At 60.7% G+C, this 57,191-nt stretch carries 51 protein-coding genes and 1 riboswitch (2 of these 52 running past the window's edge); of the genes, 21 read left to right on the top strand and 30 right to left on the bottom strand.

What is annotated here, in order from left to right; translation table 11 throughout:
• The 5 genes from AAIE04_RS14065 to tetR form a co-directional block, all read right to left on the bottom strand.
• Positions 1-534, bottom strand: partial view of a nitroreductase family protein gene (locus AAIE04_RS14065; RefSeq protein WP_063919498.1) — the 5' portion only. The gene continues 72 nt to the left of window position 1, outside the view; only the first 534 of its 606 coding nucleotides appear in the window; the start codon lies at positions 532-534; its stop codon lies off the left edge, out of view.
• Between the two features lie 72 nt (positions 535-606).
• Complete coding sequence (locus AAIE04_RS14060) at positions 607-1,905, bottom strand: c-type cytochrome (protein WP_498577163.1); 1,299 nt, start codon at positions 1,903-1,905, stop codon at positions 607-609.
• A gap of 27 nt (positions 1,906-1,932) precedes the next feature.
• On the bottom strand, positions 1,933-4,191 hold the full coding sequence (locus AAIE04_RS14055; protein ID WP_498577162.1) for a xanthine dehydrogenase family protein molybdopterin-binding subunit: 2,259 nt from the start codon (positions 4,189-4,191) through the stop codon (positions 1,933-1,935).
• Positions 4,188-4,661 carry a (2Fe-2S)-binding protein gene (locus AAIE04_RS14050; RefSeq protein WP_498577161.1) on the bottom strand — a complete coding sequence of 158 codons (474 nt, stop codon included), beginning with the start codon at positions 4,659-4,661 and terminating at the stop codon, positions 4,188-4,190. Before AAIE04_RS14050 ends, AAIE04_RS14055 begins: the two co-directional genes overlap by 4 nt.
• A gap of 175 nt (positions 4,662-4,836) precedes the next feature.
• Complete coding sequence (gene tetR, locus AAIE04_RS14045; protein ID WP_498577160.1) at positions 4,837-5,478, bottom strand: tetracycline resistance transcriptional repressor TetR; 642 nt, start codon at positions 5,476-5,478, stop codon at positions 4,837-4,839.
• 64 nt (positions 5,479-5,542) lie between these two features.
• Here tetR and tet(41) point away from each other — a divergent pair, with 64 nt between their 5' ends.
• The 3 genes from tet(41) to AAIE04_RS14030 all read left to right on the top strand — a co-directional run bounded on the left by tet(41) (position 5,543) and on the right by AAIE04_RS14030 (position 9,283).
• Positions 5,543-6,724: a tetracycline efflux MFS transporter Tet(41) gene (gene tet(41) / locus AAIE04_RS14040; protein WP_063919501.1), complete on the top strand. Its 1,182-nt coding sequence runs from the start codon at positions 5,543-5,545 to the stop codon at positions 6,722-6,724.
• A 257-nt stretch (positions 6,725-6,981) separates the two neighbouring features.
• Positions 6,982-7,716 carry a MurR/RpiR family transcriptional regulator gene (locus AAIE04_RS14035; RefSeq protein ID WP_498577159.1) on the top strand — a complete coding sequence of 245 codons (735 nt, stop codon included), beginning with the start codon at positions 6,982-6,984 and terminating at the stop codon, positions 7,714-7,716.
• 130 nt (positions 7,717-7,846) lie between these two features.
• Positions 7,847-9,283, top strand: a complete 1,437-nt coding sequence (locus AAIE04_RS14030) for a 6-phospho-beta-glucosidase (RefSeq protein ID WP_025159763.1) — start codon at positions 7,847-7,849, stop codon at positions 9,281-9,283.
• 50 nt (positions 9,284-9,333) lie between these two features.
• Here AAIE04_RS14030 and dsdA read toward each other — a convergent pair whose 3' ends face one another.
• From dsdA to AAIE04_RS14005, 5 genes are all read right to left on the bottom strand, one after another.
• Complete coding sequence (gene dsdA / locus AAIE04_RS14025; RefSeq protein WP_498577158.1) at positions 9,334-10,671, bottom strand: D-serine ammonia-lyase; 1,338 nt, start codon at positions 10,669-10,671, stop codon at positions 9,334-9,336.
• A gap of 108 nt (positions 10,672-10,779) precedes the next feature.
• Positions 10,780-11,469 carry a VIT1/CCC1 transporter family protein gene (locus AAIE04_RS14020; RefSeq protein ID WP_063919503.1) on the bottom strand — a complete coding sequence of 230 codons (690 nt, stop codon included), beginning with the start codon at positions 11,467-11,469 and terminating at the stop codon, positions 10,780-10,782.
• Positions 11,470-11,495: 26 nt separating this feature from the next.
• On the bottom strand, positions 11,496-11,969 hold the full coding sequence (locus tag AAIE04_RS14015; RefSeq protein ID WP_060439899.1) for a VOC family protein: 474 nt from the start codon (positions 11,967-11,969) through the stop codon (positions 11,496-11,498).
• A gap of 11 nt (positions 11,970-11,980) precedes the next feature.
• The gene (locus AAIE04_RS14010) at positions 11,981-12,331 is read right to left on the bottom strand and encodes a DUF1428 domain-containing protein (RefSeq protein ID WP_063919504.1); all 351 of its coding nucleotides are present in this window, start codon (positions 12,329-12,331) and stop codon (positions 11,981-11,983) included.
• Positions 12,332-12,434: 103 nt separating this feature from the next.
• A complete protein-coding gene (locus tag AAIE04_RS14005; protein WP_019455415.1) occupies positions 12,435-13,877 on the bottom strand; it encodes a GGDEF domain-containing protein in 1,443 nt (480 codons plus the stop codon).
• 386 nt (positions 13,878-14,263) lie between these two features.
• On the opposite strand from AAIE04_RS14005, the gene AAIE04_RS14000 reads away from it, so the two are divergent.
• Positions 14,264-16,402 carry a TonB-dependent siderophore receptor gene (locus AAIE04_RS14000; RefSeq protein ID WP_498577157.1) on the top strand — a complete coding sequence of 713 codons (2,139 nt, stop codon included), beginning with the start codon at positions 14,264-14,266 and terminating at the stop codon, positions 16,400-16,402.
• A gap of 50 nt (positions 16,403-16,452) precedes the next feature.
• Here AAIE04_RS14000 and AAIE04_RS13995 read toward each other — a convergent pair whose 3' ends face one another.
• The 3 genes from AAIE04_RS13995 to AAIE04_RS13985 all read right to left on the bottom strand — a co-directional run bounded on the left by AAIE04_RS13995 (position 16,453) and on the right by AAIE04_RS13985 (position 18,825).
• On the bottom strand, positions 16,453-16,914 hold the full coding sequence (locus tag AAIE04_RS13995; RefSeq protein ID WP_498577156.1) for a GNAT family N-acetyltransferase: 462 nt from the start codon (positions 16,912-16,914) through the stop codon (positions 16,453-16,455).
• 313 nt (positions 16,915-17,227) lie between these two features.
• A complete protein-coding gene (locus AAIE04_RS13990; RefSeq protein ID WP_498577155.1) occupies positions 17,228-17,494 on the bottom strand; it encodes a hypothetical protein in 267 nt (88 codons plus the stop codon).
• A 509-nt stretch (positions 17,495-18,003) separates the two neighbouring features.
• Complete coding sequence (locus AAIE04_RS13985; protein ID WP_498577154.1) at positions 18,004-18,825, bottom strand: alpha/beta fold hydrolase; 822 nt, start codon at positions 18,823-18,825, stop codon at positions 18,004-18,006.
• A 128-nt stretch (positions 18,826-18,953) separates the two neighbouring features.
• On the opposite strand from AAIE04_RS13985, the gene AAIE04_RS13980 reads away from it, so the two are divergent.
• Complete coding sequence (locus AAIE04_RS13980) at positions 18,954-19,121, top strand: hypothetical protein (protein ID WP_230328910.1); 168 nt, start codon at positions 18,954-18,956, stop codon at positions 19,119-19,121.
• Positions 19,122-19,169: 48 nt separating this feature from the next.
• Here AAIE04_RS13980 and AAIE04_RS13975 read toward each other — a convergent pair whose 3' ends face one another.
• Positions 19,170-21,599 (bottom strand): DUF3772 domain-containing protein, encoded by a 2,430-nt coding sequence (locus tag AAIE04_RS13975; protein WP_025159764.1) that lies wholly within the window; start codon positions 21,597-21,599, stop codon positions 19,170-19,172.
• A gap of 450 nt (positions 21,600-22,049) precedes the next feature.
• Here AAIE04_RS13975 and AAIE04_RS13970 point away from each other — a divergent pair, with 450 nt between their 5' ends.
• The 3 genes from AAIE04_RS13970 to AAIE04_RS13960 all read left to right on the top strand — a co-directional run bounded on the left by AAIE04_RS13970 (position 22,050) and on the right by AAIE04_RS13960 (position 25,176).
• A complete protein-coding gene (locus AAIE04_RS13970; protein ID WP_498577153.1) occupies positions 22,050-23,780 on the top strand; it encodes an ABC-F family ATP-binding cassette domain-containing protein in 1,731 nt (576 codons plus the stop codon).
• Between the two features lie 43 nt (positions 23,781-23,823).
• Positions 23,824-24,264 (top strand): GNAT family N-acetyltransferase, encoded by a 441-nt coding sequence (locus AAIE04_RS13965; protein ID WP_498577152.1) that lies wholly within the window; start codon positions 23,824-23,826, stop codon positions 24,262-24,264.
• A gap of 66 nt (positions 24,265-24,330) precedes the next feature.
• Positions 24,331-25,176: an inositol monophosphatase family protein gene (locus AAIE04_RS13960; protein ID WP_498577151.1), complete on the top strand. Its 846-nt coding sequence runs from the start codon at positions 24,331-24,333 to the stop codon at positions 25,174-25,176.
• On the opposite strand, the gene AAIE04_RS13955 is transcribed toward AAIE04_RS13960, so the two are convergent.
• The 5 genes from AAIE04_RS13955 to AAIE04_RS13935 all read right to left on the bottom strand — a co-directional run bounded on the left by AAIE04_RS13955 (position 25,119) and on the right by AAIE04_RS13935 (position 30,065).
• Complete coding sequence (locus tag AAIE04_RS13955) at positions 25,119-26,495, bottom strand: cation diffusion facilitator family transporter (RefSeq protein ID WP_498577150.1); 1,377 nt, start codon at positions 26,493-26,495, stop codon at positions 25,119-25,121. The genes AAIE04_RS13960 and AAIE04_RS13955 overlap by 58 nt on opposite strands.
• Positions 26,496-26,521: 26 nt before the next feature.
• Positions 26,522-26,701, bottom strand: a complete 180-nt coding sequence (locus tag AAIE04_RS13950) for a hypothetical protein (protein ID WP_019455425.1) — start codon at positions 26,699-26,701, stop codon at positions 26,522-26,524.
• 107 nt (positions 26,702-26,808) lie between these two features.
• Positions 26,809-26,901, bottom strand: coding sequence for a protein MgtS (gene mgtS, locus AAIE04_RS13945; RefSeq protein ID WP_004938109.1), 93 nt, complete (start codon positions 26,899-26,901; stop codon positions 26,809-26,811).
• Between the two features lie 131 nt (positions 26,902-27,032).
• The gene (locus tag AAIE04_RS13940; RefSeq protein WP_019455426.1) at positions 27,033-28,055 is read right to left on the bottom strand and encodes a magnesium transporter; all 1,023 of its coding nucleotides are present in this window, start codon (positions 28,053-28,055) and stop codon (positions 27,033-27,035) included.
• A gap of 75 nt (positions 28,056-28,130) precedes the next feature.
• Positions 28,131-28,304, bottom strand: a riboswitch (M-box (ykoK) riboswitch).
• A gap of 141 nt (positions 28,305-28,445) precedes the next feature.
• The gene (locus AAIE04_RS13935; RefSeq protein ID WP_498577149.1) at positions 28,446-30,065 is read right to left on the bottom strand and encodes an ABC transporter substrate-binding protein; all 1,620 of its coding nucleotides are present in this window, start codon (positions 30,063-30,065) and stop codon (positions 28,446-28,448) included.
• Positions 30,066-30,477: 412 nt separating this feature from the next.
• Here AAIE04_RS13935 and AAIE04_RS13930 point away from each other — a divergent pair, with 412 nt between their 5' ends.
• The 4 genes from AAIE04_RS13930 (at position 30,478) to AAIE04_RS13915 (ending at position 34,906) form a co-directional block, all read left to right on the top strand.
• Positions 30,478-31,494 carry an iron ABC transporter substrate-binding protein gene (locus AAIE04_RS13930; protein WP_498577148.1) on the top strand — a complete coding sequence of 339 codons (1,017 nt, stop codon included), beginning with the start codon at positions 30,478-30,480 and terminating at the stop codon, positions 31,492-31,494.
• Between the two features lie 33 nt (positions 31,495-31,527).
• Positions 31,528-33,111, top strand: coding sequence for an ABC transporter permease (locus AAIE04_RS13925; RefSeq protein WP_498577147.1), 1,584 nt, complete (start codon positions 31,528-31,530; stop codon positions 33,109-33,111).
• Positions 33,108-34,145 carry an ABC transporter ATP-binding protein gene (locus tag AAIE04_RS13920; RefSeq protein WP_154746240.1) on the top strand — a complete coding sequence of 346 codons (1,038 nt, stop codon included), beginning with the start codon at positions 33,108-33,110 and terminating at the stop codon, positions 34,143-34,145. Before AAIE04_RS13925 ends, AAIE04_RS13920 begins: the two co-directional genes overlap by 4 nt.
• Before the next feature lie 215 nt (positions 34,146-34,360).
• Positions 34,361-34,906 (top strand): cysteine hydrolase family protein, encoded by a 546-nt coding sequence (locus tag AAIE04_RS13915; RefSeq protein WP_498577146.1) that lies wholly within the window; start codon positions 34,361-34,363, stop codon positions 34,904-34,906.
• 35 nt (positions 34,907-34,941) lie between these two features.
• Here the strand turns inward: AAIE04_RS13915 and AAIE04_RS13910 are convergent, their stop codons facing one another.
• Positions 34,942-36,438 carry an alpha/beta hydrolase gene (locus AAIE04_RS13910; protein ID WP_019455432.1) on the bottom strand — a complete coding sequence of 499 codons (1,497 nt, stop codon included), beginning with the start codon at positions 36,436-36,438 and terminating at the stop codon, positions 34,942-34,944.
• A 222-nt stretch (positions 36,439-36,660) separates the two neighbouring features.
• Between AAIE04_RS13910 and AAIE04_RS13905 the strand changes: the two genes are divergently transcribed.
• Together AAIE04_RS13905 and fusA are read left to right on the top strand one after the other, a co-directional pair.
• Entirely contained in the window at positions 36,661-36,909 is a 249-nt protein-coding gene (locus AAIE04_RS13905; RefSeq protein WP_019455433.1) for a glycine zipper domain-containing protein, read from the top strand.
• 237 nt (positions 36,910-37,146) lie between these two features.
• The gene (gene fusA, locus AAIE04_RS13900; protein WP_019455434.1) at positions 37,147-39,252 is read left to right on the top strand and encodes an elongation factor G; all 2,106 of its coding nucleotides are present in this window, start codon (positions 37,147-37,149) and stop codon (positions 39,250-39,252) included.
• A gap of 27 nt (positions 39,253-39,279) precedes the next feature.
• Here the strand turns inward: fusA and AAIE04_RS13895 are convergent, their stop codons facing one another.
• Entirely contained in the window at positions 39,280-40,248 is a 969-nt protein-coding gene (locus tag AAIE04_RS13895; protein ID WP_019455435.1) for a DMT family transporter, read from the bottom strand.
• A gap of 98 nt (positions 40,249-40,346) precedes the next feature.
• The gene (locus tag AAIE04_RS13890; RefSeq protein ID WP_498577145.1) at positions 40,347-41,174 is read right to left on the bottom strand and encodes an AraC family transcriptional regulator; all 828 of its coding nucleotides are present in this window, start codon (positions 41,172-41,174) and stop codon (positions 40,347-40,349) included.
• Positions 41,175-41,371: 197 nt separating this feature from the next.
• Between AAIE04_RS13890 and AAIE04_RS13885 the strand changes: the two genes are divergently transcribed.
• On the top strand, positions 41,372-42,805 hold the full coding sequence (locus AAIE04_RS13885) for an NAD-dependent succinate-semialdehyde dehydrogenase (protein WP_498577144.1): 1,434 nt from the start codon (positions 41,372-41,374) through the stop codon (positions 42,803-42,805).
• A 48-nt stretch (positions 42,806-42,853) separates the two neighbouring features.
• Here the strand turns inward: AAIE04_RS13885 and AAIE04_RS13880 are convergent, their stop codons facing one another.
• From AAIE04_RS13880 to AAIE04_RS13870, 3 genes are read right to left on the bottom strand one after another with little or no spacing between them, the layout of a single operon-like run.
• Positions 42,854-43,756, bottom strand: coding sequence for an alpha/beta hydrolase (locus AAIE04_RS13880; RefSeq protein ID WP_198635978.1), 903 nt, complete (start codon positions 43,754-43,756; stop codon positions 42,854-42,856).
• Positions 43,746-44,639, bottom strand: a complete 894-nt coding sequence (locus AAIE04_RS13875; protein WP_498577143.1) for an alpha/beta fold hydrolase — start codon at positions 44,637-44,639, stop codon at positions 43,746-43,748. The genes AAIE04_RS13880 and AAIE04_RS13875 overlap by 11 nt, the downstream gene beginning before the upstream one ends.
• Before the next feature lie 25 nt (positions 44,640-44,664).
• Complete coding sequence (locus AAIE04_RS13870) at positions 44,665-45,720, bottom strand: sugar phosphate isomerase/epimerase family protein (RefSeq protein ID WP_063919517.1); 1,056 nt, start codon at positions 45,718-45,720, stop codon at positions 44,665-44,667.
• Positions 45,721-45,860: 140 nt separating this feature from the next.
• On the opposite strand from AAIE04_RS13870, the gene AAIE04_RS13865 reads away from it, so the two are divergent.
• Positions 45,861-46,451: a TetR/AcrR family transcriptional regulator gene (locus tag AAIE04_RS13865; protein ID WP_498577142.1), complete on the top strand. Its 591-nt coding sequence runs from the start codon at positions 45,861-45,863 to the stop codon at positions 46,449-46,451.
• On the opposite strand, the gene AAIE04_RS13860 is transcribed toward AAIE04_RS13865, so the two are convergent.
• The 3 genes from AAIE04_RS13860 to AAIE04_RS13850 all read right to left on the bottom strand — a co-directional run bounded on the left by AAIE04_RS13860 (position 46,448) and on the right by AAIE04_RS13850 (position 49,656).
• Positions 46,448-46,750, bottom strand: coding sequence for a cupin domain-containing protein (locus AAIE04_RS13860; protein WP_019455442.1), 303 nt, complete (start codon positions 46,748-46,750; stop codon positions 46,448-46,450). The two genes, AAIE04_RS13865 and AAIE04_RS13860, sit on opposite strands and share 4 nt — an antisense overlap.
• A 118-nt stretch (positions 46,751-46,868) precedes the next feature.
• On the bottom strand, positions 46,869-47,588 hold the full coding sequence (locus tag AAIE04_RS13855) for a glucosamine-6-phosphate deaminase (protein WP_019455443.1): 720 nt from the start codon (positions 47,586-47,588) through the stop codon (positions 46,869-46,871).
• 187 nt (positions 47,589-47,775) lie between these two features.
• Entirely contained in the window at positions 47,776-49,656 is a 1,881-nt protein-coding gene (locus tag AAIE04_RS13850; protein WP_019455444.1) for a potassium transporter Kup, read from the bottom strand.
• Between the two features lie 239 nt (positions 49,657-49,895).
• On the opposite strand from AAIE04_RS13850, the gene AAIE04_RS13845 reads away from it, so the two are divergent.
• The 4 genes from AAIE04_RS13845 (at position 49,896) to AAIE04_RS13830 (ending at position 53,948) form a co-directional block, all read left to right on the top strand.
• A complete protein-coding gene (locus AAIE04_RS13845) occupies positions 49,896-51,635 on the top strand; it encodes an ABC transporter permease (RefSeq protein ID WP_019455445.1) in 1,740 nt (579 codons plus the stop codon).
• 12 nt (positions 51,636-51,647) lie between these two features.
• Positions 51,648-52,967 (top strand): ABC transporter ATP-binding protein, encoded by a 1,320-nt coding sequence (locus tag AAIE04_RS13840; protein ID WP_498577141.1) that lies wholly within the window; start codon positions 51,648-51,650, stop codon positions 52,965-52,967.
• Between the two features lie 96 nt (positions 52,968-53,063).
• Positions 53,064-53,411 carry an ArsR/SmtB family transcription factor gene (locus AAIE04_RS13835; RefSeq protein ID WP_019455447.1) on the top strand — a complete coding sequence of 116 codons (348 nt, stop codon included), beginning with the start codon at positions 53,064-53,066 and terminating at the stop codon, positions 53,409-53,411.
• Between the two features lie 3 nt (positions 53,412-53,414).
• Positions 53,415-53,948, top strand: coding sequence for an SRPBCC family protein (locus AAIE04_RS13830; protein ID WP_016927616.1), 534 nt, complete (start codon positions 53,415-53,417; stop codon positions 53,946-53,948).
• Here the strand turns inward: AAIE04_RS13830 and AAIE04_RS13825 are convergent, their stop codons facing one another.
• Complete coding sequence (locus AAIE04_RS13825; protein ID WP_025159767.1) at positions 53,949-54,977, bottom strand: transporter; 1,029 nt, start codon at positions 54,975-54,977, stop codon at positions 53,949-53,951. It abuts the gene before it with no gap.
• Between the two features lie 258 nt (positions 54,978-55,235).
• Between AAIE04_RS13825 and AAIE04_RS13820 the strand changes: the two genes are divergently transcribed.
• The gene (locus AAIE04_RS13820; protein WP_498577140.1) at positions 55,236-55,988 is read left to right on the top strand and encodes a hypothetical protein; all 753 of its coding nucleotides are present in this window, start codon (positions 55,236-55,238) and stop codon (positions 55,986-55,988) included.
• A gap of 66 nt (positions 55,989-56,054) precedes the next feature.
• Here AAIE04_RS13820 and AAIE04_RS13815 read toward each other — a convergent pair whose 3' ends face one another.
• Positions 56,055-57,191 carry the 3' portion of an SH3 domain-containing C40 family peptidase gene (locus AAIE04_RS13815; RefSeq protein WP_498577139.1) on the bottom strand. The gene runs 294 nt beyond the window's last position, so 1,137 of the gene's 1,431 nt are visible here — the last part of the coding sequence; the start codon falls outside the window, past its right edge; its stop codon occupies positions 56,055-56,057.

The raw sequence follows: 57,191 nt of genomic DNA, 5'->3' as shown, positions 1-57,191 counted from the left end.
CTTGCCGATGGCGACCATCAGTGCGATCTGATAATGCGCCGGTTTATTGATAATCTCACCCACGGCGTCGAAATCAAAACCGTCCATCGGGCAAGAGTCGTAGCCTTGAGCCTTGGCAGCCAGCATCAGCGTCTGGGCGAAAATGCCGCTGCTGCGCATGACTTCGTCGCGCTGCACCTGCGGCTTGCCGCGATAGTACTGATCGACGGCCGGGATCATAAACTGTTGTACCGGCTCCGCCGCTTCGGCCCAGACGTTTTTTACCTGTGATTCCCAGCTCGACAGATCGCCGCACAGCACGACCAGCATCGACGCATCGGTCACCTGCGCCTGCCCCCACGCCGCCTCGCGAATTTTCTCGCGCTGCGCGCGATCTTCGATCAGCAGCGGGCGCCAATGCTGCAGGTTGAAAGCACTGGGCGCCCCCTGCAGCGCGATGGTCAGCAACGCTTTTTTCTCTTCGAACGTCATCGCGTGCTGCGTATCGAACTGCTTGGTGGCGCGGCGCTGGCGGATCGCATCTAACGTATTCATTTTATTACTGCCTCTATCCATGTGAAAACGCCTATTGTCGCCAACCCGGCGCGGCTGTCCAGCCCCCGGCGGCTATTTCTGCGCGGTTTCGGCGCGCAAACGGCCGACCTCCGCCTTCAAGTCAGGCCACGGCGACTGACCGGCGTAGTGCTGCCGCAGGTAGTTGAGCAGTATGGCGATCTGCGCGTCATCCAGGTTATAGCGGAAGCCCGGCATATAGCCCAGTTCGGCGTTGGCCGGCCGCTGTATGCCATCCAGCACCACGCGAATGGCGTTGTCCGGCGTGGCGGCGAACAGGTTGGTATTCAGCGCCAGAGACGGCCGCACCCCCGCCATCTGCGCGCCTTTCTCCTGCGCATGGCAAGCCATGCAGGCGCCGGAAAACAGCCGTGCCCCCTGCGAATTCAAGGGCTCAACCTGGCGCTCCGCCTGGGCGTTCAAGGCTGCCGCCGTGGCGCCCGACGCCGTTTCAGGATGATAGCTGCGCAGATAGACGGCGATCGCCTGCAAATCGGCCTGCGGCAAGCGTGACAGCCCTTCTTCGATCACCGGCGCCATCGGGCCGGCGGCGACGCCGTGGTTGGCCGAGTAGCCGGTGCGCATGAAATCGACCAGATCCTGCTGCGTCCAGACGAGCGGCGCAGGCGAGCGAGCGGTCAACGCCGGCGCTGTCCAGCCTTCCGCCACTCCGCCCGCCAGGTGATCGGCGCCGGTTTTCTCACCGAACAGCACGTTGCGCGGCGAATGGCAGGCGCTGCAGTGCCCCAGCCCTTCGACCAGGTAAGCGCCGCGGTTCCAGTCGGCGCTCTGAGCAGGATCTTCCTTCATCGCGCCCGGCGTCAGGAATAGCCAGTTCCAGGCGAAGATGCCCTGACGCATATTGAACGGGAAGTGCAAATCGGTGGCCGGCGGCCGAGATTTCACCGCTGGCTGCGACATCAGGTAGGCGTACAGCGCCTGCAGATCGGCGTCGCTGGTGCGGGTAAAGGCGGTATAAGGAAACGCCGGATAGAGATAGCGCCCCTGCCGATCGACGCCGTGCCGCATGGCGCGCTCAAACGCCGCGTAGCTCCAGCTGCCGATGCCGGTTTCCACGTCCGGCGTGATGTTGGTGGTGTAAATGGTGCCGAACGGGATCTCCATCGCCAGCCCGCCGGTATTGCGCTCGCCGCCCGAGCGGGTATGGCACACCGCGCAGTCGCCGAGATCGGCCAGCGTTTTGCCGCGCGCGATCTGCGCCTGGCTGAAGCTGTGCGCCGCATCGGCGGCAAGCGGCGCGATTTCCGGCTGCCAGCTGGCGACAACGCCGGCCACCACAACGGCGAGCACCGTTACGCCGCCCCATCCGGCGATCTTTTTCATCTTGTTCATGATTGCTGTCCTTGTTCGTGACGGGGTTTAGTGACCGGCCTGAGCACGCAGCGCGGCCAGTACGCGTGCCGGCGTGAACGGCACCTCGCGCAGGCGCACGCCGAGCGCGTCAAACAGTGCGTTGCCAATCGCCGCCGCACTCGGCACCGAGGCAGACTCTCCGGCGCCCATCGGCGCTTCGTCCGGACGGTCGATCAGTTGGATATCGATCTGCGGCAGTTCGTCAAAGCGCAGGATGGGATACCCTCCCCAGTCCAATGACGTCACGCCCGTCTCGTTGAAGGTCACGAACTCTTTCAGCACCCGGCTGGCGGACTGGATGATGTTGCCATGCACCTGATGGCGCACCCCGGCCGGGTTGATCATGCGACCGCAGTCGTGCGCCACGAAGATTTTATCGAGCGTGATCTGCCCGGAAAGGCGATTGACGCGAAGATCGCACACCCAGGCCGCCCAGGCGGCGCCAAAGCCAGGGAATTTGCTGTGGAAATAGCGCGCATAGGCGAAGCCGCGGCCGTTCACCACTTCGGCGCCGGCGGCGCGCGACCGGTGCGCCGGGCCATCTTGCCAGTTCGCCTGCCGCTTCAGGGCCTCGATCAGGGCCACCGCGCGCGGATCGTTCAGATAACGCAGGCGGAAGGCGATCGGATCCTCGCCGGCGCGCCAGGCCAGCTCGTCGATCCAGGATTCGTGAGCGAACACGTTGGGCAAGGCCGATACGCCTCGCATCCACGACGCCCGTACGATCGGCGCAGCGTCCTGACAAATCACCCGCATGTGCGGGTAGTCGTATTGCGGAATGGCGGTGCGATCGCCCATTTGCTGCACATCGGCCCGGTTGGCCACTTTGCCGGTCAACACCAGCGGCAGGGTCACGGCGTTGTTGGAGGGATAGCTGGTTTTCAGCTCGTAGGCCGCCACCCGGTTTTGCGCGTCCAGACCGCCGCGCACCCGGATCAGCTGGCCGGTGCCTTTCGGCTCCCAGCCGGACTCCTGTTCACGCATCAGCTGTACCCGCACCGGGCGACCGGTCGCCCGCGCCAGCAGGGCCGCGTCCGCCGAAACGTCATCGGCGCAGTTGCGGCCATAGCAACCGGAGGCCTCCATGCGGGTGATGTGCACCTGCTCGGACGGCAACTCGAGCAGCCTGGCGATGTCTTTGCGCAGATCGTGCGGATTTTGCGTGCCAGACCACACCTGCGCCCGCCCGTCTTTAACGTCGGCGACCGCGCAGGAAGGGCCGATCGAGGCGTGCTGATGGTAGGGCCAGACATAGTCTGCCCGCACTTCGGTATGCAGTGCCGCCAGCGCGGCGTCCGTGCCCGCATCGTCGCGCAGCACGCGGTCGTTTTTCGGATTGGCCTCCAGCGCGGCGGGCAGCGCTTCAGGCGACAGATCCGGCAACCCGGCCCAGGATTTCCATTCGGTTTTCAGCTGGCGCATGGCGGCGATCGCCTGCTCTTCGCGCTCGGCCACGATGCCGATGAAATCGTTGATCACCACCAGTCTCACGATGCCCGGCAGGTGCGCGATCGACCCTTCATCCACTGACAACAGGCCGCCGCCCAGCGGCGCGCTGCTGTCTGCGCCCACATAAGGTGGACGCACCACCCGGCCATGCAACATGCCGGGCAGGCGCAGATCGTGCACATAGGTCAGCGCGCCGCTCACTTTGGCCGGAATATCGACCCGGGCGACGGCGCGGCCGACATAACGGTTCTGTTGTTCGCTGTTCAGCTGAACATTTTTATCCAACGCGACGTGCAGATTCTGCCCGCTCGCCAGTTGCGCATAGCTCAACGAACGCCCCGGCTGTTGCGTCACAAACACGTGGCCGGCCGCCGCCGTCAACTGTTCGGCCGGCAGTTCGAAAGCCTTGGCCGCCAGCGCCGTCAGCATGTGGCGCACCTGCGCCGCCGCCTGCCGCAGCGGCACCGACGTCACCTGAATGGTGGCGCTGGCGATGGTCGGCCCCTGATCCGGCGTGCGTTGCGTATCGCCAAGGATCATCGTCACTTGCTCGAACGGCACGCAGATTTCATCGGCGACGATCTGCGCCAGCGCGGTGCGAATGCCGGTGCCCAGATCGACGTGGCCGTTGAATGCCGTCACCCGCCCGTCGGCGGTGAGGCTGATAAAGCTGTCCACCCTGTCCAGCGGAAGATCGGCGGGCGTTGAGGCGGGTTCGGCGGCGAAGGCGTTAAACGATGCGGGCAGCAGGCTGCTGACCATCACCACACCGCCGGCCTGTAGCAGCTGTCGGCGGGTCAGTTCGAGACGGCTCATGCTTGCCTCCGCGCTGCCAGCAGTTCGCGAGCGCGTTCGGCGGCGCGCAAAATCTCAAGATGGGTGCCGCAGCGGCACAGGTTATAGGCCAGCTCTTTCTTGATCGCCTGTTCGTCCGCCTCGGGTTCACGTTCGAACAGCGCGACCAGCGTCATGATCATGCCGTTGGCGCAGTAGCCGCATTGCGCCGCCTGCTCATCGATAAATCCCTGCTGCACCGGATGCAGCGCTTCCGATGTGCCCAGGCCCTCCAGCGTGGTGACCGATTGGTTGCCTACCGCGGACAGCGGCATTGAGCAAGAACGTGCGGCGACGCCGTTGAGCAGCACCGTGCAGGCGCCGCACTCCCCCAGGCCGCAGCCATATTTGGGGCCGTTCAATTGCAGATCGTTGCGTAACACGTACAGCAGCGGCGTGTCGGGCGAGACGTCGCCGAGTGGAACCACTCGGCCGTTAACATTGATTTCCATGGTGAAACTATCCCTCAAATTAACGGATTTAATCCGTAACATCGTTGCCATGAGCAGTCAGGCAAGATATTTATCATTATCGTCAAAAGACCTGATGATGTTAAGGGAATGTAGCCGTGACGGCTTTAACGAAAAGTGGGTATTTTCTATAAATTTCCTATAGATAAGCCCGGTTTTATGGTTGCCCGCCGTGATTATTGTCGTTCGTCAATCCGGCTTCGGCACCGTCGACCAGCAGCCTGACGCCCGCCTCGAACAGCCTGTCTGCGCCCTTCTCCTGCAATCCTTCCCAGCCTTCGCACAGCAGCGGGTAACGCCGACGGTCGGCCTCGTTCAGCGCGTCATCAGGCTGCATTTGCTGTTCTTCCAGCACCCAGCCCACCACGAAGCGGCCAACGGCGAACAGCAGGTTAACCGCGCGTTCCGGCGTAAATCCCGCCCGGCACAACAGCGCCACCTTGGCCTCGATGATCGCGAACTGCGGTTCCTGCGGACGGGTGCCGGCATGCAGGCGCGCACCGTCGCGGTAAGCCAGCAACGCGCGGCGAAAGTTGACCGCGTTGGCGGTGACCCAGGCTCGCCAGGGCATGTCAGCGGGTATCTCTTCACGGTGATCCAGCATGATGGTTTCCGCCATCGCCTTCAGCAGCTCGGCCTTGTTCTTGAAATGCCAATAAAGCGTGGGCGATTGTACGCCCAGATGTTGCGCCAGACGGCGGGTGCTCAGGGCGTCGATGCCGATGTCATTCAGCAGCTCCAGCGCCCCGCGCAGCACGGTTTCGCGCGTTAAACGCGCCGCGGTATTTTTTTCGCTCATCTCTCTATCACTGATAGGGTAACTGTGGAATACTCATTACTCTATCACTGTTAGAGTCACGATTTTGAAAAAACCTATGCTGGTTATTTTGTTGACGGTGCTGCTGGATGCGGTGGGCATCGGTCTGATCATGCCTATCCTGCCGGCGCTGTTGCGCTCGCTGGGCGGTCTCGATGCCGGCAGCGTGCATTACGGCGCTCTGTTGGCGGCCTATGCGTTGATGCAATTCCTGTTTTCACCAATCCTCGGCGCGCTGAGCGATCGTTTCGGCCGGCGCCCGGTGCTGTTGATTTCGCTCGCCGGCGCGGCGGCCGACTACCTGCTGATGGCGTTCGCGCCGACGCTGGCCTGGCTCTATCTGGGCCGGTTGCTGGCGGGCATCACCGGCGCCAACATGGCGGTCGCCACCGCCTATGTCACCGATATTACCCCTGCCGGCCAACGCGCGCGGCGTTTCGGCCTGGTGGGTGCCGTATTCGGCGTCGGCTTTATCGTCGGCCCGCTGCTCGGCGGCTCACTGGGCGAATGGCATCTGCATGCCCCCTTCCTGGCGGCGGCGGTGATGAACGCCATCAACCTGGCGTTGGCGTTTTTCCTGTTGCCCGAATCGCGTAAACCCAGCTCCCGCACCGCCGAGAAAATCCGGCTTAATCCCTTTTCTTCATTGCGGCGATTGCACGGCAAGCCGGGCCTGCTGCCGCTGGCCGGCATTTACCTGATCATGGCGCTGGCCTCTCAGGCGCCGGCTACGCTGTGGATTTTATACGGTCAGGATCGCTTCGGCTGGAGCATGATGTTGGCGGGCCTGTCGCTGGCCGGTTACGGCGCCTGCCACGCGCTGTCGCAGGCCTTTGCCGTCGGCCCGCTGGTCGCACGGCTCGGCGAGCGCAAGGCGCTGCTGATCGGCCTGGCCGCCGACGCGCTGGGCATGCTGCTGCTGTCGATCGCCACGCGCGGCTGGGCGCCGTTCGTCCTGCTGCCGTTGTTTGCGGCGGGCGGCATGGCGTTGCCCGCGCTGCAGGCGCTGATGGCGCACAAGGTGGACGACGACCATCAGGGCGAGCTGCAGGGGACGCTGTCCAGCATGGGCAGCCTGATCGGCGTCGCCGGGCCGCTGGTAGCGACGGCGCTGTACGCCGCCACGCGCGATGTCTGGCCCGGCCTGGTCTGGGCGCTGGCCGCCGCCCTGTATCTGCTGGCCCCGCCGCTGCTGGCACGTTCGCGCGCCAGGGATATGGCGCCGTAACTTTGCCAATCTTTAGCTTTGGAAAGCAAAAACCGGCATTTTGCCGCCGGAATAAGCTGGCCTATGCTGACACTGTGTGATGAAACGCGTTTTCATGGCATGTCTTCCGGAACGTTTTGCTTTAATTTGTTCGTCGTGAACTTTGGGCCGCCCCTGACTGGTGCGGCTTTTCTTTTGCTTCGGCAGTGCCAGCGGCGGTGAATTTTGCTATGTTAACCTGCAGATAAGCTTCCCGTTTTCAGCCGCCGGACCGACTCATGTTCACCCATAAAGCAATCGCCGAGCTCAACGCCCTGGAGCTGATGGTTTATAACTACGTCAGCAAACACAAAAATCAGGTGATGTACATGACCATCCGCGAGCTGGCGGAGGCCGCCGGCGTGTCCACCACCACCGTGCTGCGGTTTTGCAAAAAAATGGGCTGTGACGGCTATTCGGAATTTCGCATCCGTTTCAAACTGTACCTCGAGCAAAGCGACGCGCCGCCGCTCGATTCCGGCATCGGCGAAATCCTCAGCTTTTTTAAAAGCGTCAGCAACGAAGAGTTTAATCAGCTGATCGATCAGGCGGTGCAGCATATCGCCGCCGCCGAGCGAATTATTTTCGTCGGCATCAGTACGTCAGGCGCATTGGGGAAATATGGCGCGCGTTTCTTCTCCAACGTCGGGAAATTCAGCACCCATATCGACGATCCTTATTATCCGGTCAACAGCGATATGTATAAAAACGCGGTGGCGATCATGCTGTCGGTCTCCGGCGAGACCGAAGAGATCCTGCGGTTGGCGAGCCAGTTCAGTCTGCACCACTGCAAAATCATCAGCATCACCAACAACGAAACCTCTTCGCTCGCGCGGCTGGCGGACTTCAACCTCTCTTACCACGTTCCGCAGCATTTGATCGGCGGCCATCATAATATTACCACGCAGATCCCCGTGCTTTACATTATTGAAACCATCGGCAAACGGCTCGGGCATATTAATTCGGCAAAATAAAACAGGCTGTTTTTTTATTGTGACAAATCACTTTTCACGGTGATTTGTTATATCGTGACATTTCTTTCGGTATTGGTACTCTATTCTCAACGCAGCGTGATTACCCTTCATTAAATAAACCGATGAGACATTGACGATGAAACAGTTGCCGAAGGATTTTCTGTGGGGGGGCGCGGTCGCCGCGCACCAGGTTGAAGGCGGTTGGGATCGGGGCGGCAAAGGCCCAAGCATCGCCGACGTGCTGTCCGGCGGTTCGCACGGCGTCGATCGCGTGATGACCGACGGCGTGCTCGATGGCTACCGTTACCCCAACCATGAAGCGGTGGACTTCTACGGCCGCTACAAACAAGACGTGGCGCTGTTCGCCGAGATGGGGTTCAAATGCTTCCGCACCTCGATCGCCTGGACGCGCATCTTCCCGAACGGCGACGAAACGGCGCCGAACGAAGCCGGCCTGCAGTTTTACGACGATCTGTTCGATGAGCTGCTGAAATACGGCATCCAGCCGGTGATCACCCTGTCCCACTTCGAAATGCCTTACCATTTGGTGAAAACCTACGGCGGCTGGAAAAACCGCCGGGTGGTGGAGTTTTTCGTGCGCTTTAGCGAAGTGGTGATGCGCCGCTACCGCGAGAAGGTGAAGTACTGGATGACCTTCAACGAGATCAACAACCAGAGCAACTACCGCTACCCGCTGTTCGGCTACTGCTGTTCCGGCGTGGATTACACCCAGGAAGACAATCCGGAGCAGGCACTGTATCAGGTGTTGCACCACCAGTTCGTCGCCAGTGCGCAGGTGGTCAAACTCGGCCATCAGATCAACCCGGAGTTCAAGATCGGCTGCATGCTGGCCTGCGTGCCGTTCTACCCTTATTCCTGCAAGCCGGACGACGTGATGTACGCCGTGGAAGCGATGCACCAGCGCTATCTGTACACCGACGTGCAGATGCGCGGCTACTACCCAAGCTATCTGCTGCGCGACTGGGAACGCAAAGGGCTGAAGATCGAGATGCAGCCGCAGGACGCCCAGATCCTGCGCGAGGGCTGCACCGACTACATCGGCTTCAGCTATTACATGAGCAACGCGCTGCAGGCCAACGCGGTGGAAGGCAGCGACGGCATGTTCGGTTTCCCGGGCAACGTGCCGAACCCGCACGTCAAGGCTTCCGACTGGGGTTGGCAGATCGATCCGGTCGGGCTGCGCTACTCGCTGAACGTATTGTATGAACGCTACCAGAAGCCGCTGTTTATCGTGGAAAACGGCTTCGGCGCCTTCGACAAGGTGGAAGCGGACGGCCAGATCAACGATGACTATCGCATCGACTATCTGCGTGCTCATATCGAAGAGATGAAGAAAGCGGTGATTGAAGACGGCGTGGATCTGATCGGCTACACCCCTTGGGGCTGCATCGACTGCGTGTCGTTCACCACCGGTGAGTACAGCAAACGCTACGGCTTTATCTACGTCGATAAACACGACGACGGCACCGGTACGCTTGAGCGCTCGCGCAAGAAGAGCTTCGACTGGTACCGCCGGGTCATCGCCAGCAACGGCGAACAGCTGTAACGGCGTGGCAGACAATCAGGGGCGATGTTCGCCCCTTTTTTTATTGCGCCTTACTCCGCCGTCTGCCCGGCGGCGAGGTACTTCGCCATTTCCACCGGCGGCACCATGCCGCCGCCGGTCGCCCACACCAGATGCGTCGCCTGCGCCAGACTCTCCGCGCTCACGCCTTGCCCGCTCAACGGTTGCGCATTGGCCGCCATGCGCCACGGCCCGGCCATGCCGGCCAGCGCAGACGGCTCCAGCTGGATATGTTCGTGCCGATCCAACAACCCGAGCAACGCGAACATCTCCTCGTCGCTCAGGGTGTAAAACGCGCTCAGCAGGCGTTCCATCGCCCGGCCGACAAAGCCGGAGGCGCGCCCCACCGCCAATCCGTCCGCCGCTGTGCGGTTGTCGATGCCGAGATCTTGCACCGCAATCCCGTCATGCAGCCCGCTGTAAACCCCGAGCAGCATGCAGGGCGAATGGGTCGGCTCGGCGAAAACGCAGTGAACGTGATCGCCGAACGCCAGCTTGAGGCCAAACGCCACGCCGCCCGGCCCGCCACCGACGCCGCACGGCAGATAAACGAACAGCGGATGCTGCGCGTCCACCACGATGCCCTGTTCGGCGAACTGCCGCTTCAGGCGGCCGCCGGCCACCGCATAGCCAAGGAACAGGGTTTGCGAGTTTTCATCGTCGATAAAGAAACAACGCGGATCGTTCGCCGCCTGTTTGCGGCCCTGCTCCACCGCCACGCCGTAATCTTCGGCGTATTCCACCACCGTCACGCCGTTGTCGCGCAGCTTCTGCTTCTTCCACGCCCGCGCATCCGCCGACATGTGCACGCTGACGTCAAATCCCAGGCGGGCGCTGATGATGCCGATGGATAATCCCAGATTGCCCGTCGATCCGACGGCGATACGGTATTGGCTGAAGAACTGACGGAACTCGTCGGAAAACAACCGGGCGTAGTCATCACCGGTCTGCAGCAGCCCCGCCTCCAGCGCCAGCTTCTCCGCGTGCGTCAGCACTTCATAGATGCCGCCGCGCGCCTTGATTGAACCGGAGATCGGCAGATGGCTGTCCTTTTTCAACAGCAGTTTCCCACCCAGAGTGTGCCCGTAGCGGCGATCCAGCGCCTGCTGCATGGCGGGGATCGCCACCAGTTCGGATTCGATGATCCCGCCAGTGGGCTGGGTTTCCGGGAAGGCCGCGGCGAGATATGGCGCAAAGCGCGCCAGGCGCTGCTCGGCTTCGGCCACGTCGGCGGCGCTCAGCCCGACATGAGGCAGCCCTGCGGCCAGCGTGGTCGCACGCGGATTGAACCAGGTGATCGGCTCAAGAGCAACCATGCGTTGCAGCAGCGGATGCTGCGCGATCCACGGTTGAATCTGTGATTGGTGCATAAGTGTCCCTGACTGAGTTGGCATTGCCGTCACCATGCCGCGAACGCCGGCGGCTGACAAATGATAAATTCTGCTCTTGGGATGCAACAGATTGATGCAAACCCGGCGCTACCCGGCGGCGACGCCAAACAACATGCCGACGCCGGAGGAGACCGCCATCGCCAGGGCGCTCCAGATGAGGATGCGCGCGACGCCCGGCAAGATCGGCGCACCGCCGGTTTTTGCGGCGATGCCGCCGAGCACGCCGAGGGAAATCAGCGCCGAGACCACCAGCGCCGGCCGCGTCCAGTCGAGCGGCGCCCACAGCGCCACCAGTAGCGGCAACAGCGCGCCGAGGGAGAAACTCAGCGCCGACGCTAACGCCGCCTGCAGCGGCCGGGCGCGCGTGGCGGAGGAAATGCCCAGCTCGTCGCGCGCATGCGCCTCCAGCGCATCGTGCGCCATCAGCTTTTCCGCTACCTGCCGGGCCAGTGCCGGATCCAGGCCGCGATGCACGTAGATTGACGTCAGTTCACGAAACTCCCCCGGGTAGTCTTCAAGCAGCTCCGCCTGCTCCTCAGCCAGGGCAGCCTTTTCGGTATCCGCCTGCGACGATACCGACACATACTCGCCGGTGGCCATCGACATCGCGCCCGCCACCCACCCGGCGACGCCGGCGATCATCAACGCGGAATGCGAGGCGCTGGCCGCCGCCACGCCCAGCAGCAGGCTGGCCGTTGAGACAATGCCGTCGTTGGCGCCGAGCACCGCCGCCCGCAGCCAGCCGATGCGCTCAATACTGTGCCGCTCTCGGTGCATCCGTTCTCTCCTTCTCGATCTTGCCGCTAGTCTCGCGCTGCCGCTTCCAGGCCGGCGATGTCGATTTTGCCCATCAATAGCATCGCTTCCGTCACCCGCCGCACGCGGGCGGCGTCAGGGTCGTTCATCAACTCCGTCAGACGCCGCGGCACAATCTGCCAGCACAGCCCCCAACGATCGCGCAGCCAACCGCACTGCTCCGCCTCGCCGCCTTCGCTCAGCGCATCCCACAGCCGGTCGACCTCCGCCTGATCGTCGCACTCCACCATCACGGAGAAACTGTGGTTGAACGGATCCAGCGGCCCGGCTTCGATCGCCGCGTAGCGCTGGTCGCCCAGGGTGAAGGAGGCCAGCTTCACGCTGCCGGCCGGGCCGCTCGGCGTATCCGCCGGCAGATCGGAAAACCAGTTCACGGACGAACCGGGAATCAGCGCGACATAGCAGTTCAGCGCCGCCTCCATGTCTTTTTCAAACCACAGATGTTGCGTAATTCTGGCCATCTGCGCCTCCTTCACTCATCAAGGATTGGCGCGAACCCGCCAAAGATCATGCGCTTGCCGTCAAACGGCATCTCGCCCAGCGCCTTCATGCGCGGATCGCTCATCATTTTCTCGTTGGCGGCGTCGCGCACCGCCTTGGAGGGATACTCGATCCAGCTGAACACCACCACTTCGCCTTCCTGCGCCTTCACCGCGCCGCGAAAGTCGGTCAGTTTGCCGTCGGGCACATCATCACCCCAACACTCCACGATGCGCGTGGCGCCAAACTCTTTGAACAATGGCACCGTTGCAGCCGCCAACCGGTGATACGCCTCCTTGTTGGCGGCCGGCACCGCCACCACAAACCCGTCGATGTATTTCATCCTGGCATCCTCTTGTCTGTTTAAGGACAGTCGGTTTAACGCAGGCGGAGTTGCCTGCACCCCCTACCAGTTTAGACGGCGGGGGCGCTGCGCGGATCGCAAGTTAGCGGCCGGGGGCCGGCGGCGGGTAAGACTCAGGCGTGGCGACCCGGTTGCGGCCGGCATTTTTTGCTTTGTATACCGCCAGATCCGCCAGTTTCAGCAGATCCGCCAGGCTATGGCCGGAACCGCCCGTACAGGTCACCATGCCGATGCTGACGGTGATCTGCAGCGGATGGCCGGCCGGCATGGTGATCGACTCCGCTTCGATGCGTTGCCGCAGCCGTTCGGCCAGCTGCAATCCCTGCTGCGGCTGGCCGAGCGTCGAGACAATGGCAAACTCTTCGCCACCCATGCGGCCAAACAGATCATTGACGCTCAGATCGGCGGCGATCGCGCGGGTAAAGGCCATCAGCGCCTGATCGCCGCCGGCGTGGCCGAAACGGTCATTAATCGATTTGAAATAGTCGATATCGAGCATCATGACGCAAACCAGCTCGCCTTTTTGGTCAATCACCCGTTCGCCGCGCTGCATAAACGCATTGCGCGTCAACACATGCGTCAAGGCGTCGTGATTCGCCACATGCTCCAGGGTGCGCAACAGCGCATTGCGCGCATAGTTCATGCTGGCGACGGCGATCGGCCCCAGCGCCAACAGCGCAATGCCCAAACGCATCGACACCGCGTTCTGCAACACCTTCATATCGAGCGTCGTGCTCAACAGCCCGAAATCGATCGCCAGATGGCACCACAGCACGTAAACCAGCACCGCGATCATGGTGCTGAACAGTGAAAAGGACATCGCCAGCCACAGCAGCACCGGCATTGGAAAGATCACCGCGCCGGGCCCGCCGATCAGCACGCTGCAAACCGCCGCTAGCGCCAGCAGCGCCAACACCGCAAGTTTTTGCCCCGCCTGCGGCCATTGGCTGCGCTGCATCAGCATGGCGCAAGCCGCGCGCAGGCGATGTCGCCAATCGATGGGAAACACCAGAATGAACGGCATCAGCGTGACGTAATTGGTGAATTCGGACGAGAACCACAGCGCCAGCGAGGTCAAATAGGGTCTGCCGAACAGCCACTGAGAGGCGACGGCGCCCGCCACGCCGGTGACGGCAGCGGCGGCCAGGCAGATGCCGAACAGATACATGCTTGAAGCGCCGCGCTGCAACATGCGCGCCGGTGGCGACAGCCGCATGAACAGCCAATACCCTGCCACCACGCCGGAAAGATTGGCGGCATTCAATAGCAGCGCCTTTTCCAGCGAACTGCCGGTCAACAGGTCCGCCGCCAGATAGCCCAGCACCGCCATGCCCCAGCCGGCGCAGGTGGCCCACTGCGGGCGGCGCACCAAAACGGCCAGCAGCACGGCGTTTACCGGCCAGAATATCGCCAGAAAGCTGCCGGGACGGCTCACGATACCCAGCAGGCACAGCGCAAACACCAGCAAAAAGATGAGGGTCGCGGGCCAGATTTTACGGGTATCGGACAACGGGATGGTTTGCATCTTGGATCCAGAGACTTTCGCTAGCGTAAAGTGACAGTCTTTTCGCGTCACAACCGTCGAACAAGGAGAACACACACGGCCGACCCGGCTATTATTGCCAGTTTTGCCAGCGCGGGCATCTGTTTATTCATCAAGGGAAAATATATTTGTGTATCAATATATTGACGGCAACCAGCTACCAGACGCAGAAACTGCCGAAACGCTGCCGTCACCTTGATCTTTGTGGCCAATCCGGCGAATTTATACCGGCAAAACCGCCATGCTTTTCACTGATGGCAAAATAAAATCTTGCAATGCGCGAAGGGCGCCAACTTCCTCTATCTAATTTCATCAAATGATAATTATAATGATAATCGTTACTATTTATTATTTTACCATGGAATGATATGCGCCAGTCAGTTCTTCGCCACCCCTACAAAAGCAAAAAAAATCCCATTCTGCGTACGCTGCCCCTGTTTGCCGGCCTGTTTCCCGCCCTGACGATCGCCGCCGTGACCGACGCTAAATCGGAGGAGTCCATCACAGTAACCGCCGCCCCGCTGCCTGCCGGCAGCTATAGCGCCGATACCGCTTCGACCGGCAGCAAAACCGCAGCGCCGATCGCCGAGGTGCCGCAATCGATCAGCGTTGTCACCTCTCAGGTGATTGACGACTTCCAGGTCAAAAGCGTCAATGACGCGATGAAGTTCGTCAGCGGCGTCACCCAGGGCAACACACTCGGCGGCACCGAGGACGGCTTTGTCAAACGCGGTTTTGGGGTCAACTCCGACGGTTCGGTGTTCATCGACGGCGTACGCAGCAACCAGGGGTTGAGCATGGACGCCACCACCGAACGCGTCGAGGTGCTGAAAGGCTCCGCTTCACTGCTTTACGGTATCCTCAGCCCTGGCGGCATCATCAATCTGATCGGTAAAAAACCGCAGTATGACTGGAACACCCGCATCAGCGGCGCCACCAACAGCTTTGGCGGCGGCAGCGGCAGTGTCGATGTCACCGGCCCGCTGGGCGGCGGCTTCGCCTTTCGCCTGATCGCCGAACGTCAGCACGCGGATTACTGGCGCAACTTCGGCAGCGACGAACACACGCTGCTCGCCCCCTCGCTCAGTTGGTTCGGCGACAAAGCCTCCTTTAACATCGCCTACAGCGAATATAAGTACGACATTCCTTACGATCGCGGCACCGCATTTATCGACGGTAAACCGGTCGATGTGCCCTACAACCGCCGGCTTGATGATTACGCCAACCGCGCCTGGGGCAAAAACAAACGCCTGAGCGCCCATTATGAATACGCGCTGGATCCGATCTGGACCACCCGCGTCAACTACGCGTGGCTGCAGCGCCGTTACGACAGTAACGAAGTGCGCGCCACCGCCGTCGATACCACGACCGGCATCGTTTCGCGCCGCGCCGACGCCAACCGAGGCTTTAATCACCAGACCCACTACTACTCGTGGGATCTGACCGGCTCGCCGGAGGTATTCGGCATGCAGCATGACCTGCTGCTGGGCGTGGACTACGAGAAAAACCAGACCTATAAGGCGTATTCCTATCGCGGCAAGGTGTCGAAGACCTTCAACATGTACGATCCGACCTATGGCGAAACGCCTGTCACTGACAGTACGACCTACAGCGACGCGGCGAGCAATCTGCGCGCCACGCTGTTCAGCCGCTCTCTGTACGCCAAGGACAGCATTCATCTCACCGAGCGATGGATCGCGGTGCTGGGCGCGCGCTATCAGTCGTATTATCAGAACAACAGCAACGGTTTCCGGCAGCCGAAAAATACGCTCAATGACAAAGATAACCAGTTTTTGCCGCAGGCGGGACTGGTGTATAAGTTGACGCCGAGCCTGTCGCTGTACGGCAACTACAGCCGTTCCTTCACGCCATCCACCGCCATCGACGACAATGGCAACGTCGCCACGCCGGAAACCGGCACCACTTATGAAGTGGGCGGCAAATGGCAAGTCACCCCGGCGTTTGACGCCACGCTGGCGCTCTATCGCATCGATGAAAGCAATATGTCGATCTTTATCAACGGCGTGACCCGCAGCATTCCCAAAGCGCGCTCCACCGGCGTCGAACTGGAGTTGAACGGCGAAGTGGCGCGCAACTGGGATCTCACCGCCAACTACAGCTACGACAAGACCGAAATCGTTGAAGACAATCTCAACCCGGCCAACGTCGGCAATCGGCTGGTCAACGCCCCGACCAACATGGGCGGCCTGTACCTCAGCCACCGCATGACGTTGCCGGTGGTGCCCGGCGAGGTGCGCGTTGGCGGCGGCGCACGCTACGTCGGCCGCCGCGCCGGCGATCCGGAGAACAGCTTCACCATGCCGGCCTATACCGTGGCGGATGCGTTTGTCGCCTGGGACAGCAAACTGTTGGGGAAACATACTCAGCTGAAGCTGAATGTGAAAAACCTGTTCAACCGCGAATATTATGCCTCCAGCGCCGGCAATTTACGCGTGATTGAGGGGGAACCGCGCAGCCTGAGCCTGCAGGTGACGGTCGATTTCTAACCTGCCTATTGTCGGGCGCCGTTTGGCGCCCGTTTTCATTTCACCGGGCGTCAAAGCGCCTTGCGATACATCACAAATCCGGGACGATCCGCCACCTTGTCATACAGCCGCATCGCCGTCTGGTTGGTTTCATGGGTATTCCAATAGACGCGCGGCAACCCCAGCTGCTGCGCACGCTCGTAAACCGCCGCGATCAGCGCCCTCGCCACCCCTTTACCGCGCACCGCCTCTGCGGTGAACAGATCCTGCAGATAGCAGTTGGGCTGCAGCTGAATGGTGCTGCGGTGCAGCAGATAGTGCGTTAATCCAACCACCTGCCCCTGATGCTCGGCGACCAGCGCGAACATCGGCTCGTAGGCGTCGAAAAAACGCCGCCAGGTGGTTTGCGTCACTTCGTCCGGCAACGCCGTTGCCCCCTCCCGGCCGTAAAAGGCGTTATACCCCTGCCACAGCGCCAACCAGGCGGCGTAATCCCGTTGTTCCAGCGATCTGACCACGATGCTTTCGCTCATGATGTCCTCTGCGATGATGTAAAAATGCCCGCCTCCAGCATAGAACAGCAAACGTCAACGCGCAGGCCACGGCGCCACATTGAGGTCTGAGGCCGGAGCCGTACATACTCGCAATCGGTGCATCCGCGGCAATGGGCACCACCCATTCAGAAAATATGTAGCGTCAACCAAAAAGGAATGCCGAACAACAGCAATGCCCAGCCACGCTATTTCATTTTCTGACTGTCGAACGTGTCTGACGAAGCCATTTCCAACGCTATCATTTAGGTCACCATGCAAAATGGATTGCAATATCCTTTGATTTCCCTATTTGTTAGCTGAAAAAATAGACTATGGCCATGATAATAATGCAAACAGAACAGAATAATAAGTTACCTGAAAAATCCCTCAATGAATCCAAGTAATCATTGCTTTTTTTATTTAGCTTGATAATCGCATCGCTTTCACTTTCAGCATCTACTTCAACATGATGCTTTCTGAATCCCTGTTGCTTCATATCGTTAATAACTTTTTGTGTGACTACTTCTTTTCTCATAACTGTTGATTTATCACCTTTTATAAAAATAATATACCTATTCATCATGCCACCTATAAAGCACGGGATTTTACTTCTATGCCAGAATTACAGAGCCACCGTTATCAGACGATCTTTTCCCACTACCGTCACGGTCCTGCCACCCACCAGATACGGCATCGAGTTGGCTACTTAAAATTTTTTTCATGAACTCTCTCCTTGAATTGTTCAGGTTTGCAACCATCAAAAATGGTTGAATTTCATACTATCCCTGTACGACCAGCAAAAAAATTAAATGTCATTAAATTATGATGCTTGTCACATGGATTTTCACACCGCTATAGGAAATTAATCCAACGTTCATTTTCAGGAGTAAATAATCATCGACACCAAGAATAGTTCCCCCTAGCACTCATTGAATGCTTTAATATTCCACTAATTGATTCGTTGAATATTTTATTAATTTTTATCACATTTAACCACAGTTACAAACGCCGCAGAATCAATCGAAAAAATATCATTAAAATGGAAATCAGCGCTTGGCTAGAATGGTTTATTTCCTATGCGATCGCTCTTCACTTGCCACTATCACCGAAAACACAGGCACCAGCGAGAAAATCCAGCAGCGCGCGGTTGAACAGCGCCGGCCGCTGCAGGGGCGCGAAGTGGCTGACGCCCGGCAGCGTTACCAGGCGAGCGCCGGGGATGCTGTGGCTCAGGTAGACGGCATGTTCGGCGCGGATAAACTCATCGTGTTCGCTGTGCACCACCGTCACCGGCACGCGAATAGCCGCCAGATCCTGCGCGGTATAGTTCGGCTGGCTGCTCATCATCAGACTTACGGCGGCGACGAAGGGAGCGAAATCTTCCGGCGTCGGTGACAAGGCGGCATAGTCTTGCGCATGGCGCGCAAAGCAACGTTCGACGATCGGGCTGGACGACGGCGGTTTAACCCCGCTGGCGTCCATATTGCAGCCGAAGAAAAAAACGCCGGCCACCCGCTCGGGTGCCCGGTGGGCAGCGATGAGCGCGACGCAGGCACCGTCGCTCCAGCCCACCAACGCGGCACGCGGGATGCGCAGCGCCGTCATCACCGCCAACAGGTCATCGGCCATCCGATCGTAACGATACGGCCGTGCGTCGCGCGTGCTGCGCCCGTGGCCGCGGCTGTCGATGACCAGCACGTTATAGCCGGCAGCCAACAGCGCCGGCAGTTGATAGCCCCAGTTGCCGCTGTGGCCCAGGCCGCCGTGCAACAGGATCACCGTCGGTTCGGTGCCATAGGCGGCATACCAGATACGCGCGCCGTCATGCTCGATATCCCCCTGTCGGGCACCGGGCGGCAATGCCGGCGCGCCTTGCGCGGCAAAACGCGTTAAATCGTCGTCGGTTGGCATTTTTCCCCCTCATTCGTCGACGTGGTGCGGCGAAACGGCATCAGAGGAGTATAGATCGCACCGTAAAGCGGTGCCGTTCGCTTTCCCGACATATACTTAAATCAGGAATCGCAATGGAGGACGGTGAGATGAAAAAGATAACGCTGGTGTTCTTGATGCTGATGTTGAGCGGTTGTATCGGCGGCGGCGGTGGCCCGTCGAATGCGCCGCCGGCGTCGCCGAATGAACCCTACACCTGCAGTAACTCCGGCGCCAACAGCGACTGCTCGCAATCGGTTGAGCCGTCAATGTATTAACCGCGTTCGGCGGGCCGTCGCTGAACGGCCCGCCGCCTTAACGTTGAACTACGAAGAGTGCTCCTCTTCGTTCGCCTGATATCGCGTCGCCTGCTGCTTCATGAATACCACCTCCTGCGGGCTGGACAGGCTCACTTCCTGGGCGCGCAGCAGCTTGAGGATGTTGAACAGCAGTTCGCTCTTGGTGGCGCCGACCATGCGCGGACTCGGCACATAGCCGGTCACGCTCAGGATAATGCCGTCCGGCCCCAACTGACTGAAGCGCACATAAGGCGCCGGCGTCTCCAGAATGGTTTCATACTCGTTATAGGCGCTGAGCAAGATATTGCGCACCTGTTCCGGGTCGATAGAGGTCGGGAACGTCAGCGCGATGGTCACCACCCCTTGCGCATTGCCCATGGTGGCGTTACGCACGTTCTGCGAAATCAGCTGCGAGTTGGGCACGATCATGGTGGAGCGGTCGCTGAGCTGAATCTCGGTGGCGCGCACGTTGATGCGACGCACGTCGCCCTCCACGCCGCCGATGCCGATCATATCCCCCACCTTCACCGGGCGTTCGGTCAGCAGAATCAGGCCGGAAATAAAGTTCTTCACGATCTCCTGCAAGCCGAAACCGATACCGACCGACAGGGCGCTGACGATCCACGCCAGGTTGCTCCACTGAATGCCCAGCGCCGCCAGGGTGATCAGAATCACCAGCACATAGCCGATATTGCTGAACAGCGTCACCAGCGAGGCGCGAATGCCGACGTCCGAGATGGTCTTCGGCAGCAGTTCAGAACCCAACCAGCGCCGTACCGCGCGCAGAATGTAGATGCCGATCGCCAGGCAGATCACCGCGTTGAGCAGGTTGCCGGGCACGATGTTGAAACGCTGCAACCCTTCGCCGGTCAGGATGGAGACGATTTTCTCCATCAGCGTACCCGGCGTGGTGCTGCCGAACGAGCCGTTGAACAACGCGACGATCATCAACAGCAGCAGTGAACATTTGGCCAGCGCGGTGGTGATGATCGACATCTGCTCCAGGTGGCGATCCTTGAAGCTGAGCGTTTTCTTCAGCATCTTGCCGCTGACGGTCTGCGGCGAAAACAGCGCGGCGCAAAAGTCGGTGGCGAACAACACCATGAAGTAGAACGCCATCAGCACCAACACTACCCAAATCAGCTGGTAGGTCAGGAAGCGAGCGAAGGCGATGTAGCCGATCAGCAGTGAAAACAGGATCACCACCGAGCACACCAGGGTGACGATATGCACCAGCCCGCCGACCAGCGTGCGTTTTTCCAGGTGCGCGCCCTGCTGTTCCAGACGGCGGCGAATGCGCTGGCCGCGCAGCGGCGCCGCCAGCAGCACCATGCCGATCAGCCCCGCCACCAGACCGTTGCCGAAGATGGTGGTGGCCAATGAGGCGCTGACGACGTTGTTGATCAGCTCTACGGTGCCGAACGCCAGCGCCAGGCCGGCCAGCAGCGGCGAGAAGTAGCGCAGCCCGGCGGCCACTTCGTTATCCATGGAAGCCAGACGCCACGACGGACGATTCAGCGACAGCGCCGCGCGCCCCAGCCCGGCGATCATCGCGCAGAAGATCCCCAAACGGTTAAAGCCTTCGGCGAAATCTTCAAGCATCACCGGCAGCGGTTGTACGCGAACGAAGACGTAATACAGCAGGTTTAACGCGATCGAGGTGGTGAACACCGTCACCGCCACGGTGACGATAGCCATGAAGCTGCGGCGCAGGCGTCCGTCAGGCAAGAAGCGAATGCTGACCCAGGCAAGGAAACGCTCGGAGAAATAACGTCCCCAGGACCAGACAATCACCGCCAGCGCCAGCAGCGCCAGCGTGCCGTAACGCCACTCCTCCTGCCAGCTGGCGTCCCAGGCCGCTTTCATCTCGGTGTTGAACTGATCCAGCCGCTGCACGTCATCCGCTGACGGCTGCACCACCGGCGCCCAGAACTTGATGCCCAGAATACTGCCGGTATTCAGCGCCAGTTGGGTTTTAAACGCTACCCGGCGCAGATCGCTGATCTGTTGCCCCAGGTCGAATGCGCTGGTCTTGATGGCCTGCGCGCGCTTTACCGCATCGTCGAGCTGTTTCTTGCTGTTGTTCAGCGCATTGCGCTGCTGGGCGACCGCTGGGGTTTCCGGCAGCGCGCCGGCGACCGGTGCCGGCCCCAGAACGTCCAGCTGCGCCTGCAGCTTTTCCTGCAGCGGCTGCAGATCGGTAGACAGTTTGTCCATGCCGGCGACCAGATCGTCGGTCGCCAACCGCAGCTTGCTGAGCTGGGTGTCGGTAGTGGCTTTGGAAACCAGCTGCTTCATGCTGTCGAGCTGCTTTTGCGCGGCTTTCAGCTGCGTGGCGGGATCGGGCGCGCTTTCGGCGGCGGGATCATCCTGGGTGGCGGCGACGGCGCCGAGCGGCGTGAGCTGCAAACCCAGCAGCAATAACAACAACAGCAGGAACGGGCGAGGCTTTAACATAAATTCAGTGCTCAGCATCATTATCTGATAGACAGACCAACAGGCGGCGGATGAACCGTCGCTTAACCATAAACGCTAATTATAATAGCTGCTTCATGTCGGCCGAAATACAGTAATTATTCCCATTGTGTGCCATGCGCCCCGGAGGTCATTAGCCTGCTGATTATTCGGGCGCTTTTACACTGGCGGCGCGGCGCAAAGCGCTCTATACTCCAGCCACCGATTAACCTGCAACCAATAAAAGGAGACTTACTATGCTGACGTGTGAATTGGTTTTTCACTCACACTTCTTTGGTAATCGTCGCCGCTCAAGCATTACCGGTATCGTGCTGCGATAACCCAGCTTGAGCGAAGCTTACTAAAATCCAGGATCTTCCCTCCGGCTTACCGGGTTGTCGTCAGCGATGTTTGACGATAGGCATTGTCATGCCTGTAACTCTTGAGTAAGCAATGAGCACATTACTGTCTGCACAATCTGTCGGTTACGACAACGCGTTCGGCGCCCTGCTGAGCGAGATTTCCTTCAGCCTGAAAAAAGGCGATCGCATCGGTTTGATCGGCGATAACGGCTGCGGCAAAAGTACCCTGCTGCAAATCCTCAGCGGTGCCCTGCCCGCACACAGCGGAACGGTGACATTGTCACACCAATGCTTGATGGCGCGCATCGAGCAGCACCTGCCGCCTGAGCTGCACGCCAGCACCCTGCTGGACGCGGTTCTGGCCCGGTTGCCTGCGAGCCAGCACCTCAGCGAACGCTGGCGCTGCGAAGCGCTGCTGGCCGAGATGGGGTTTGAACCAACGAGCTGGACGTTGAACGCCGGCACCCTCAGCGGCGGCCAGCATACCCGGCTGCTGTTGGCCCGCGCGCTGATCCGCCAGCCCGATTTGCTGCTGCTCGACGAACCCAGCAACCACCTGGATCTGCCCACGTTACTGTGGCTGGAACAGTTCTTGCGTAACTGGAACGGCAGTTTCGTGCTGGTGTCGCACGACCGCTATCTGCTCGACCAGGTGACCAACTGCACCTGGATCCTGCGCGACAAAACGCTGCAGTTCTTCCGCTTACCCTGCTCCGCTGCGCGCGCTGCGTTGGCAGAACAGGATGCCGCGGACGAGCACCGTCGCCAGGCCGAGCAAAAGGAGATCGAACGGGTAGAGAAAAGCGCCAAACGGCTGGCGGTCTGGGGCAAGGTCTACGACAACGAAGATCTGGCGCGCAAGGCCAAGCAAATGGAGAAGCGCGTCGATCGGTTGAAGGAAGAACAGACTACCCTGACCGCCGGCAGCCCGTGGCGGCTGCGCCTGCAGGGAGAAGCGCTGGACGCCGATCGCCTGCTGGCGCTGCCACACTGGGCGGTGCGTCCGGCGCCGGATGCGCCGGTGCTGTTCAGCCTGGAACACCTGCGGGTGAAAAGCGGCGATCGCATCGCCATCGTCGGACGCAACGGCTGCGGCAAATCGTCGCTGCTGCGTCTGCTGTGGCGCGAGTATCAGCAACAAACGCTGCGCCCGGCGCTGTTCCACCCGCGGGTGCGCATCGGTTATTACGATCAAAGCCTGCAGCAGTTGCGCGATGAGGACACGTTGAGCGATGCGCTGGCGCAGTTTGCGCCGTTGACCGAGGAGCAGCGAAAAATGGCGCTGATCGGCGCCGGTTTCCCTTACCTGCGCCACTCTCAGCAGATCCGTTCGCTGAGCGGCGGCGAGCGTTCGCGGTTGCTGTTCGTCGGCCTGACGTTGGCCAACCATTCGCTGCTGTTGCTGGATGAGCCCACCAACCATCTGGATATGGCGGGCAAAGAGGAGCTGGCGGAAACGCTGCGCCAGTTCCCCGGCGCCGTCATGCTGGTCACCCACGACCGGATGCTGATTGAACAGAGCTGCAACCGTTTTTGGCTGGTCGACCAGCAAAAACTGACGGAGTGGCACGATCTGGCGCCGGTGTACCAGCGCCTGGCGGGTGAAACGCCGGCGCTGCCGACGGCGGACGAGGCCAACGCAAACGCGCCGGCGCCAGACGCGCGGCTGGAAGGCGAAGACGCGCTGTTGGCCGCCCTGTTTGCCCTCGAAAGCAAGCTGGAGGCTGACCTGGCGCGTAAACCGAAGCACCAGAAACCGGCGCTTCAGGCGCGCTGGCGCCGCGAGATTGCCGACCTCACCGCCCGGCTGCAGCTGGGCTGACCCTGACAGGCCACCCCGGCGGCCTGTTTTTAAGGAGAGCAACATGTCATTTTCACTTGAAGCGGCCTCGTGCGCGCAGCAGCCGCTGTTGGCGGCCATGCTGCTTGACTGCCTGCGCGAGCTGGGCGCCGACGAGGCTTACCCCTATCTGCCGCTCTACTGGCGTGAAGCCGGCCGCTACCCTTATTTGATCTTGAGCGATCGGCAAACGGCCGGTTTTGCGCTGGTCAGGCGCCTGGATAGCGCCAGCGTCGAAATGGCCGAGTTTTACATCCGGCCCGCCTGGCGGCGCGCCGGAATTGGGCAACAGGCCGCTCGCGCCTTGTTTACGCAGCATCCGGGTGGCTGGTCGCTGTCGGTCGGCCAAGATAACCCCCGCGGGCTGGCGTTTTGGCGAGCGGTGATACCAACCGGGGCCACAACGGCGCCGCTTTCCTCTGCCGACGCCATGACACAGCTGGGTTTTTATTACCCGCCGGGCTGAGCGACACATTAACTTCATCCTTTTATGACAGGGTAAGTCGATTCGTTCTTTGCTATCGAGCCTGCCATGACTGCACTTTCCCCACAGGATATCGAAGCGCGCTATCGCTTCGCGCGTGAAATCGCCCGCGCCGCCGCCGATCTCGCCTTCAGCTTTTATCAGCGCCGACAAAGCCTGGCAATTGACTTTAAACAGGGTCTGCAGGATGTGGTCAGCGAAGCCGACCGCCGCGTCGAGGCGCTGATTCGCCGCATGATCAACCGCCGGTTTCCCCTCGATGGGTTTCTCGGTGAAGAGAGCGGCGGCAGCGGTGATAACGCCGCCTGTATTTGGGTGGTCGATCCGATTGACGGCACTGCCTGCTTCCTGAACGGGTTACATACCTGGTGCATCTCGATAGGCGTGGTAATCGACGGTGAGCCGACGATCGGTGTGCTCTACGATCCCAACCACCGCGAAATGTTTCGCGCTTGTCTCGGCGGCGGCGCCTTCCTCAACGGAGAACCGATCGGCGTGCATGCCGGGCGCAGCGTCGCGGACGGCGTGTTGGGCGTTGGGATTTCAGCGCGCGCCTCGGCAGCGGAATTCAGCGGTTTTATCTGCCGTTTGCTGCAGGCGGGCGGCATGTTTGTGCGCAGCGGTTCCGGCGCGTTGATGACCGCACAGGTGGCCGCCGGCCGGCTGCTGGGCTATTACGAACCGCACATGAACGCCTGGGACAGCCTGCCTGGGCTGGTGCTGACGCGCGAAGCCGGCGGCGTGGCGAACAACTTCATGAACAACAACGGGCTGCGGCGCGGCAACCCGTTGCTGTTGGCCAATCCGGTGCTTTATCCGCAGCTGCTCGAGCTGATTCAAACGCCGGGTTTGATCGGTTCGACGTGCCCTATCGCGCGCGTGATGGCCGGATAAAGCGCGCGCAGCCGCCGTTCGATCAGATCGACCGCATCGTGCGCGGCGGCGATGGTCACCGCCGGCGATACCCGGCAGTGGAAGTTGACGATGATGCCGCCGTCGGTCTTGCGCGCGCGGATGTTATGGACGTCTTGCACCATCTCCCCCTGCTCCAGCGCCGACTGCAGGATCCGCCGGATATCGGCCAGCTCAGCCGCATCGACATCCTCACTGGTCAGCCAGTGCGGCGTCTGCGGTTCCAAATGGGTCTCTATCTCGGTGTCTTCGCCGATCGCCTGACGCAGGATCCCTTCTATCTCCGTGGCGATGTCATGCGCCTGCGCCACGCTGGCGTTGGCCGGCACCGCCAAATCCATGCCGATCGCCATGCGCGTCGGCAGCTGCTGCAACGCCACATTCTGCACCTGTGCGCCGTGGTTGGCGGCGATCGTCCGGATGCGCGTAGCCATATCTTCATCGCTACGGATCTGGGGCACCGCGATGACGGTGAATTCCGCCTTGGCGTACTGCTCCTGCAACCGTTCGACAATCGCCTGCTTCAGCGCATTGATGCGCTCCAGCGGCAAGGTGCGGCACACCGCCACCGTGATCTCGACGAACAGCACCGCGCCGGCGTTGCGAATGCGTACGCTGTCGCAGGCCAACACTGCCGGGAAGCTGTCCAGCGTAGCGCGGATGTCCTCGGTAGTGCCGGCCGGCGCGGCGTCCATCAGCGAGTCGAAAGAACGCTTACCCAATTTAATCGCTGCGATGAAGATAAAACCGGCGACGATCAGCGCGGCGATGGCGTCTGCACGGCCAAACCCCAGCAGAACAAAGATCATCCCCAGCAGCACCACGCCGGAAGAGAGCATGTCGGAAAAGAAATGCAGCGCATCCGCTTCCAGCGCCGCACTGTCGGTGGCTTTGGCGACGCGGTTGAGCGCCCGCACCCGGAAGAAATCGACGCAGATGGAAATCAGCAGCACGGCGATCACCACCGGCGCAGCGACGATCTCATGCGGCTGCCCAAGCAGACTGCTGCCCGCCTCATAGACGATCCAACCGGCGGCAGCCAACAACAGCAACACCTCGAACAGCGCCGCCAGGTTTTCCACCTTGCCGTGGCCGAAGTGGTGATCGTCATCGGCGGGTTTATCACTGATGCGCACCGCCAGCCAGGTAATGCTGGTGGCGATAAAATCGGTAAAAGAGTGGATCCCTTCGGATATCAGGCCAATACTGCCGGTAAAAATACCGGCGACGAATTTGCCCGTAGCCAGCAACCCGCTGGCGATCATCGAGTTTCTGGCTACGGCCTGCTTTTCATTTTGCATTATGCTGCTCACATTCGGACGGTGATTTATTTTTTTACTTTAGAGGATAATTGCCAGACAAAGGCGATCAGCAGCATACTGCCAGAAAATGTCAGCATGAGGCTAGTGAGGAATTCGGATTTTCCGGTGGAATAAAAATAAATCTCATTAACGCCCACCGAAACCATTAAAATGGCGTAGAGCAATCCCAGAATAAGAATCGTCATTATTATCAACTCCTGTATCAGGCTGCGCGTTCAGCGCGCCGCTAAATCCTCCCCATAATAAATAGCGGTTACGGGGAGGATGCATCTAGGCGGATCTTTAGCGTTCATCAATCATCCCATTTGGTGCTCATATAGGCCGCCAACAGGCCCAGCGAGCTGATCATTGCCAGGAATCCCATAAAAATAGTCATGTTTCCCATTTTGTTGTCCTCAGGTTAAATGTTGTCGATAAAATCCCCTTGCGTTAAATATCGGGGTTGGTCGGTGTCCATGGTTGTTTAACGTCCTCCTCAGGTTTGTCACATTCCCGCCCTTTACGGGCGGGCGCGGTTTAAATACCCAAAACGTGCTGGGCGATTTTGAAATAAATAATCAGGCCGGTGCCGTCGATAAAGGTGGCGATAAACGGCGCCGATACCACCGCCGGATCGATGCCGAGGCGTTTCAGCAACATCGGAATGATCGACGAAACAATGGCGCTCCACACGGTGATCGCCACCAGAGACAGGCTGACAACCAGCGTCACCTCCATGCCGACGCCCATGATCCAGGCACGCACCCAGGCCGCCAGGCCGATGGTGACGGCGATCAGCAGCGAGGTCGTGACCTCTTTGCGGATCACCGCGCCCAGATTGCGCAGGCTGACCTCGCCCAGCGCCATGGCGCGCACCAGCGTCGAAGTGATCTGGGTGCCGCTGTTGCCGCCGGTGCCGATCAGCAGCGGGATGAAGAACGCCAGCGCAATCGCCGCTTCGAGCTGATCTTCAAACGCCTTCAGCACGTTGCCGGTGTAGGCCTCGGCAACAAACAGCATCAGCAACCACACCGAACGTTTGCGCCACAGCGCCCACGGGCTGGTCTCCAGGTAAGGCTTGTCCAGCGGCAGGCTCGCGCCCTGGCGCTGCGCATCCTCGGTATTCTCATCTTCGACCAGCCGGGCGATCTCACGCTCTCCCAGCACGCCGACCAGCGTGTTGTTGACCACCACCGGCACTACGTCCAGCCCCCCTTTGCCCAACAGGTGCGCAACGTCGTTGCGGTCATCGTCGGGCGAAACCTGGAAATAGCTGTGATCCATCATCACGCCGACCGCTTTATCCTGTTCTTCACACTGCAGCAGTTTTTTCACCGACAGCGTACCGCGCAGATGATAATCGTCCGCGGTAATAAATACCCGGGTGGGAATTTCGTCCGTTTTAAGCTGTGAAAGTAAATATTCCCGGGCATGAGTGACCGTCATCGTCGCGGGAACAGTAATAAAATCGGCGTTCATATAACCGGCGACCGAAGTCTCGTCGAGAGTTTCAGTCGCGCTCAGCGCCGGAGAAGAATAGTGTTGATGTGACTTAATCATTTTGTCAGTCCCTATTTCTGTTTTGAACTTCAACAGCGAATCGCATAGGGGCGTAACCACAGAGGGAGTGCAGACTGCCTATCTCCGCGTCCAGGTTTTAGCACTATACAACGTATCCGAGTTGTTGCTCGGAAGTTACTTTGGGCTGAACCTTAATCCGATAAAGCCTGTCTTAACCTTGGGCATCTCTCGATGTCGTCAGATCAGTAACCTGTGTTTGTATAGGAGCCTCGCCAAACGAGATACTGCATATAAACTACCGGCGCAGTATAGGCGGTGTTTTATCCGGCGGGAAGAAAAGATCGCCCGTTGTTTATGGAGTATTTAGGATAATGTTATTAAACGGCCATTTATAAAAACGGCTGATATAAATCAGCCGTTTTTTATTTTTCAGTGTTCGAGAATGTAGACGTTTTTATCGTATAAAGCGCCCTGGCGGGTAAAGTCTATCCCCTTCACGTAAGGTTTGATGAGCGTGGCGTTAGCCTCATAGTACACCGGCGCCACCGGCGCATCGGCGGCCAGCACCGCTTCGGCCTGCTGGAAGTTGTGCTGCACCTGCTGCGGCGTCTGCGCCGCCGTCGCCTGATGCAGAATGCGATCGTAGTCCGGATTGCGGTATTTGGGGCTGTTCTCGCTGCTGTCGGAGCGGAACACGTTCAGGAAGGTGGAAGGATCGTTATAATCCGCCAGCCAACGAGTAAAGGCCACGCTGTACTGCCCACGGTTGATATTGTCCAGCGTCACTTTACGCTCCTGGCTTTGCAAGGTGGCCTCCACGCCGAGGTTCTTTTTCCACATGGCGGCGGCGGCGATGACGATTTTCTTGATGGTGGCGTCATTGCTGTACAACACGGTAAAGCGCAGCGGATTCTCGGCGTTGAAACCGGCCTCCGTCAGCAATTGCTTCGCCTGGGCGTGCCGTTGCTCGGGCGTCCAGCCGGCGGCGCTGCCGGCCTGCAGGCTATAGCCGCCCGCCCCGGTAGGGGTAAAAGTCCAGGCCGGCTGTTGGCCGTATCCCAACACTTTACCGGCGATGATCTCTTTATCCAGCCCCAGGTTCAACGCCTGGCGCACTCGCACATCGTTAAACGGCGCCTGCTGATTATTGAAAGCGAAATAACTGGTGGAAAGCAGCGGATAAGTCACCAACTGCTGCTCGCCGAGCGTTTTTTTCAGCTGCTGATACAACTCCGGTGGCGTGGTATATCCCAGCTCAACCTCACCGGCGCGAAAACGCGCCACTTCCGGGAAGCCCTGGATCGGCAAAAAGGTCACCTTGTTGAGTACGGTATTGGCGTTATCCCAATACTGCGGGTTACGTTCCACCACCACCTTTTCGTTCACTACCCACTGACTGAGGCGAAACGCCCCGTTACCGACAAAGTGCGCCGGCTGCGTCCAGTTTTTGCCGTACTGCTCCACCACCTTGCGGTTAACCGGCAAAACCGGGAAATGCACCAGTTGCTTGAGCAGATAAGAATTGGGCTCCGACAGCGTGACCTGCAGAGTGTGCGCATCCAGCGCTTTGACGCCCAGCTCGCTCGGCGGTTTGCTGCCGGCGTTGATCGCTGCGGCATTCAGCACGTAGGCCGAAGCCAGATAGCTGCCGTACGGCGAGGCGGTTTTCGGATCGGTGAGGCGCCGCCAGCTATAGACGAAATCGTCGGCGGTCACCGGATCGCCGTTCGACCATTTGGCCTGCGGCCGCAAATGGAAGGTCCAGACGTTGCCCTGGTGCTCCCAGTTCAGTGCCAGCGCCGGGATCGCTTCGCCGTCTTTCCCGACGCGCAGCAAACCTTCGAACAGATCGTTGAAGATATAGAACTCCACGTTGCTCTCGGCCAGGTTCGGATCCAGCGTCGCCGGTTCATACCCGTTGGCGCGCACCAGTTCCTGTACCGGCGCCAGTTTAGCGCCTGCCGGCACCTCGGCGGCCTGAGCGAACGTCGCGTTAAAAGCCAGGAAGATTAAACCAGCCAATTTATTGCTATTGAATGAATATTTCACGTCGATATCCCTGATGAGTGTTTTATCGCGTTCAATATGCAATGAGGCAGTGGAATAAATTAAATCATTAATCGCTATGAGTCATAACCAAAAGCGGTGTTGAATTTCTTTCATTATCAAAGGGGTATTAACCAGATAGCGGCGATAAACCGGAGAAACAGCACGAGGGCGGGCATTGTCGAACAGACATAGAGAGAATCGGCAGAAAAATAATGCGGGCAATCAATCCAGATTATTCCAGCCGAAACTTAACTTATCCTTAGGGCAATTCATTTTGTGAGCGATCGTCAAAAATAATTTAATACGAATCGTTTTCACTATCATTATTGATGTTCTTGGCTAAAATCGGGCTGCTTGCGCTTGCCAGGCGATATTCGTTTTCCTCATTCGAACGCTAAAAAAGGATAACTGCATGAAGCTGCGTATCTCATCTCTCGGCCCTGTCGCCCTGCTCGCCTCCTCGATGATGCTGGCCTTCGGCGCTCAGGCGGCCTCCGCCGACCAGGGCATCGTTATTTACAACGCCCAGCATGAAAATCTGGTGAAATCCTGGGTCGACGGTTTTACCAAAGACACCGGCATCAAGGTGACGCTGCGCAACGGCGGCGACAGCGAATTGGGCAATCAACTGGTGCAGGAAGGCAGCGCTTCGCCTGCCGACGTCTTCCTGACGGAAAACTCCCCGGCGATGGTGTTGGTGGACAACGCCAAGCTGTTCGCCCCGTTGGACGCCGCGACGCTGGCCCAGGTGGAACCGCAATATCGCCCAAGCCACGGCCGCTGGATCGGCATCGCCGCCCGCTCTACCGTATTTGTCTACAACCCGGCCAAGCTGACCGACGCACAGCTGCCGAAGTCGCTGCTGGATCTGGCCAAGCCGGAATGGAAAGGCCGCTGGGCCGCTTCGCCGTCGGGCGCCGATTTTCAGGCGATCGTCAGCGCGCTGCTGGCGCTGAAAGGCGAGAAAGCGACGCTGGAGTGGCTGAAAGCGATGAAAACCAACTTCACCGCCTATAAGGGCAACAGCACCGTGATGAAAGCGGTCAATGCCGGCCAGGTCGACAGCGGCGTGATCTATCACTACTACCCGTTCGTGGACGGCGCCAAAACCGGCGAAAACAGCAACCACATCAAGCTGTACTACTTCAAACACCAGGATCCGGGCGCGTTCGTCAGCATCTCCGGCGGCGGCGTGCTGGCTTCCAGCAAGCATCAGCAGCAGGCTCAGGCGTTTATCAAGTGGATCACCGGCAAACAGGGCCAGGAGATCCTGCGCACCAATAACGCCTTCGAATACGCCGTGGGCGTCGGCGCGGCCTCCAACCCGAAACTGGTGCCGCTGAAAGAGCTGGACGCGCCGAAGGTCGACGCCGCGCAGCTGAACAGCAAGAAAGTTGTCGAACTGATGACCGAAGCCGGCCTGCTGTAAGGCCCGCCGGCAAACCGAGAGTTGTTGATCGTTATGTCAAACCTGAGTACCCACGCCGCGCAGACCGCGCGGCGTTATTCTTCTGTCCCTCGTCACCAGCGGCCAGGGCCGATCGTGGTCGCCAGCGCCGTGTTGCTGTCGCTGCTGGCGCTGTTGCCGCTGGGATTCGTTATCGGCGTGGCGTTTGAAACCGGCTGGCAAACGGTCAAAGCTCTGGTTTTCCGCCCGCGCGTGGCGGAACTGCTGTTGAACACCCTGCTGTTGGTGGTGTTGACGCTGCCGATTTGCGCCGTGCTCGGCGTGGCACTGGCCTGGTTGACCGAGCGCACCTCGCTGCCGGGCCGCCGTCTGTGGGCGATATTGGCCACCGCGCCGCTGGCGGTGCCGGCCTTTGTGCAAAGCTATGCCTGGATCAGCCTGGTGCCCTCGATGCATGGCCTGGGTGCCGGGGTGTTCATCTCGGTGCTCACCTATTTCCCGTTTATCTATCTGCCTGCCGCCGCGGTGCTGCGTCGCCTGGATCCCGGCATCGAAGACGTCGCCACTTCGCTCGGATCACGGCCGCTGGCGGTGTTTTTCCGCGTGGTGCTGCCTCAGCTGAAGCTGGCGGTCTGGGGCGGTTCCCTGCTGATCGCGCTGCACCTGCTGGCGGAGTATGGCCTGTATGCCATGATTCGTTTCGATACCTTCACCACCGCGATCTTCGATCAATTCCAGTCGACCTTCAACGGCCCAGCGGCCAACATGCTGGCCGGCGTATTGGTGCTGTGCTGTTTGGGCCTGCTGTTGCTTGAGGCGCTCAGCCGCGGCCGCGCACGCTATGCCCGCGTCGGTTCCGGCAGCGCCCGCAGCCAAACGCCGCGCCGCCTTTCGCCGCCACTCGCCGCGCTGGCGCTGCTGCTGCCTTTCTCACTGACTGCGCTGGCGCTGGGCGTGCCTTTCATCACCCTGGCCCGCTGGCTGTGGCTGGGCGGATTCGAGGTGTGGCGCAACGCCGATCTGTGGCCCGCGCTGTGGCAAACGCTGTCGCTTTCCGCCGCCGGCGCGCTGCTGATTACGCTGTGCGCCATTCCGATGGCCTGGCTGTCGGTGCGCTATCCGGCCCGGCTGTACCGGGTGCTGGAAGGCTGCAACTACGTGACCAGTTCGCTGCCCGGCATCGTGGTGGCGCTGGCGCTGGTGACCATCACCATTCACAGCTTCCGGCCGATTTACCAAACCGAAATCACCCTGCTGCTGGCGTATCTGCTGATGTTTATGCCGCGGGCGCTGATCAATCTGCGCGCCGGCATCGCACAGGCGCCGGTGGAATTGGAAAATGTGGCGCGCAGCCTGGGCAAATCGCCGGCGCAGGCGCTGTGGAGTACCACGCTGCGGCTGGCGGCGCCGGGAGCCGCTGCGGGCGCGGCACTGGTGTTCCTGGCGATCGCCAATGAACTGACCGCCACGCTGCTGCTGGCGCCGAACGGCACCCGCACGCTGGCCACCGGCTTTTGGGCGCTGACCAGCGAGATCGACTACGTCGCCGCCGCGCCTTATGCGCTGATTATGGTGGCGCTGTCATTGCCGCTCACCTGGCTTCTTTATTCTCAATCTAAACGCACGGCGGGACTATGAGCACGCTCGAACTGCACGGTATCGAAAAATCTTACAACGCCATCAGGGTACTGGAACACATCGATCTGCAGGTTGCCGCCGGCAGCCGCACGGCGATCGTCGGCCCATCCGGCTCCGGCAAAACCACCCTGCTGCGCATTATCGCCGGCTTTGAAATCCCGGACGGCGGCCAAATCCTGCTGCAGGGGCAAGCCATGGGCAACGGCGACGGCTGGGTGCCGGCGCATCTGCGCGGCATCGGCTTCGTCCCGCAGGATGGCGCACTGTTCCCGCACTTTACCGTCGCCGGCAACATCGGTTTTGGCCTCAAGGGCAGCAAACGCGAGAAACAGCATCGCATCGAGGCGTTAATGGACATGGTGGCGCTGGATCGCCGTTTGGCGGCCCTGTGGCCGCATGAACTGTCCGGCGGGCAGCAGCAGCGAGTTGCGCTGGCGCGCGCCCTGTCGCAGCAACCTCGGTTGATGCTGCTGGACGAGCCGTTTTCAGCGCTGGATACCGGCCTGCGCGCCGCCACCCGCAAGGCGGTGGCCGAGCTGCTGACAGAAGCCGGCGTAGCGTCGATTCTGGTCACGCACGATCAGAGCGAAGCGCTGTCGTTCGCCGATCAGGTGGCGGTGATGCGCAACGGCCGGCTGGCGCAGGTGGGCGCGCCGCAGGATCTCTATCTGCGCCCGGTCGATGAACCGACCGCCAGCTTCCTGGGCGAAACGCTGGTGCTGACCGCCGAACTGGCGCACGGCTGGGCCGACTGCGCATTGGGCCGCATCGCCGTCGACGATCGTCAGCGCAGCGGCCCGGCGCGCATCATGCTGCGCCCGGAGCAGATTCAAATCGGTTTGTCCGATCCGGCGCAGCGCGGCCAGGCGGTGATCACCGGCATCGATTTTGCCGGCTTCGTCTCCACCCTCAACCTGCAAATGGCCGCCGGCGGCGCACAGCTCGAGATCAAAACCGTCAGCCGCGAAGGCCTGCAGCCCGGTTCTCAGGTCAATCTCAACGTGATGGGCCAGGCGCATATTTTTGCCGGTTGACACCGAGGGGGAAGCCTCTTGACGCTCCCCTCGCCGCCGCGCATTATCAACGCTATGAACCGCATTGCGCACGTCCTCACCACCACCGCAACCGCCACGCCATGGCGGGCTGCACGGGTGCGCATCAGCTAACGACGTATCCCTAAGCCCCGCCAGCCATGGACGGGGTTTTCGCTTTTCCGTGCATGCCGGCAATATCATGACGGAGAAGACAAATGCCAACTATCCCTGCACTACGCAGCGCTCTGCTGGTTATCGATATGCAAGTCGGTCTGTTCGCCTCGCCGAACGATCTGCCGTTTGCCGCCGAAAGCCTGCTGGAAAAGACCAATACGTTGATACGCGCCGCGCGAGCGGCGAACGCGCCCGTGGTGTTTATTCGTCACACGGGGCCGACGGGATCGCCCATCGCCGTAAACAGCCCGCTGTGGCAGGTTCACCCCGCTCTGCAAACCGATGTGCAGGCCGACTGGTTTATCGATAAAACCCGCCCCAGCAGCTTTCACCAGACTGGCCTGGCGGAACGGCTCAAGCAAGCCGGCATCGGTCGGTTGGTGATTTCGGGCATGAAAACGCAATACTGCGTAGACACCGCCTGCCGGCACGGCGCGGAGTTGGGATTTGACATGGTCCTGGCCGCCGACGCCCATAGCTGTTCGGACACGGCGACGCTTGGCGCCGCAGCTATTATCCGGCATCACAACCAGACCCTGTCGGGGCCGTTCGTGACGTTGGCGCTGGCGGAAGAGATACGGTTTTAAACGACGCGCCAAGGCCGGGCTAACGCCCGGCCCGCTCAGCGGCAAATCTTGTCGCGGCGCGGCTTTTTCGGCGCCAGCAGGTAATCCACCACGCTTTCATCGACGCAGCTGTCGACGCCGTTCAGCGCCAGCGTATGGCCGTCGCGCTCGCGGGTGATCAACGGGCTTTTGAAGGCCGCGGCCATCGCCTGGGCGTTGCGGTACGGGGTGGTCGGATCGTAACGCTGGGCGACAAACAGCAGCGGCGGCAGCGCGGCGGACGCCACCGGCGTGTGCGGCCGATCTTTGCCGCGATACGGCCACAGATCGCACATTTCCAGCGGATATTCGTGCAGCGGCAGATAGTGGGCATACAGGGCGGCGGTATTGATCTCTTGCCGCTGTCGGCGCAACAACTGCGGATCGGCCGTCGGGTTGGCGACGTCGGCGCAGGTAATGACGTTCAGGGCATCATCGGCGTCCGGCGAGTAACTTTCGTCGATCAGATCGGAAACCTGCTGCCCGGCAATGCCGGCATCGAGCTGACGCAGCACGGTCGCCAGCTCATGCCAGCGCTCCGGCCACAACAGCAACGAACGCGTGACCGTCAGCACATCGTCGGCGGAGATTTCATAGCCCGCAGCGGTGACGAACGGTTGATCGTGCAGCTTGCGCAGCAGGGCGTGATAGCGCTGCAGCGCCTGATTCGCGCCGCCGCCAAGCTGGCAGCTGTCGGTTTTACCACAGTAGGCGGCGAAGCGCAGGAAGCTTTGCTGGAAGCCTCGCTCCTGGTTCATGCGCTGGGTGAAGTCGTCTTCCGCCAGGTCCACCACGCCGTCCAGCACCAGTGCGCGCGTTTTCTTCGGGAAACGTTCGGCATACAACGCCGCCACCTTGGTGCCGTAAGAGTACGCCACCGCCGTCAGCCCCGGCTCGCCCAGCGCGTGGCGAATCACGTTCAGATCGTTGACCGCCTCGTCGGTGCCGATATGTTGCAGCACGTCCGCGCCGGTCTGTTTGATACAGGCGGCGATCAGGGTGCGCGTCTGATGCTCTGCGCCGGCCACGTCGTTGTCGTCCGGCGTCGGGGTTTCGTCGCCTTCGGCCACCTGACAAGATATTTTCGGCGTCGACTGACCGACGCCGCGCGGATCGTAACCGATGATATCGTAGGATTTGCGCAGTCTGGCGATCTGGGCGTCGTTGCCCAAATCAGGATTGATGCCCGGCAGACCCGGCCCGCCGCTGATCACCACCAGGCTGCCCTTTTTCGGCCCGGTTGCCGGCAGCAGAGTTAACGCCAGACGCACGGTCGCTTCCCCCGGCTGCGCCGCATGAGCGGGCGGCGTGGCGTACGCCAGCGGCGCCTCGAGGTAGCCACAGCGCAGCCCCGGCGTCGGCGGCTCATCGAACCAACGCTGAAAACCGCTGTTGAGACAAGATTGCCAACGGATGCCGTTTTCGGCCGCCGCGCCGTGAGCCGCAGGCTTGGCCTGGGCGGGCAACGTGGCGGTGGCCGCGGCGAGCAGCGCCAGAATACGCAGTACTGACATGGGGAGTCCTTTCAACTCAACGAATCGGTCAAAGGTTAACGATACCCGGTTAAACCGCTAGCCAATAGAACACAAAAAGCCGCGCGGGTGAAGCCGTCGCCGTATGGCCGGCAAGATATTCCCCTGCTCGGATTGCTCTTATAACGCACAGCATGCTGCAAAAAACGCCGTTCACCTGCTAGGCTTAAGGTTCGTTGTACTCACAAGGAACAGGAGAATAGCATGTTTGGAAAAGCGGAAGACAAAGCCAATCAAGCCGCAGGCGCGGTAGAAGAGGCGTTCGGCAAAGCCGTCGATTCACCGGAGCATCAGGTGCGCGGCGCGGCGCGCAAATACGCCTCCCAGGCCAGCTATGCCGCCCGAGACGCAGCGGATAGCGTAAGAACCCAGGTGGAAGCTAACCCGCTGGCCGGCGTGGCCGTGGCGGCAGCGGTCGGCATCGTTTTCGGCTTCTTACTGGGGCGCAAATAAGCGGCGAATGCGCCGTTCGACAACGGGCCCGCTACGGGCCTTTTTTTCGCCCTTTCTTCACCTGTGCGCAAACTTTCATCTATCACAGCCATCGCTTAAAAAAACCAACGCCTTCAACTACGATTAGTTTGTGACCAGAGCAAGGCTCTGCGATCCGGCAGATAACCCTATGAGGATTATCACCATTATCCATGCTGTTTAAGCCGCTCTCCTTCACGCGGCTAAGAAAGGTTGATTATGGCTCGCACCACCCCTATCGAACGTTACCGCAATATCGGCATCTCCGCGCACATCGATGCCGGCAAGACCACCACCACCGAGCGGATTCTGTTTTACACCGGGGTCAGCCACAAGCTGGGTGAAGTGCATGACGGCGCGGCGACCATGGACTGGATGGCGCAGGAACAGGAACGCGGCATCACCATCACCTCGGCGGCCACGACCTGCTTCTGGAACGGCATGCAGCATAATTATCCGCAGCACCGCATCAATATCATCGACACCCCCGGGCACGTCGATTTCACCATTGAAGTGGAGCGCTCGATGCGCGTGCTGGACGGCGCCGTGATGGTTTACGACTCGGTGGGCGGCGTGCAGCCGCAGTCGGAAACCGTCTGGCGCCAGGCCAACAAATACAAAGTGCCGCGGCTGGCGTTCGTTAACAAGATGGACCGCATCGGCGCGGACTTTTTCCGCGTGCGCAAAATGATGATCGAGCGCCTGAAAGCCAACCCGGTGCCGATCGTTATCCCGATTGGCGCCGAAGATCACTTCAGCGGCGTGGTGGATTTGGTGCGGATGAAGGCCATTCTGTGGGACGAGGCCTCGCAGGGCATGAACTTCAGCTTCGAAGAGATCCCGGCCGACCTGCGCGACTCGGCGCAGGAATGGCGTGAAAACATGATTGAGGCCGCCGCCGAAGCTTCGGAAGAATTGATGGAGAAATACCTCAATCAGGTGCCGCTGAGTGAAGAGGAGATCGTTCACGGGCTGCGGGTGCGCACCGTCGCCGGTGAAATCCAGCCGATGCTGTGCGGCTCGGCGTTCCGCAACAAAGGGGTCCAGCGCATGCTGGACGCGGTGATCGAACTGATGCCCTCGCCGCTCGACGTGCCGCCGATGGAAGGCCACGGCGAACACGATGAAATCATCACCCGCAAAGCCGACGACAACGAGAAATTCTCGGCGTTGGCGTTCAAACTGATGACCGATCCGTTCGTCGGCCAGCTGACCTTCGTGCGCGTCTACTCTGGGGTGCTGGCCAAAGGCAGCAGCGTTTACAACCCGATCAAGGGCAAAAAGGAGCGTATCGGTCGCATCGTGCAGATGCACGCCAACGATCGTAAGGACATCGACGAACTGCACGCCGGCGACATCGCCGCCTGCGTCGGCCTGAAGGACGTCACCACCGGCGATACGCTGTGCGATCCCGGCGCCATCATCACGCTGGAGCGCATGACCTTCCCTGAACCGGTGATCGCCCAGGCGATCGAGCCGAAGACCAAGGGCGACCAGGAGAAAATGGGCATCGCGCTGCAACGCCTCTCTTCAGAGGATCCGTCGTTCCGTGTGCGCACCGATGAAGAGTCCGGCCAGACCATCATCTACGGCATGGGCGAGCTGCACCTGGAGATTATCGTCGATCGCATGCGCCGCGAATTCGGGGTGGAGACCACCACCGGCAAGCCGCAGGTGTCGTACCGCGAAACCATCCGCAAACGGGTGGCCGACGTGGAAGGCAAGTTCGTGCGCCAATCCGGCGGCAAGGGGCAATACGGCCACGTGGTGCTGACCGTCGAGCCGAACGAACCCGGCAAGGGCTTCGAGTTCTTCGATGAGATCAAGGGCGGCGTCATTCCGGGCGAGTTTATCCCGGCGGTGAAAAAAGGCGTGCTCGAGGCGCTGAACAACGGCGTGCTGGCCGGTTACCAGGTAGTGGACGTCAAGGTGCACCTGACCTTCGGTTCTTACCATGACGTCGACTCGTCGGAACAGGCGTTTCGCATGGCGGCGATCTTCGGTTTCAAGGAAGCCTGCCGCCTGGCAGATCCGGTGATCCTGGAACCCATCATGTCGGTGGAGGTGGAAACGCCGGAGGATTACGCCGGCAACGTGATGGGCGACCTCTCCTCACGCCGTGGGCTGGTGCAGGGCATGGAAGAGATCCCGGGCGGCGGCGGCAAGGAGATCCGCGCCAAGGTGCCGCTTTCCGAGATGTTCGGTTACTCGACCACCCTGCGTTCGATGTCGCAGGGCCGTGCCACCTACACCATGGAATTCAGCCACTACGCCGAAGCGCCGCGCAACGTGGCCGAAGAGATCATTCACCACAGCAAGCGTTAATCCTCACGCCCGCCTTCATGGCGGGCGTCACCCCTGCTTTTCCTCCAGCGCCACCACCATCGGCTGCGGTTTGATGCGCATGGCGTACACCACGCCGGCGATCAGGCAGACGATGCCGGCCAGCGTCAGCAGCGGCGGCCAGGTCTGGCGCAGCAGAAAGGTATAGGCCAACCCCGCCAAAATTTCGAACACGATGAGCGGCCCCACCAACACCGTCGGCAGCCGCTGGCTGGCTTCGTTCCAGCACAGCGCCCCCAGCCAGGAGCAGAACACGCCGATGATCAGCATCAGCGGAATAAACACCTCGGGGCGCGGGCCGAACGGCAAGGCGAACGCCGGTTCGCTCAGCGCCAGCTGGCCGCAGACCGCCAGATAGCCCAGCAGCGCCAGCGGCAACGTCGCCAGCCCCTGCGCCGTGGCCCAGGTGGCCGGCCGCTGCGTCGGATTCTCCCGCAGCCAGCGTGAATTCCGCAGCGGGAACCAGGTCCAGCACGCTACCGCCAGCAACGCCAGCCCGAGGCCGCTGAGATAACGCCAGCCGTCGATCGTTTGCGCGTTGCTGCTCAGCTCGGCGACGTTCACGCACGCCAACCCGCAGACGATCAACAGCAGCGCCGGCGCCAGTTTGCCCCAGGCCAGCCGCCCGTCATGCCGGCCGTAAAACAGGTTGGCGCAGATGGCGATCACCACCGGCAAAGTGCCGATGATCATGGTCGAGACCGGTGCGCCGGTGCGCTGAATGGCGCTGGCCAAACACAGGTAGTACAGCAGATTGCCGATGGCCGTCAGCTTGAGCGCCTCCAGCCAATCCTGGCGCCGCAGCTTGCGCAGGCGACGGCGATCGAACCAGGCCAGCGGCAAGGTGATCAGCCCAAAGGCCAGATAGCGCCCGGTAGACTGCAACGCGGCGGGATAATCCGGCACCAGCAGCGGGCCGACGAAAATCAGGCCCCACATCAGCCCGGCGGCCAGGGCAAATACAACGCCAATGAACATAATGACTCCGACAAACGGCCGGTGCGGCCAACCCGCCCGACAAGACAGCGGCAGAGTAGCGAGAACGCGGGGAGGAATGATTGTAGCAGGTTGCTGTTTTAGCCCAATTTCACCTGTTTCTGGAAGCGCACCGGCGTGACGCCGTAACGGTTAGCGAACGCGCGCGTCAGATGTGCCTGATCGGTCAACCCCGCCGCCGCCGCCACCTGAGCGGCGGGCATGCCGCGCTCCAGCATGCGTTTGGCCTGCGACAGCCGGATCGCCATCAGCATCTGCTGCGGCGAGACGTGATATTCGGCCTTGAACTTGCGCTGGAAATGGTAGGGGCTGAGCGAGACCAGATCGGCCAGTTGGTGGAGGGTTACGGCCTCGGCGTAATTATCGTGCAGGTAGCTTTTCACCACATCGAACCGGTGCGCCGCCTCGGCTTTGTGTCGTTGCCCGGTGCGGATATGCGGTTGCAGCAACTCGACCACCTCCAGCAGCAGGCCGTCGAGCGTAAGCAGATCCTCGGTTTGCCACAGCGCGGCGAGAATGACCGACAGACGCTGCGCCGCCCGCGGATCGTGGCGCACCGCATCGGTAAACCACTGGCTCCGATCGCCGGACAGCTGCTCCAGCGCCTCGGGCGCCAGATAGAGCATGCGGTAACACCAACCGCCCGGCGTTTCGGCTTCGCCGGTGTGCAGCTCGTCCGGGTTCATCAGCACCAAAGCCCCAGGCGCCGCCAAATGCTGCGCGCCGCGATAGCGGAAACGCTCGGCTCCGGTATCCACGGTGCCGATGGCGAAGGCGTCATGGGTATGCGGCTCGAAGGCATAGCGCTCAATGTGCGCCTGATAGAGTTCGACGCCGGGCAGATGCGACAAATGCCGAAACTGCGCGCAATCCTTCTCGAACGGAAACTGTTGTGGAACCCCTTGCACCCGACCTCCTCGTCCGTGTTGACAATCTGCTCAGCATAGCCAAAACATCGCCGATTGAGTAGCTGCCCTGGTCCTTTCGTGCCCCTTGCCTGGACGATCGCCGCCATTCGGCGTAGGGTTAAAGGTCCCTGTCCCATTCAGGCGTGCCGCATCGCGAAGCTCATCGGCCCCTGACACTCCGCAAACAAGAGGCAACAATGTATCCGGATACTCAACTGTATATCGACGGACAATGGCGCAACGCGCTGGCCGGGAAAACCTTGCCGGTCACCAACCCCGCCACCGACGAGGTCATCGGTCAAGTGGCGCACGCCGCCACAGCGGATCTCGATCTGGCGCTGGCCGCCACCGAGCGCGGATTTAACCTTTGGCGCGACACCGCCGCGCACCAGCGCGCCAACCTGATGCGCAAAGCCGCTGCGCTGCTGCGCGAACGCGCCAACGCCATCGCCGCCATCATGACGCAGGAACAGGGCAAACCGGTGGCGCAGGCCAAAATTGAAATTCTCAACGCCGCCGATGTCATCGACTGGTTCGCCGGCGAAGCCACCCGCACCTACGGGCAGATCATTCCGTCCCGCGCCCGCGACGTGCAGCAGCAAACCCTCAAGCTGCCGGTCGGCCCGGTGGCCGCCTTCACGCCGTGGAACTTCCCGATCAACCAGATCGTGCGCAAGCTGTCCGCCGCGCTGGCGGCGGGTTGTTCCATCATCGTCAAAGGCCCGGAAGAAACCCCGGCCTCCCCGGCTGAGCTGATTAAAGCCTTCGCCGACGCCGGTATTCCTGCCGGGGTGATCGCGCTGGTGTACGGCACCCCGGCGGAAATCTCGGAATACCTGATCCCGCATCCGACCATTCGCAAGATTTCCTTCACCGGCTCCACCCGCGTGGGCAAACATCTGGCGGCGTTGGCCGGCCAGCATATGAAAAAGGCCACCATGGAACTGGGCGGTCATGCGCCGGTGCTGGTCTTCGACGACGCCGATCTCGACGCGGCGGCCAAAGAGCTGGCGCAGTCGAAGTTCCGCAACGCCGGCCAGGTCTGCATCGCCCCGACCCGTTTCCTGATCCAGCAAGGCATTTATGAGGCCTTCGTGGAGAAATTCACCGCCGCAGTGCGTGAACTCAAACTCGGCAACGGGCTGGAAGACGGCGTAACGATGGGACCGATGGTGCTGGGCCGCAGCGTCGACAATATCGAAGCGCTGGTGCAGGACGCCATCGCCCACGGAGCGAAAGCTTGCACCGGCGGCAAGCGCGTGGCGGGCAAAGGCAACTTCTTCGAGCCGACGGTGCTGCGCGACGTGCCGCTGAGCGCGCGGGCCATGTCGGAAGAGCCGTTTGGCCCGGTCGCCCTGCTGCGTCCGTTCGCCACCTATGAAGAGGCGATCGCCGAAGCCAACCGCCTGCCGTACGGGCTGGCCGCCTACGCTTACAGCCGCAACATCGCCACCGTCAATGCGCTGGGGCGCGACGTGGAGAGCGGCATGCTGAGCATCAACCACATCGGTTTCGGCCTGCCGGAAACGCCGTTTGGCGGCGTGAAAGACTCCGGCCACGGCACTGAAGGCGGCAGCGAAGCGATCGAGTCCTACCTGGAAACCCGCTTCGTCACCGTCGCCGGCCGTTAATCGCGTGTCTGATGAATAGCCAAAAGCCCCGCAATGCGGGGCTTTTTTTTACTCGCAAGCCAGCTCGAACAGCCGTCGTGCCGCAGGGGTCAGCCCCAGCATGTGAATGCAGGCATGCACCAGGCCCGGCAATCGTTCGCAGCGTACCGGCACGCCTGCCTCGCGCAGCCGCTGCGCATACTGCTCGGCCTCATCGCGCAGCGGATCATATTCGCAGCTCAGGATGGTGGCCGGCGGCAACCCGCACAGCGTGGCGGCATGCAGCGGTTCGCCGTAGGGTTCGCGTCGCTGGGCCAGATACTGCTGCCAACAAAATACCATCGCGTCGCGCGTCAGAAAGTGCCCCTCGGCGAACTCACGATAGCTGGTCGTCGCCATCTCGCGGCTGAGCGCCGGATACAGCAGCAGCTGACGTTCAATGTGCGGGCCGCCACGATCCCGCGCCAGCTGCGCAACCGCTGCCGCCAGATTGCCCCCGGCGCTGTCACCGCCCACCGCCAGGCGCTCAGCGTCAATCCCTAACTGCGGCGCCTGTTGCGCAGCCCAACAGAGCGCCTGATAGACATCTTCCAGCGGCTGCGGAAAAGGAAACTCCGGCGCCAGCCGATAATCGACCGACAGGATCACCCGGCCGGTGGCGTTAGCCAGCGCCTGGCAGGGCCGATCGTACAGCGCCAGCGAACCGAGGCACCAGCCGCCGCCGTGGGCGAACAGCATCGCCGGCTGCGCAGCGGCGTGCCTTTCCCCGGCAGGAAAATAAGCGCGCAGCGCAATCCGATGTCCGTCGGTGGCAACCAGCGTAAAATCCCTGACCCCGCCACTCGGTTCCGCCTCGCCCTGTAGCTGACGCAAACCGGTTTCCGTGGCCGCGCGCATTTCCGCCAGCGAAGCGGGTGGCGGTGCGTCTGCCGATGCCGTCAAAAAGGCGGCGATGCGTTCATCAAGCGGCATGCTGTTCTCCCGCCAGGAACGGCGTAATCAGTGCGATAAACGCCTCATGACACTCCTCGGTGATGAAATGGCCGCAGCCGGCGACCGTTTCACCCCGCAGATCGCACGCATTGCCCTGCAACGTCGTCAACGGCGCGTCACCGGTGGCGTGCTCCGCCCCCACGATCAGCACCGGCATCGCCAAGGGCGTGGCGGCGCGCAGTCGGTTCTGGCGAACGGTCTCCGGGATCGCGCGATAATAATCGAATCCGGCGCGCAATCCGCCCGGCGCCGAATAGGCGGCGATATACACCTCCGCCGCCACCCGATCGCGCCGGTAGGACCAGCGGTTGAAGATATAACCGAGATACTCCCGTTCACGCCCCTGGGTCAGGGTCTCCGGCAAATCCGCCAGCTGGTTGAACATGAAATGCCACAGGAAGATGTTCTCCTCCGGCGCAACGAAAATCGGCGGCGGTGGCGCCAGGCCAGGGATTACCGCCTCCGTCAGCACCAGGCGCTCCACCGCCTGCGGGAAATCGCTCGCCATGGCATAACCGACCCACATGCCGATGTCGTGGCCGACCAGTTGGTAGCGTTCATGGCCCAGTTGCGCCATCATCGCGTGCAACGCCGCGCCGACGCTGCCGGTGTCATAGCCGCCGACGGGCCTGTCCGAATCGCCGATGCCCGGCGGATCGACGGCGATCGCCTGAAAACCGGCCGCTGCCAGGGCACGCATCACATGGCGCCAGGTGTACCAGGTTTGCGGCCAGCCGGGGATCAGCAGCACCGGCCGCCCTTCACCGGCTATCACGCAGTGGATACGTTGGCCATTGACCTGGGTATAGACGTGTTCCGCCCCGAGATCCTGCAACAGGATCTCGTTTTCTTGTTGTTTCATGGGGTGACTCCCTGAAGAGTTAGGCTCAGCGAATGCCGAGCAAGGCATTGATCTGCTGTGGGTTGACCGGCGCACCGGCGAAGTCATCGAACACTTTGTCGGTGACATGGATGATGCGATCGCGAATGAAGGCCGCGCCTTCGCGCGCGCCGTCCTGCGGGTTTTTCAGGCAGCACTCCCACTCCAGTGTCGCCCACCCCTGATAGCCGTACTGCGTCAGCCGGGAAAATATGCCGTTGAAATCGACCTGGCCGTCGCCCAGCGAGCGGAAGCGGCCGGCGCGATCGGTCCAGGATTGATAGCCGCCGTAAATGCCCTGCCGACCGGTCGGATTGAACTCGGCGTCCTTGACGTGGAACATGCCGATAACGTCCTTATAAATATCGATAAACTCCAGATAGTTCAGCTGTTGCAACACCATGTGGCTCGGATCGAACAGCACCCGGCAACGTGGGTGGTGGCCGACGCGTTCCAGAAACATCTCGTAGGTCACGCCGTCATGCAGATCTTCACTCGGGTGAATTTCGTAGCACAGGTTGATGCCCTGCTCGTCGCAGGCGTTGAGCACCGGCAGCCAGCGTTTGGCCAGCTCGCCGAACGCGGTGTCGATCAGCCCGGCCGGGCGCTGCGGGAACGGGAACAGATAGGGCCAGGCCAGCGAACCGGAAAAAGTGCCCAGTTCAGTGAGCCCGAGCCGCGCCGAGGCTTTTACCGCCAACAGCATTTGCTGCCGCGCCCACTCGCTGCGCGCGTTGGCATCGCCGTGCAACGCCGGCGGCGCGAAGCTGTCGCACAGCGCATCGTAAGCCGGGTGCACCGCCATCAGTTGACCGAAAATATGGCTGGTCAGTTCGCTGACCACCAACCCATGCTCCGCCAACATGCCGGTCAGATCGTCGCAGTAGGTTTGGCTTTGCGCAGCGGTGGCCACGTCGAATAAACGCCGATCCCAGGCCGGGATCTGCAACGCGCTAAAACCGGTCTGCGCCGCCCACTCGGCAATGGCGGGCAGGCTGTTGAACGGCGCCGCGTCATCGCTGAATTGCGCGAGATGCAGGCTTGGACCTTTGAGGGTTTTCATCGTAAACTCCTATTGGTTGTCGATTGACAAACAATAGGAGCAAAACGTGGCGACCGCAAGCGAAATTTATAAAGGCATTGGTATTCCCGCCGATTTAAGCGATCCTATGTCGCTGAATGGCAGGTAAATTGGAGCAGCGAATGGCAGGCAGACCGCGCGAGTTCGATCGCGAACAGGCACTCTTGAAGGCGCGAAACTTATTCTGGCGGCAGGGTTACGAAGGCACCTCGATGTCGGATCTGGTGGCGGAGCTGGGCATTGCTTCCGCCCGCATCTACAAAGCGTTTGGTTCCAAAGAGCAGCTGTTCCGCGAGGCGATCGCCAGTTACGAAACTGCAGAAGGCGGCTTTGCCGATCGCGCCTTCGCGCAGGAAAGCGGCATTCGGCCGGCGATCAAACGCCTGCTGGAAGATGCCGTGCGGCTCTATAGCCGGCCGGATCTGCCGCAGGGCTGCATGGTGGTCTCCTCCGCCGCCAGCGTCAGCGCAGAAAACGACGGGCTAAAAGTCTGGCTGGCAGAGCACCGGCTGCAGCGCACGCAGCAAATCGTCGAACGGCTGCGCCAGGCGGTGCAAACCGGCGAACTGCCGGCCGACACCGACGCCGATAGCCTGGGGGACTATTTCGCCGTCTTCCTTCACGGCTTGTCGATTCAAGCCCGTGACGGCGTCACGCAAGCACGATTATTGGCCGCGGTCGCGGTGGCGCTCACGGCGTTGGGCGGCGCTTAATCCTCCGGCAGGTCGACAATCACCAGCGTGCCTGCGCTGCCCGGCAACACGCGGTGCGGCACGCCGGCCGCGGCCTGATACAGCTGGCCGGCCCGCACCACCACCTCTTCCCCCGCCACCTGCAGCCGCAGGTGGCCGCTGATCACCAGCAATCCTTCGCTGTAATCATGCACTTCATCCTCAATGCTGCGCGCATCCATACGCAGCACTTTGATATTGGCCGCACCGACGCGGCCCAACACGCTGGAACGCCAGGCCTCGGGCAGTTCGGCGGCCTGCAGATTTAAATCGAACAGCATCGGAATCCTCCGGGTGCATGAAAAAACGCACTCTAGCCCGATCCCGCCCCGCAGGGAAAGACGCTTTGGTTGCAGATTATGACCGTTGGTTCTGAGGCGAAACGCGCCAGACGGACGCTTACGGCAGCAGCGTCGCCGCTTCACGATCGGCGATAATCAGCAGGTCCGGATGCAACATCAAAACGCTGGCAGGCACCTCGGCCTCCACCGGCCCGCAGATAATGCGCCGCAAGATGCCCGCTTTGTGTGAACCGTTGACGAGCAGCACCAGCTTTTTCGCGGCCATCACGCTCGCCGGCCCCAGGGTCACGTAATGATCGGGCAACCATTCAGCGCGGCCGCCGACTTCTTTCAGCAAGATTTCGGCCAGGTCCGGCCTGGCGGAAACCGGCACCCGACAGGCGCCGTCTTCAAAGGCGGTGGTGCCCGGCAAATTGCCGCAGTAGTGGCCGTCTGCGCCGACGCCCATCACGATCGCGTCCAGCCCGCCATCCTCGGCGATACGTCGATCGTGCTGGAGGTAGTTGTCCGAATTCAAGACGTGCAGTTGCCGCTCGGGGATCGCCGCCGGGCCGAAGAACAGGCGATGGAGATTCTCCATGGTGACGCCGTAGCCCGACCGACCGGCGTAAGGAATTTCATCGAAATTATAGTAATGCGCATTGGCGAACTCCGCGTGGCCCTTGACGCGCGGGGCCAACAGCTCATACATCCGTTTGGGCGTCGAACCGGCGGTGATAGCCAGATTGACGCGCTGCGGACGCATCATATAACTCAACAGCAGGCCGGCGGCAAGCTCACTCATTTCCTGATAATCATTAGCGACGACAAGTTTCATTCCCTGCTCCTTTTTCCAAAAAAAAAACCTAACCGCCCTCCCGTTCTATTCGATGCCGGGGAGCCGTTAGGTTTTGCCTGATCGGGTCAGTAACAATCCGTTTGTTGTCAGGTTATGGCGGCCAGAAATGAAATGCAATCCGCGTTGTGTGATGCACGCCGCAATTGCAGCGATGCCTTTTCGCGCCCTACACCGGCACCCGGCGGCTGATCTCCACCACCTGATCGCTGGGCAGGTAGTAATAGTCCGTGACGTGCATGCCGTTGCGCACCATCAGCGCGAACAGATTGCGCTGCCAGGACGGTAGCCGGTCATCCGCCTCGCGGCGCACCACGGTTTCATGGCCGAGATAGTAGGTCGCTTCGTCGAAGTTCAGGCCGCATTTCTGCGCCTCGACGTGCTGCAAGAGTTGCGGAATGTTCGGCCGCTCCATAAAGCCATAGCTGGCCACGCCGCACCAAAAGCCCGGTGCCAGCTCACGCATCACCAGGCGTTCGGCATTCGCTACCCGCGGCTCGTTGACGATGGCGATGGTCAGCGCCAGCACGTTGGCGTGCAGCGAACCGTTGCGCTTGACCTGCCATTTCATTACCGGCGGCGTGCCCTGCAGGCTGCGGGTCAGGAATACCGCTGTACCCGGCACGCGCGGTACGGATTCACGGCGGATTTTCGCCAGGAAATCCTCTATCGGTACCATCGTTTCGCCCAGAGTGCGCGCAGCCGCCAACACCCCGCGATGCCAGATCAGCATCACGGTATAGACCGCGGCCGCCAACAGCAGTGGGATATAACCGCCCTGCAGCACCTTGGTCAGGTTGGCCGTCAGGAAACTCAGATCGACCACGAAGAAACACCCCGCGACCAACAGGCTGGAGAGCAGCCCCCAGCGCCACACCTCGCGCATGGCGACGAACAGCAAGCCGGTGGTCATGATCATGGTCAGCGAGACGGCGATGCCGTAGGCGGCGGCCAGATTGTCCGACGATTTGAAGAACACCGTCAGGAACAGCGTCACCACCATCAGCAGCCAGTTGATGGCGCCGATGTAGATTTGCCCGTAGCTCTCCTCGGTAGTTTGCTTAACCCGCAGCCGCGGCAACCAACCCAGTTGGATCGCCTGTCGGGTCATGGAAAATGCGCCGCTGATGATCGCCTGGCTGGCGATGATCGTCGCCAGGGTGGCCAGGATCACCAGCGGGATCAGCAGCGCCGGAGGGCATAAACGGAAGAAGATGTTTTGCGTGACGTCGGCGCCGCTCAGGATCAGCGCGGCCTGTCCGGCGTAGTTGAGCAACAGACTGGGAAAAACGATGCCGAACCAGGCCAGCCAAATCGGCCGTTTGCCGAAATGCCCCATGTCGGCGTACAACGCCTCGGCGCCGGTGACGCACAGAAACACGCCGCCCAGCACCAGGAAACTGGTCAGCCCGTTGGAGAACAAAAAATGAATGCCGTACAGCGGATTCAGCGCCAACAGTACCGCCGGGTGTTGAACAATGCCCCACACGCCCAGCGCCGCGATCGACAGGAACCACAGCGCCATGATCGGCCCGAACACGCGGCCGATGCGCGCGGTGCCCAGCGGCTGAATGGCGAACAGGCTGAGTAAAATCACCACCGCCGCCGGCAGAATATAGGGCTGCGACGCCGGCAGCACGATGTTCAGCCCCTCGAGGGCGGAGAGCACCGAGATGGCCGGCGTGATGGCGCCGTCGCCGTAAATCAGCGCCGCGCCGAACAGGCCGGCGAACAACACCAGCGGCCGGGACTTCTGCTTGCTGACCAGCAGCGACATCAGCGCCATGATGCCGCCCTCACCGCGGTTGCCAATGCGCATGGCGAACATGGCGTATTTGAGCGAGGTGACGATCACCAGCGTCCAGAAAATCAGCGACAGCAGGCCGAGGATCACCGGCGCCGAAGGCGCATCGCCGGAGAGAAACAGCACGGTTTTCAAGGTGTACAGCGGGCTGGTGCCGATATCGCCGAACACCACGCCCAATGCGCCCAACGCCAATGGCGCCATCCCGCTCTTGTTCGCCCCTTCCGTATCATTGCCGACAGACATCTGCTCGCTCCTTAGCGTTGCGCCGAGAGTTAAAATTATTGTCACTTTATTACCGTCGTGCCACTCGCTCAGCAGGATAAGCATAACCTAACCGTCATCTTCACGGGTTACAGTATCGCGCGTTTGCGGCGCAGAAACCGCCGCCGGTGAGCAACGGTTGAGAAACGCCGCCGCAGGATGGTCTATAGTGCTTATGCGATTGTCACTTTCTTGTTTGCGCGCGCCGTGGGAGAAGTGAAATGAACGTCCGGCTCAACACTCATGTTTCCGCCCGGCGCCTGCTGCCCAACGGCTGGGACGTCATCGCCTTTCCGCTGATCATCGGCCTGATCGCCATGATGGCTATCGGCCTGCACCAAACCCTGCAACCGCTCGCGACGCTGAAAACGCAGGCGGTATCGCTCGATCCCGCCAACCTGCCGGAATACGCCCTGCGCACCACGCTGCGCATGCTGGTGGCGATGGTGGCTGCGTTGGCGTTCTCGCTGGTCTACGGCACTCTGGCGGCCAAGAGCCGGCGCGCCGAGAAAGTGCTGGTGCCGATCCTCGATATTCTGCAGTCGGTGCCGGTGCTCGGCTACATCTCCTTCACCGTGACCTTCTTCATCGCCCTGTTCCCTGGCCGAGTGCTGGGGGTCGAGTTGGCGGCAATGTTCGCCATCTTCACCAGCCAGGCGTGGAACATGACCTTCAGCTTCTATCAGTCGCTGCGGACCGTGCCGCGCGATTTGCAAGAAGTGGCGCGCGGTTTCCATCTCAGCCCGTGGCAACGCTTCTGGAAGCTGGACGCGCCGTTCGCCATGCCGGGCCTTATCTGGAACATGATGATGTCGATGTCCGGCGGCTGGTTCTTTATCGTGGCGTCGGAAGCGATCACCGTCGGTAACAACACCTTTACCTTGCCGGGTATCGGCGCCTATCTCGCGCAGGCGATCCTCAGCAAGGATCTGCACGCCATCGGCTGGGTGTTGTTCACCATGACGGGGGTGATCCTGGCCTACGACCAACTGCTGTTCCGGCCATTGGTGGCATGGGCGGATAAATTCCGCATGGAAACGACCCGCTCGGCGAGCGCCCCGACCTCCTGGCTGTTGAATCTGATGCGCCGCACGCGCCTGATCCATCTGCTGCTGACGCCCCTGGGCGCGTTGCTGGCTAAAACCGCGCGCCTGAAACTGAGCCTGCCCGCCCGCTCGCCGCGCCGCACCGACCCCGTCAAACGCCAACGGCGCTCGCGCGTTATCGACCGCTGCTGGAGCGCCGTCGTGATCCTGGCGACGCTTGCTGTGGCCTGGCGCGTCATTCTGTATGTGCAGACCGGCGTGACGCTCAATGACGTGGGCCAGGTGATGGTGCTGGGGTTGATCACGCTGCTGCGCGTGACCGTGCTGATCGCCCTGTCATCGCTGATCTGGGTGCCGCTCGGCGTGCTGATCGGCCTGCGCCCGGCGTTGGCCGGGAAAATCCAGCCGATAGCCCAGTTTCTGGCTGCGTTTCCGGCCAACCTGCTGTTCCCGGTATTCGTCATCACCATCGTACATTTCCAACTGAATCCCGATATCTGGCTGTCGCCGCTGATCGTGCTCGGCACCCAGTGGTACATCCTGTTCAACGTGGTGGCGGGCGCCAGCGCACTGCCCAACGACTATCGCGAAGCCGCCGCCAACTTCCATATTCGCGGTTGGCAATGGTGGCGCCAGGTGATGCTGCCAGGTATTTTCCCCTATTACGTCACCGGCGCCATCACCGCCTCAGGCGGCGCCTGGAACGCCAGCATCGTGGCCGAGCTCGTGCAATGGGGCAGCACCCAGGTGAAAGCACACGGGCTGGGCGCTTACATCGCCGAAACCACCACCGCCGGCGATTTCCCCAAGATTATTTTAGGCATCGCCGTGATGTCGTTGTTCGTCACGCTGTTCAACCGCTTGCTGTGGCGCCCGCTTTACGCCTATGCAGAATCCCGCTTCCGCATCGATTAAGGAGCCGTTCAGATGTCAGAACTTCACCCAACGCAGACGGCCCGCACGCCCGGCGAGGAAATTTTAGCGGTCAACGCGGTCAGCCATGGTTATGACAAGGCGCACGGCGAGCTGCTGATCCTCGACGGCGTCAATTTGTCGCTGCGGGCGGGCGAGATCGTCGGGCTGCTGGGCCGATCAGGTTCAGGCAAATCGACGCTGCTGCGCATCATCGCCGGCCTGGTTACCCCCACCGCCGGTGCGGTGAACTATTTGGGGCGGCCGTTGAACGGCCCCGCCCAAGGCGTCGCCATGGTATTTCAAACCTTTGCGCTGTTCCCCTGGCTTACGGTGCTGCAAAACGTCGAGGCCGGGCTGGAGGCGCTGGGCGTCGCCCTTGCCGAACGGCGCGAGCGGGCGCTGGCGGCCATCGACCTGATCGGCCTGGACGGCTTCGAAAACGCCTACCCGCGCGAACTCTCCGGCGGCATGCGGCAACGCGTGGGCTTTGCGCGCGCGTTGGTGGTGGACCCGACGCTGCTGCTGATGGATGAGCCGTTCTCGGCGCTGGACGTATTGACCGCCGAAACGCTGCGTACCGACCTGCTGGACCTGTGGACCGAGGGACGGATGCCGATCAAATCGGTGCTGATCGTCACGCACAACATCGAGGAGGCGGTTTTCATGTGCGATCGCATCCTGTTGCTCTCGTCCAACCCCGGCCGGGTGATCGCCGAAATCAAGGTGCCGTTCAGTCACCCGCGCAACCGGTTGGATCCGCAATTCCGCCGTCTGGTGGACGATGTGTACGCCAAGATGACCGCCCGCCCACATGACGGCAATGTCAAAAAAGGGTTGAAGCTCGGTACATGGCTGCCGCACGTCTCCACCAACCTGATCGCCGGCCTGATCGAAACGCTGGCCGCCGCGCCCTATTTCGGCCGCGCCGACATGCCGGAGATAGCCCTTTCGCTGCATCTGGAGGTGGATGAACTGTTCCCCATCGCCGAAGTGCTGCAGTCGCTGGGCTTCGCCGACGTGCGTGAGGGCGATATCTTCCTGACGCCGCCGGCGTGCGCTTTCGCTGATGGCGACGTCCAGGCGCGCAAAGTGCTGTTCGCGGAGCATCTGCTGCGCTATGTACCGCTGGCCGCGCTGATCAAAAACGTGTTGGACGAACGGCCGGGTCATCGCGCGCCGCGCGTGCGCTTCGAGCAGGAACTGGAGGACTCGCTGTCGGACAGCGCCGCCAAAGAGACGCTGGATACGGTCATCAACTGGGGCCGCTACGGCGAGATCTTCTCCTACAACGATCAAACGGCGTTCTTCAGCCTGGAGGACGTCGAGTTTTAACCTGCTGAGCCCGCCCCGGCGGGCACTCATGCCCTGGAGCAAAAAATATTCAACAAAACGGTTGAATATTAGCCTGCCTGTTCTATATTCAACCATATGGTTGAATTATCTTCCTCTCAGCTGGACGCCATTTTTCATGCGCTGGCCGACCCGACCCGCCGCTCGATGTTACGCGCGCTGGCCGGCGGTGAACGCAGCATCGGCGAACTGGCCGCGCCGTTGCAGATGTCGTTCGCCGGCGCCTCCAAGCACGTGAAAGCACTGGAACATGCGGGCCTGGTGCAACGCACCGTGCAGGGAAGAAACCATATCTGCCGGCTCGAACCCGAGCCTATGGCGCAGGCCATGCAATGGCTGCAAACCTATGAACATTTCTGGACTGAACGGCTGGATGCGCTCGAACAAGCGCTGCAGCAGCCCGAACAGCTTCCTCCCAAGGAGTGAACCATGAATGATTACGGCATGATTATCGAACCCGGCACGCTGCGCATCCAGCGGCTGCTGCCCGGCCCCATCGAACGGGTGTGGGCCTACCTGACCGAATCCGACAAGCGCGCCACCTGGCTGGCGGCCGGTGCCATGAAGTTGGAAAACGGCGCGCCGCTGGAGCTGGAGTTTCGCAACTCCGATCTGGCGGGCGAGCACGAACAACCGCCGGCCAAGTACAAACAGCACGGCGGCTGCGTCAGCAACCGCGGCCACATCACCTGCCTGTTCCCGCCGCGCCTGTTAAGCTTTACCTGGGCGGAACAGGATCAAGGGCGTCCTTCCGAAGTGACCTTTGAACTGACTGAGCAAGGAAACGCAGTGCTGCTGACGGTGACCCACCGGCGGTTGGCTAACCGCGACGAAATGCTCAGCGTCGCCGGCGGCTGGCATACCCATCTGGATATCCTGCTGGATCGCCTGCACGATCGCGCGCCGCAACCATTCTGGAGCACCCATGCCCGGCTGGAAGAAGAGTACCGCGCCCGCCTGTAATTAGCTCTCGTCCCTGCGCCTGAACGCCAGATAGCCGGCGATCAGCGTGAAACTGCCGACCAGCAACACCAGTAGGATAAACCCGTGGTGATTGCTGGCCAGCGGGATCCCCCCGACGTTCATGCCGAAGAAACCGGCGACAATATTGATCGGCAGCGCCAGCACGGTGATCACCGTCAGGGTATAGAGCGTGCGGTTATTCTGCTCCATCAGCTTGGCGCCCAGCTCTTCCTGCAGCAGCCGGATGCGTTCGGTCAAACTGGCGAGATCGTTCAACACCACGGTGAACTCTTCGGTGAACTGCCGCAGATCCTGCACCACCTCACGGCTCAGCCAAGTCGGTGGCCGGTTCAAGAGGCGAAACAACGCAGCCGGCTCCGGCGCCAACAGGCGCTGAAAGCGCAACAGCATGCGGCGCATGCGCCCCAGCTCGGTGCGGTTGCGCTTGACGCGGTGAGTCAGCAAACGATCCTCGATGGTATCGACATACTGGTTGGCCTGCCGCACCACCTGCTCCAACACCTCCTCCTGCTCTTCCAGCAGATGCGCCAGCAGTTCGGTTGACGACGCCAGCTGCAGCGTCGTCAGGCGGCCAAGCAGCCTTTCGATCAGCCGCACCGGTTTGTGACGCACGGTCACCACCAGCCCGCGGCAGCAATACAGCCACAGCGTCGCCGTTTCCGGGTTGCTGTCCTCGGGGTGAAAGATCACGTCGTTGAGCACGGCGAACAGATCGTCCCCCTGGCGTTCAATGCGTGTGGTGTGGGATCCGTGGCGAATTTCGTGAAAGAAAAAATCGGAAATGGCGAAATGGTTTTTCAGCCACTTCTCCGCCGCCGCGTGATTGAGATTCAGGTGCAGCCAAACAAAACCGTCGCCGGGCGGCAATGTCTGATAGGCCTGACAAACCTGCTGCGAGTTAAGACGCGCCGGCGGTTTGCCGGAGCGAAATAGGTGGCCGTAGATCAACCCGGTCACTTCATCATCGAAATCCAGCTTGTGCATCTTTTCCGTTAACCTTTGCGCCATCACGCCCTTTCCTGCCTATTGCCGTTAACCCAAAACGTCACCCGCTGTTATAGCAATCTTTATCTGCCAACGTTAATGATTTTCAGTGTTCCTGATGATTAATATTTTCGTCATATAAACGTCATTTACATTCAAAATAGTTTCCACTTCTGGCCCGTTCAGCGCCGGCACAATGGCGAAATGAATATAGCGACTGATACCCTCCATCATGCAAGACACATTCATTTAAGGAACACGAACAATAAGGAGATAGCGACAATGAACAAGTTTATTATCGGAGGATGGAGCCAGTCTCTGACTGGCCAGCCCCGCAAAGCGTTCGATGTCATGATGTATGGCATGGTGACCAACCTTGATGGATTGACCACAGGCACAGCCGCTCATCCAGGCTGGAGCCCGGAAAAGCAAAATGAACCCGATACACTTCCCGGTTTCAAAGGAAAGACGCTCTGGGTTTATGGCGGCGGCGGATGCTCCCCGCAGCAAAAGCCGGCAAATGAGGATGACGTGTTGCGGATCGTCGCGGCCACGGTAGACCGGGGCTGGGATGGCGTCGATTTTGATGACGAATGCAATATGAACACCGAGCGGGTCATCGAAGCCATGAAACGGCTAAAAGAGGCTCGAAAAGAGGCCAGCTTCGGTTTTATTGCCGGTTATTCTTACAACCACCCCAATACGGAAAGCGGCAAAAAGCTCAACGAGAAAGTCAAAAAAATCATTCGGTCAGACCAATGCGATCGCTTTATCCATTACTGTTATGCCGCGGCGATGTGGAGCAATGACGATATTCTCGCGAATGTAATCCCGGCATTAAGGCAATCATTGGCAAACGGCGCCGAGAATAAAAAGTGCATTCTGGCCCTGACGACCAAAGGATTGACCGACTGGAATTTAAATTATTTCATCGATCAGGTGCTGGACTTTAACCTTGGCGGATTATTTATTTGGAATTACGCTAACCTGACGGATGAACATTATAAAATCATCACGGACAGATTAGGTCATTAGCAAACCCGACCCGTCATCGCCTGAAAAGCGGCCGCATTCGCGGTCGCTTTTCAGATAAAGCATGCGCTATTCAATAAACCCCAGCTTGAACTGCGCCTTACCCGCCAGCGAGGTCAATTCAGGCGCCTCCGGGTAGCGAGTCAGAAGCGGGAAAAAGACGGCGCCGCCGATAATGCTGCGGCTTTTTGAATCCGCCGGGCGCAAGCCCCAGATATTCTGGTATGTCATCGGCGCAAGCTGGCCGTCAACCCGCGCATTGCCGATATACAGCATGATATGGCCAGGGATGTACACCAGCGTGGTGAACGGCTTACCGTGCTCTTTGAGATAGCGAAGCCGGTCACGGGTGTTCGCTTGAGCAAGATCAACCACCCGGTTTGCCGCCTGTATCTGCGCGGCGGAATTTCTGGGAAGAAATATCCCAAAAGGCATCAACAGGCTGCGCAGTTCGGCGGAGCAGTCATTATTGAAGTTAGAGTTCCCCCAACCATAGGGCCTGCCGTTCATCGACTGCATCAGGGTGGCAAGATGCTCAGGCGTCATTTCCCACGGCATGGCGGCAAACTCTCCTGCCGGCAAAACGACCCGGCGCATCTGTGCGTGGCCATCCGCTCGGCGAACCGGCACGGCGACGACAAAATGTCCCTGACGATGCCGGTAAAATGGCAACATCGTGCCGTGGCGCGCCGTAAAATAAAATTGGCCGCCGGCTTGCACCGAGACCGGCTGTTTAATGAATGCCCCCAGATTTTTCTCCGCCAGCGCCAGCCATTCGGTGACAAACTGCCGATCCACCGCCGCGATGTCTTCGCTATGCACCCATCCGATCACCGTAGGCGACGCGACGTAGTTCCAGCGTTTATCGCGGCTTTGTGTAATAACGTATACCGGCGTACCGGGACGGATAGATGAATCCTGTAAATTATCAAACGGATAACCCTGTCCAGCCAGGCGAGGATCGTCATAAGCCGGATCGGCCGTCGGCAGGATCCTGACCAGCGTTTCCCTGACTGCAATGCCCCTGCCCGCAGGATGGAACGCCTTATCCATGTCGGTCGACGCGTTATCTCTGACTTGCTGTTTCCAGCGGTCAGTGTGAGTCCTGAAGTTTTCCCCCCAGGAGACACTTTCACTTCCCAGGTATTTATCCATTGCGGCATCACGGCGGCTTTGCGCTTCACGGTTCAGGACGGAAGCGATGTA

It is taken from the genome of Serratia sp. Ae19-1 (assembly GCF_059801225.1).
The sequence above is the reverse complement of the archived record's forward strand: the minus strand, read 5'-3'. Positions and strand labels throughout refer to the sequence as shown.

Coding starts and splice junctions, on each gene's coding strand:
- AAIE04_RS13905 (WP_019455433.1), top strand. CDS start 36,661: ATGTTTGGAAAAGCGGAAGACAAAGCCAATCAAGCCGCAGGCGCGGTA.
- AAIE04_RS13955 (WP_498577150.1), bottom strand. CDS start 26,495: ATGCAAAATGAAAAGCAGGCCGTAGCCAGAAACTCGATGATCGCCAGC.
- AAIE04_RS13850 (WP_019455444.1), bottom strand. CDS start 49,656: ATGTCTGTCGGCAATGATACGGAAGGGGCGAACAAGAGCGGGATGGCG.
- AAIE04_RS13855 (WP_019455443.1), bottom strand. CDS start 47,588: ATGAAACTTGTCGTCGCTAATGATTATCAGGAAATGAGTGAGCTTGCC.
- AAIE04_RS13870 (WP_063919517.1), bottom strand. CDS start 45,720: ATGAAAACCCTCAAAGGTCCAAGCCTGCATCTCGCGCAATTCAGCGAT.
- tetR (WP_498577160.1), bottom strand. CDS start 5,478: ATGAGCGAAAAAAATACCGCGGCGCGTTTAACGCGCGAAACCGTGCTG.
- AAIE04_RS13830 (WP_016927616.1), top strand. CDS start 53,415: ATGAATGATTACGGCATGATTATCGAACCCGGCACGCTGCGCATCCAG.
- AAIE04_RS13835 (WP_019455447.1), top strand. CDS start 53,064: ATGGTTGAATTATCTTCCTCTCAGCTGGACGCCATTTTTCATGCGCTG.
- AAIE04_RS13885 (WP_498577144.1), top strand. CDS start 41,372: ATGTATCCGGATACTCAACTGTATATCGACGGACAATGGCGCAACGCG.
- AAIE04_RS14005 (WP_019455415.1), bottom strand. CDS start 13,877: ATGCAAACCATCCCGTTGTCCGATACCCGTAAAATCTGGCCCGCGACC.
- AAIE04_RS14020 (WP_063919503.1), bottom strand. CDS start 11,469: ATGCACCGAGAGCGGCACAGTATTGAGCGCATCGGCTGGCTGCGGGCG.
- dsdA (WP_498577158.1), bottom strand. CDS start 10,671: ATGCACCAATCACAGATTCAACCGTGGATCGCGCAGCATCCGCTGCTG.
- AAIE04_RS13880 (WP_198635978.1), bottom strand. CDS start 43,756: ATGCCGCTTGATGAACGCATCGCCGCCTTTTTGACGGCATCGGCAGAC.
- AAIE04_RS13930 (WP_498577148.1), top strand. CDS start 30,478: ATGAAGCTGCGTATCTCATCTCTCGGCCCTGTCGCCCTGCTCGCCTCC.
- AAIE04_RS13920 (WP_154746240.1), top strand. CDS start 33,108: ATGAGCACGCTCGAACTGCACGGTATCGAAAAATCTTACAACGCCATC.
- AAIE04_RS13975 (WP_025159764.1), bottom strand. CDS start 21,599: ATGTTAAAGCCTCGCCCGTTCCTGCTGTTGTTGTTATTGCTGCTGGGT.
- AAIE04_RS13825 (WP_025159767.1), bottom strand. CDS start 54,977: ATGGCGCAAAGGTTAACGGAAAAGATGCACAAGCTGGATTTCGATGAT.
- AAIE04_RS13895 (WP_019455435.1), bottom strand. CDS start 40,248: ATGTTCATTGGCGTTGTATTTGCCCTGGCCGCCGGGCTGATGTGGGGC.
- AAIE04_RS14055 (WP_498577162.1), bottom strand. CDS start 4,191: ATGAGCCGTCTCGAACTGACCCGCCGACAGCTGCTACAGGCCGGCGGT.
- AAIE04_RS14010 (WP_063919504.1), bottom strand. CDS start 12,331: ATGAAATACATCGACGGGTTTGTGGTGGCGGTGCCGGCCGCCAACAAG.
- AAIE04_RS13840 (WP_498577141.1), top strand. CDS start 51,648: ATGTCAGAACTTCACCCAACGCAGACGGCCCGCACGCCCGGCGAGGAA.
- AAIE04_RS13990 (WP_498577155.1), bottom strand. CDS start 17,494: ATGAATAGGTATATTATTTTTATAAAAGGTGATAAATCAACAGTTATG.
- AAIE04_RS13915 (WP_498577146.1), top strand. CDS start 34,361: ATGCCAACTATCCCTGCACTACGCAGCGCTCTGCTGGTTATCGATATG.
- AAIE04_RS14060 (WP_498577163.1), bottom strand. CDS start 1,905: ATGAACAAGATGAAAAAGATCGCCGGATGGGGCGGCGTAACGGTGCTC.
- AAIE04_RS13980 (WP_230328910.1), top strand. CDS start 18,954: ATGAAAAAGATAACGCTGGTGTTCTTGATGCTGATGTTGAGCGGTTGT.
- AAIE04_RS14050 (WP_498577161.1), bottom strand. CDS start 4,661: ATGGAAATCAATGTTAACGGCCGAGTGGTTCCACTCGGCGACGTCTCG.
- AAIE04_RS13970 (WP_498577153.1), top strand. CDS start 22,050: ATGAGCACATTACTGTCTGCACAATCTGTCGGTTACGACAACGCGTTC.
- AAIE04_RS14035 (WP_498577159.1), top strand. CDS start 6,982: ATGTTCACCCATAAAGCAATCGCCGAGCTCAACGCCCTGGAGCTGATG.
- AAIE04_RS13875 (WP_498577143.1), bottom strand. CDS start 44,639: ATGAAACAACAAGAAAACGAGATCCTGTTGCAGGATCTCGGGGCGGAA.
- AAIE04_RS13925 (WP_498577147.1), top strand. CDS start 31,528: ATGTCAAACCTGAGTACCCACGCCGCGCAGACCGCGCGGCGTTATTCT.
- AAIE04_RS13985 (WP_498577154.1), bottom strand. CDS start 18,825: ATGCCAACCGACGACGATTTAACGCGTTTTGCCGCGCAAGGCGCGCCG.
- mgtS (WP_004938109.1), bottom strand. CDS start 26,901: ATGGGAAACATGACTATTTTTATGGGATTCCTGGCAATGATCAGCTCG.
- AAIE04_RS13995 (WP_498577156.1), bottom strand. CDS start 16,914: ATGAGCGAAAGCATCGTGGTCAGATCGCTGGAACAACGGGATTACGCC.
- AAIE04_RS13865 (WP_498577142.1), top strand. CDS start 45,861: ATGGCAGGCAGACCGCGCGAGTTCGATCGCGAACAGGCACTCTTGAAG.
- AAIE04_RS14000 (WP_498577157.1), top strand. CDS start 14,264: ATGCGCCAGTCAGTTCTTCGCCACCCCTACAAAAGCAAAAAAAATCCC.
- AAIE04_RS13965 (WP_498577152.1), top strand. CDS start 23,824: ATGTCATTTTCACTTGAAGCGGCCTCGTGCGCGCAGCAGCCGCTGTTG.
- AAIE04_RS13820 (WP_498577140.1), top strand. CDS start 55,236: ATGAACAAGTTTATTATCGGAGGATGGAGCCAGTCTCTGACTGGCCAG.
- AAIE04_RS13950 (WP_019455425.1), bottom strand. CDS start 26,701: ATGACGATTCTTATTCTGGGATTGCTCTACGCCATTTTAATGGTTTCG.
- AAIE04_RS13910 (WP_019455432.1), bottom strand. CDS start 36,438: ATGTCAGTACTGCGTATTCTGGCGCTGCTCGCCGCGGCCACCGCCACG.
- AAIE04_RS13845 (WP_019455445.1), top strand. CDS start 49,896: ATGAACGTCCGGCTCAACACTCATGTTTCCGCCCGGCGCCTGCTGCCC.
- fusA (WP_019455434.1), top strand. CDS start 37,147: ATGGCTCGCACCACCCCTATCGAACGTTACCGCAATATCGGCATCTCC.
- AAIE04_RS13940 (WP_019455426.1), bottom strand. CDS start 28,055: ATGATTAAGTCACATCAACACTATTCTTCTCCGGCGCTGAGCGCGACT.
- AAIE04_RS13860 (WP_019455442.1), bottom strand. CDS start 46,750: ATGCTGTTCGATTTAAATCTGCAGGCCGCCGAACTGCCCGAGGCCTGG.
- AAIE04_RS14015 (WP_060439899.1), bottom strand. CDS start 11,969: ATGGCCAGAATTACGCAACATCTGTGGTTTGAAAAAGACATGGAGGCG.
- AAIE04_RS13960 (WP_498577151.1), top strand. CDS start 24,331: ATGACTGCACTTTCCCCACAGGATATCGAAGCGCGCTATCGCTTCGCG.